Annotated in this window: 49 protein-coding genes and 1 pseudogene (2 of these 50 running past the window's edge); 20 read left to right on the top strand and 30 right to left on the bottom strand. The window is 70.9% G+C overall.

The window, feature by feature from the left end; genetic code table 11:
* The 16 genes from SVTN_RS34585 to SVTN_RS34510 form a co-directional block, all read right to left on the bottom strand.
* Positions 1-732: the 5' portion of an SOS response-associated peptidase gene (locus tag SVTN_RS34585; RefSeq protein WP_041132625.1), read on the bottom strand. 3 nt of this gene lie to the left of the window's left edge; the window shows 732 of its 735 coding nt (coding positions 1-732); the start codon lies at positions 730-732; its stop codon lies off the left edge, out of view.
* Between the two features lie 163 nt (positions 733-895).
* Complete coding sequence (locus SVTN_RS34580) at positions 896-1,522, bottom strand: hypothetical protein (protein ID WP_041132624.1); 627 nt, start codon at positions 1,520-1,522, stop codon at positions 896-898.
* Between the two features lie 117 nt (positions 1,523-1,639).
* Complete coding sequence (locus SVTN_RS34575; RefSeq protein ID WP_041132623.1) at positions 1,640-2,809, bottom strand: agmatine deiminase family protein; 1,170 nt, start codon at positions 2,807-2,809, stop codon at positions 1,640-1,642.
* 61 nt (positions 2,810-2,870) lie between these two features.
* Complete coding sequence (locus SVTN_RS34570) at positions 2,871-4,250, bottom strand: purine-cytosine permease family protein (RefSeq protein WP_245727751.1); 1,380 nt, start codon at positions 4,248-4,250, stop codon at positions 2,871-2,873.
* Between the two features lie 230 nt (positions 4,251-4,480).
* Positions 4,481-5,287, bottom strand: coding sequence for an ABC transporter ATP-binding protein (locus SVTN_RS34565; protein ID WP_041132621.1), 807 nt, complete (start codon positions 5,285-5,287; stop codon positions 4,481-4,483).
* Positions 5,280-6,266, bottom strand: a complete 987-nt coding sequence (locus SVTN_RS34560; protein ID WP_041132620.1) for an ABC transporter ATP-binding protein — start codon at positions 6,264-6,266, stop codon at positions 5,280-5,282. The genes SVTN_RS34565 and SVTN_RS34560 overlap by 8 nt, the downstream gene beginning before the upstream one ends.
* Positions 6,263-7,117 (bottom strand): ABC transporter permease, encoded by an 855-nt coding sequence (locus SVTN_RS34555; protein ID WP_041132619.1) that lies wholly within the window; start codon positions 7,115-7,117, stop codon positions 6,263-6,265. Before SVTN_RS34555 ends, SVTN_RS34560 begins: the two co-directional genes overlap by 4 nt.
* Positions 7,114-8,073, bottom strand: coding sequence for an ABC transporter permease (locus SVTN_RS34550; protein WP_078908619.1), 960 nt, complete (start codon positions 8,071-8,073; stop codon positions 7,114-7,116). Before SVTN_RS34550 ends, SVTN_RS34555 begins: the two co-directional genes overlap by 4 nt.
* Positions 8,070-9,776 (bottom strand): ABC transporter substrate-binding protein, encoded by a 1,707-nt coding sequence (locus tag SVTN_RS34545; RefSeq protein WP_041132618.1) that lies wholly within the window; start codon positions 9,774-9,776, stop codon positions 8,070-8,072. Before SVTN_RS34545 ends, SVTN_RS34550 begins: the two co-directional genes overlap by 4 nt.
* 95 nt (positions 9,777-9,871) lie before the next feature.
* Positions 9,872-10,885, bottom strand: a complete 1,014-nt coding sequence (locus tag SVTN_RS34540) for an agmatine deiminase family protein (protein ID WP_041132617.1) — start codon at positions 10,883-10,885, stop codon at positions 9,872-9,874.
* A gap of 175 nt (positions 10,886-11,060) precedes the next feature.
* Positions 11,061-12,797, bottom strand: a complete 1,737-nt coding sequence (locus SVTN_RS34535; protein WP_052499463.1) for an urease subunit alpha — start codon at positions 12,795-12,797, stop codon at positions 11,061-11,063.
* Positions 12,794-13,489: an urease subunit gamma gene (gene ureA, locus SVTN_RS34530; RefSeq protein ID WP_041132616.1), complete on the bottom strand. Its 696-nt coding sequence runs from the start codon at positions 13,487-13,489 to the stop codon at positions 12,794-12,796. The genes SVTN_RS34535 and ureA overlap by 4 nt, the downstream gene beginning before the upstream one ends.
* Before the next feature lie 210 nt (positions 13,490-13,699).
* Positions 13,700-14,470 (bottom strand): hypothetical protein, encoded by a 771-nt coding sequence (locus SVTN_RS34525; protein WP_041132615.1) that lies wholly within the window; start codon positions 14,468-14,470, stop codon positions 13,700-13,702.
* Positions 14,442-15,722, bottom strand: coding sequence for a hypothetical protein (locus SVTN_RS34520; protein WP_052499462.1), 1,281 nt, complete (start codon positions 15,720-15,722; stop codon positions 14,442-14,444). Before SVTN_RS34520 ends, SVTN_RS34525 begins: the two co-directional genes overlap by 29 nt.
* Complete coding sequence (locus SVTN_RS34515) at positions 15,719-16,300, bottom strand: TetR/AcrR family transcriptional regulator (RefSeq protein ID WP_041132614.1); 582 nt, start codon at positions 16,298-16,300, stop codon at positions 15,719-15,721. Before SVTN_RS34515 ends, SVTN_RS34520 begins: the two co-directional genes overlap by 4 nt.
* Positions 16,301-16,394: 94 nt before the next feature.
* A complete protein-coding gene (locus SVTN_RS34510; protein ID WP_041132613.1) occupies positions 16,395-17,561 on the bottom strand; it encodes an agmatine deiminase family protein in 1,167 nt (388 codons plus the stop codon).
* Between the two features lie 143 nt (positions 17,562-17,704).
* Here SVTN_RS34510 and SVTN_RS34505 point away from each other — a divergent pair, with 143 nt between their 5' ends.
* Positions 17,705-18,313: a TetR/AcrR family transcriptional regulator gene (locus SVTN_RS34505; protein ID WP_041132612.1), complete on the top strand. Its 609-nt coding sequence runs from the start codon at positions 17,705-17,707 to the stop codon at positions 18,311-18,313.
* On the opposite strand, the gene SVTN_RS34500 is transcribed toward SVTN_RS34505, so the two are convergent.
* On the bottom strand, positions 18,296-18,934 hold the full coding sequence (locus SVTN_RS34500; RefSeq protein ID WP_425429030.1) for a GntR family transcriptional regulator: 639 nt from the start codon (positions 18,932-18,934) through the stop codon (positions 18,296-18,298). The genes SVTN_RS34505 and SVTN_RS34500 overlap by 18 nt on opposite strands.
* A 218-nt stretch (positions 18,935-19,152) precedes the next feature.
* Positions 19,153-20,625: a chlorohydrolase family protein gene (locus SVTN_RS34495; RefSeq protein WP_041132610.1), complete on the bottom strand. Its 1,473-nt coding sequence runs from the start codon at positions 20,623-20,625 to the stop codon at positions 19,153-19,155.
* A 197-nt stretch (positions 20,626-20,822) separates the two neighbouring features.
* On the opposite strand from SVTN_RS34495, the gene SVTN_RS34490 reads away from it, so the two are divergent.
* From SVTN_RS34490 to SVTN_RS34460, 7 genes are all read left to right on the top strand, one after another.
* Complete coding sequence (locus SVTN_RS34490; protein WP_041134545.1) at positions 20,823-21,845, top strand: ABC transporter permease; 1,023 nt, start codon at positions 20,823-20,825, stop codon at positions 21,843-21,845.
* 55 nt (positions 21,846-21,900) lie between these two features.
* The gene (locus tag SVTN_RS34485) at positions 21,901-23,631 is read left to right on the top strand and encodes an ABC transporter substrate-binding protein (RefSeq protein ID WP_041132609.1); all 1,731 of its coding nucleotides are present in this window, start codon (positions 21,901-21,903) and stop codon (positions 23,629-23,631) included.
* Entirely contained in the window at positions 23,631-24,632 is a 1,002-nt protein-coding gene (locus SVTN_RS34480; RefSeq protein ID WP_041132608.1) for an ABC transporter permease, read from the top strand. The genes SVTN_RS34485 and SVTN_RS34480 overlap by 1 nt, the downstream gene beginning before the upstream one ends.
* Positions 24,632-25,645, top strand: a complete 1,014-nt coding sequence (locus SVTN_RS34475) for an ABC transporter ATP-binding protein (protein ID WP_041132607.1) — start codon at positions 24,632-24,634, stop codon at positions 25,643-25,645. The genes SVTN_RS34480 and SVTN_RS34475 overlap by 1 nt, the downstream gene beginning before the upstream one ends.
* The gene (locus tag SVTN_RS34470) at positions 25,642-26,658 is read left to right on the top strand and encodes an ABC transporter ATP-binding protein (protein WP_041132606.1); all 1,017 of its coding nucleotides are present in this window, start codon (positions 25,642-25,644) and stop codon (positions 26,656-26,658) included. The genes SVTN_RS34475 and SVTN_RS34470 overlap by 4 nt, the downstream gene beginning before the upstream one ends.
* A 30-nt stretch (positions 26,659-26,688) precedes the next feature.
* Positions 26,689-27,924 (top strand): amidohydrolase family protein, encoded by a 1,236-nt coding sequence (locus SVTN_RS34465; protein ID WP_041132605.1) that lies wholly within the window; start codon positions 26,689-26,691, stop codon positions 27,922-27,924.
* A 307-nt stretch (positions 27,925-28,231) separates the two neighbouring features.
* Positions 28,232-28,630, top strand: coding sequence for a TOBE domain-containing protein (locus SVTN_RS34460; protein ID WP_041132604.1), 399 nt, complete (start codon positions 28,232-28,234; stop codon positions 28,628-28,630).
* Between the two features lie 43 nt (positions 28,631-28,673).
* On the opposite strand, the gene SVTN_RS34455 is transcribed toward SVTN_RS34460, so the two are convergent.
* Positions 28,674-30,209, bottom strand: coding sequence for a PucR family transcriptional regulator (locus SVTN_RS34455; protein ID WP_041132603.1), 1,536 nt, complete (start codon positions 30,207-30,209; stop codon positions 28,674-28,676).
* Positions 30,210-30,449: 240 nt separating this feature from the next.
* Here SVTN_RS34455 and SVTN_RS34450 point away from each other — a divergent pair, with 240 nt between their 5' ends.
* The 4 genes from SVTN_RS34450 (at position 30,450) to modA (ending at position 35,340) form a co-directional block, all read left to right on the top strand.
* Positions 30,450-31,292: an FAD binding domain-containing protein gene (locus SVTN_RS34450; protein ID WP_041132602.1), complete on the top strand. Its 843-nt coding sequence runs from the start codon at positions 30,450-30,452 to the stop codon at positions 31,290-31,292.
* Positions 31,289-34,072, top strand: a complete 2,784-nt coding sequence (locus SVTN_RS34445) for a molybdopterin-dependent oxidoreductase (protein WP_041132601.1) — start codon at positions 31,289-31,291, stop codon at positions 34,070-34,072. The genes SVTN_RS34450 and SVTN_RS34445 overlap by 4 nt, the downstream gene beginning before the upstream one ends.
* Before the next feature lie 136 nt (positions 34,073-34,208).
* Positions 34,209-34,427: a TOBE domain-containing protein gene (locus tag SVTN_RS34440; protein ID WP_041132600.1), complete on the top strand. Its 219-nt coding sequence runs from the start codon at positions 34,209-34,211 to the stop codon at positions 34,425-34,427.
* Between the two features lie 94 nt (positions 34,428-34,521).
* A complete protein-coding gene (gene modA / locus SVTN_RS34435; RefSeq protein WP_041132599.1) occupies positions 34,522-35,340 on the top strand; it encodes a molybdate ABC transporter substrate-binding protein in 819 nt (272 codons plus the stop codon).
* Between the two features lie 196 nt (positions 35,341-35,536).
* Here modA and SVTN_RS34430 read toward each other — a convergent pair.
* The 10 genes and pseudogenes from SVTN_RS34430 to SVTN_RS34385 form a co-directional block, all read right to left on the bottom strand.
* Positions 35,537-35,734, bottom strand: a pseudogene (locus SVTN_RS34430) (TOBE domain-containing protein); the annotation flags it as partial.
* Between the two features lie 368 nt (positions 35,735-36,102).
* Positions 36,103-37,521 (bottom strand): Re/Si-specific NAD(P)(+) transhydrogenase subunit beta, encoded by a 1,419-nt coding sequence (gene pntB / locus SVTN_RS34425; RefSeq protein ID WP_041132598.1) that lies wholly within the window; start codon positions 37,519-37,521, stop codon positions 36,103-36,105.
* A 1-nt stretch (position 37,522) separates the two neighbouring features.
* Positions 37,523-39,046, bottom strand: coding sequence for a Re/Si-specific NAD(P)(+) transhydrogenase subunit alpha (locus SVTN_RS34420; RefSeq protein ID WP_041132597.1), 1,524 nt, complete (start codon positions 39,044-39,046; stop codon positions 37,523-37,525).
* A 337-nt stretch (positions 39,047-39,383) separates the two neighbouring features.
* Positions 39,384-40,643 carry an acyl-CoA dehydrogenase family protein gene (locus SVTN_RS34415; RefSeq protein WP_052499461.1) on the bottom strand — a complete coding sequence of 420 codons (1,260 nt, stop codon included), beginning with the start codon at positions 40,641-40,643 and terminating at the stop codon, positions 39,384-39,386.
* The gene (locus SVTN_RS34410) at positions 40,643-41,677 is read right to left on the bottom strand and encodes a phosphotransferase family protein (RefSeq protein WP_041132596.1); all 1,035 of its coding nucleotides are present in this window, start codon (positions 41,675-41,677) and stop codon (positions 40,643-40,645) included. Before SVTN_RS34410 ends, SVTN_RS34415 begins: the two co-directional genes overlap by 1 nt.
* Positions 41,678-41,765: 88 nt before the next feature.
* On the bottom strand, positions 41,766-42,455 hold the full coding sequence (locus tag SVTN_RS34405; RefSeq protein ID WP_052499460.1) for an HAD family hydrolase: 690 nt from the start codon (positions 42,453-42,455) through the stop codon (positions 41,766-41,768).
* Complete coding sequence (locus SVTN_RS34400; protein WP_041132595.1) at positions 42,452-43,207, bottom strand: SDR family oxidoreductase; 756 nt, start codon at positions 43,205-43,207, stop codon at positions 42,452-42,454. Before SVTN_RS34400 ends, SVTN_RS34405 begins: the two co-directional genes overlap by 4 nt.
* A 32-nt stretch (positions 43,208-43,239) precedes the next feature.
* A complete protein-coding gene (locus SVTN_RS34395; RefSeq protein ID WP_041132594.1) occupies positions 43,240-44,466 on the bottom strand; it encodes an acetyl-CoA C-acetyltransferase in 1,227 nt (408 codons plus the stop codon).
* A 149-nt stretch (positions 44,467-44,615) separates the two neighbouring features.
* Positions 44,616-45,167, bottom strand: coding sequence for a TetR/AcrR family transcriptional regulator (locus SVTN_RS34390; protein WP_041132593.1), 552 nt, complete (start codon positions 45,165-45,167; stop codon positions 44,616-44,618).
* A 286-nt stretch (positions 45,168-45,453) separates the two neighbouring features.
* Entirely contained in the window at positions 45,454-46,239 is a 786-nt protein-coding gene (locus SVTN_RS34385) for an ArsR/SmtB family transcription factor (RefSeq protein ID WP_041132592.1), read from the bottom strand.
* 60 nt (positions 46,240-46,299) lie between these two features.
* On the opposite strand from SVTN_RS34385, the gene SVTN_RS34380 reads away from it, so the two are divergent.
* From SVTN_RS34380 to SVTN_RS34345, 8 genes are all read left to right on the top strand, one after another.
* Positions 46,300-47,808, top strand: a complete 1,509-nt coding sequence (locus SVTN_RS34380; RefSeq protein ID WP_063782300.1) for an MFS transporter — start codon at positions 46,300-46,302, stop codon at positions 47,806-47,808.
* Between the two features lie 211 nt (positions 47,809-48,019).
* Complete coding sequence (locus SVTN_RS34375; protein WP_245727749.1) at positions 48,020-48,946, top strand: ABC transporter permease; 927 nt, start codon at positions 48,020-48,022, stop codon at positions 48,944-48,946.
* Between the two features lie 58 nt (positions 48,947-49,004).
* The gene (locus SVTN_RS34370; protein ID WP_052499458.1) at positions 49,005-50,795 is read left to right on the top strand and encodes an ABC transporter substrate-binding protein; all 1,791 of its coding nucleotides are present in this window, start codon (positions 49,005-49,007) and stop codon (positions 50,793-50,795) included.
* Positions 50,796-50,807: 12 nt separating this feature from the next.
* On the top strand, positions 50,808-51,800 hold the full coding sequence (locus SVTN_RS34365; RefSeq protein ID WP_041132591.1) for an ABC transporter permease: 993 nt from the start codon (positions 50,808-50,810) through the stop codon (positions 51,798-51,800).
* Complete coding sequence (locus SVTN_RS34360) at positions 51,797-53,488, top strand: dipeptide ABC transporter ATP-binding protein (protein WP_041132590.1); 1,692 nt, start codon at positions 51,797-51,799, stop codon at positions 53,486-53,488. Before SVTN_RS34365 ends, SVTN_RS34360 begins: the two co-directional genes overlap by 4 nt.
* Positions 53,489-53,623: 135 nt before the next feature.
* The gene (locus SVTN_RS34355) at positions 53,624-54,511 is read left to right on the top strand and encodes a MetQ/NlpA family ABC transporter substrate-binding protein (protein WP_218922695.1); all 888 of its coding nucleotides are present in this window, start codon (positions 53,624-53,626) and stop codon (positions 54,509-54,511) included.
* A 73-nt stretch (positions 54,512-54,584) separates the two neighbouring features.
* Positions 54,585-55,610 carry a methionine ABC transporter ATP-binding protein gene (locus tag SVTN_RS34350; protein WP_041132588.1) on the top strand — a complete coding sequence of 342 codons (1,026 nt, stop codon included), beginning with the start codon at positions 54,585-54,587 and terminating at the stop codon, positions 55,608-55,610.
* A complete protein-coding gene (locus tag SVTN_RS34345) occupies positions 55,607-56,269 on the top strand; it encodes a methionine ABC transporter permease (protein WP_041132587.1) in 663 nt (220 codons plus the stop codon). Before SVTN_RS34350 ends, SVTN_RS34345 begins: the two co-directional genes overlap by 4 nt.
* A 51-nt stretch (positions 56,270-56,320) precedes the next feature.
* Here SVTN_RS34345 and SVTN_RS34340 read toward each other — a convergent pair whose 3' ends face one another.
* On the bottom strand, positions 56,321-57,671 hold the 3' portion of the coding sequence (locus SVTN_RS34340; RefSeq protein ID WP_063782299.1) for an MFS transporter. The gene runs 128 nt beyond the window's last position; 1,351 of the gene's 1,479 nt are visible here — the last part of the coding sequence; its start codon lies off the right edge, out of view; it ends in the stop codon at positions 56,321-56,323.

The raw sequence follows: 57,671 nt of genomic DNA, 5'->3' as shown, positions 1-57,671 counted from the left end.
GGGGGCCGCTTCGATGAGGTGGGCTCCGTTGTTGCGGACGTTGTTGACGGCCGTGGAGACGGGGCGGGCGTCGAGTCGGCCGTCCGCGGGGCTGGTGAGCAGGGCGCGGAGGTCCTCGACGTCCTGGTGGTGGGGGTCGAGCCAGGCGTCGTAGTGGTCCGGGGCGAGGGCGAGCGGCATGCGGGGGTGGACGCGGCCGGCCGCGTCGGTGGCCTCGGTGGTGATGATCGTGCAGGTCGTCAGCCAGGCGTCGGGGTCGTCGTCGCTCGTGACGTCGGGGTTGCGCCAGTACTCGTACAGGCCCGCCATGGCCATCACCTGGCCGTCGGCGGGGTGGATGAAGTACGGCTGCTTGCGGGTCTTGCCCGTCGCCTCGTCCTTCACCGGGTCCCATTCGTAGAAGCCGTCGGCCGGCAGCAGGCAGCGGCGCTTGGCGAAGGCGCGTCGGTAGGCGGGCTTCTCGTGCACGGTCTCGACCCGGGCGTTGATCATCCGGGAGCCGATCGTCGGGTCCTTCGCCCAGGACGGCACCAGGCCCCACCGCAGGGTCCGCAGCTCACGGCGCACCTCGTCGCCGTCGTCCCGCCCGGCGCGTTCGAGGACCGCGTAGACCTCGTTGGTCGGCGCGACGTTCCAGCTGGGCGCCAGTGTCTCTTCGGGGCGCCAGTCGGTGACCTGGAAGAGCTGGGTGAGGTCCTCAGGACTGCGAGTCGAGGTGTAACGGCCGCACATGGCTCAACTCTGCCACGTCCGACGCCCTCTCGCCGGGGTGCGGGGCCGATCGACGGTCCTCGCGCCGCCGCCGGACGGAGCCCGTCCGGCGAACTGGGCCCGCCCGGCGAACGGGGCCCGCCCGGCGAACGGGGCCCGCCCGGCGGACGGGGCGGGCCGGTGGTCACGCGGGCGGCTGCCCTTCGGGCAGGGCGTGTGCGAGGAGGAATTCGGTGGCTCCTGCGATGGCCTCGGCGTAGGTGCCGTGGACGGGCTCGGACTCCATTTCCCGCCGGTCCGCGGCGGTGGCGGTGAACCACCAGGCGTCGGCGTCGGCATCGTGGTGCACGACGGCGGTACCACCCGCGTACTGGAGCGGGATGGACTCCCTGGCGGACTTCCGCACCACGGCGTGGGGCCACTTGAGGCGGGCGGACTGGCGCTTGATGCCGCCCCAGGCGGCACCGAGCTGGGCGTAGTTCGCCCCGCTGCGGCCGGCGACGGTGGCGGCGCTCTCCGCCAGCCGGTCGACGGAGAGTTTGGCCTCGTACAGGGCCCGCAGTAGTGCCAGCTGCACGTCGGGCGCCGCCATGAGGACGGGGTCGAAGGACTTGCCGGCGGCGCTGTAGGCCAGCGCGCGGGTCGAGATGCGTTCGGCCAGGGCGCGGACCGCGTCGAGGACCCGCTCGTCCATGGTGCCCGCGTCGTCCGGGGTGGGCTCGTTCCAGGGGGGCTCCACCAGGTTCGAGACGGCGTTCCAGAAGTCGTCGTCGCTCTTGTCGGGAGTCGGGATCCCAGTCACATCACTCATGCGACAAATATAGCTGTCGACCATAGGGAGCGACAGTTATATCTGTCGCACCTGGATTCGTCCGGTCTCCGTGCGCGCTCCGGCCCGGGTCCCGTGGGCGGGACCCGGGCCGGCGGCTCAGCGGTTGGGCTCCTGCATCGTGACGCAGTGGGCGCCACCGCCGCCGTTGCCGTAGAGGTTGTCGAGGTTCAGCTGGACGACGGGGCGGCCGTAGGCGGCGGCGATGGCCGACTTGGCCGCCGCGTCCTTGGCGGTGTCGCCGAACTGGGTGGTGATGATCGCCTGGTTGGTCACCGCCCAGTTCATGTAGGAGCTGAGGAACTCGGCCCGCTTGCCCGCCTGGATACGGGGCAGGGTGTCGGGTCCTTCGATGGTGAGGACCTGGAGCCGGCGGCCCCTGGCGTCGGTCGCGGCGGCCAGGGTGTCGCGGATGGCCTGGGCGTTGGCGGTCCAGACGTCGGGGCGTACGGCCCCGGCCAGCTGCACCATGACCACGCCGGGCCGGATGTAGCGGGCGGTTCCGTCGATGTGGCCGTCGGTGACGTCCTGCCCGGTGACGCCGGGCAGCCAGATCATCTTCGAGGCGCCGAAGCGGGACAGCAGCTCCGCCTCGACCTGACTGCGCGACTTGCCGGGGTTGCGGTTGCCGTTCAGCCAGCAGCTCTCGGTGGCCATCAGGGTGCCGTCGCCGTCGTACTCGATGCCGCCGCCCTCGCCGACCACGGACGCCTTCGCGAACGGGGCGCCGCCGTAGGCGGCGACCTTCGGCGCGACCGTGCGGTCCTTGTCGTAGGCGGAGGCGGGCAGACCGTAGAAGGTCGTGGCGTTCTCGCCCCAGGCGTTGAAGTTCAGGCCGAAGGCGTCGAGACCACCGGCGTCGTCGATGCGGAACAGCGGGCCGGTGTCCCGCATCCAGCAGTCCGAGACGGGGATGGAGCTGATGACCGTGACGGTGGATCCGCACGCGGTCCTGGCCTGCGAGGCGGCCGAGGAGCCGTCCGCGCACATGATGACCGGCTCGTACTTCGCGACCTCCTTGGCGAGCTTGGCGATGTCCGCCTGGATCTTGGACAGCAGGTTGCCCCAGATCGTGTAGCTGGACGGCCAGGCCATCCAGGTCCGCCTGTGCGACTCGTCCTCACCGGGGACGCGCCAGGACGCGGCCATGGCCGGCTGGACGCCGCCGAGGACGGGGCCCACCGCCAGGGCGGCCGCGGCCGCTCCGGTACGGGCGAGCAGGGTTCTGCGGCTGATGCCGGGGCGTTCGCCGTCGTGCTCTGTCTTCACGTGGTGCTCCTTCTCTCAAAGGTTCTGTACGTGCAGGCGCGGGTTGCTGGCGGGATGCCGCTCAGTGGAGTGGGTCCAGCAGCCCCTCCTCCCGGACCATCCGGCGTTCGGTGGCCAGGTCGAGGCTTCGGGCGAAGGCCCAGTAGAGGCCTCCGGACACCGGCAGGCCGACGAGGACGGAGCAGTCGACGCCGCCGAGGCGCTCCGCGACGGGCCCGACGAAGAGGCCGGTGATGACCATGAACGGGGCCATGCAGGCCAGTCCGATCAGGTAGGCGAGGTTTCCGCGCCAGCCCCATCGGCCGTAGATCCCGCGCGGGTTGAAGATCTCCTTGACGACGTACTGGCCGCGCCGGACGAAGAAGAAGTCGACGAGGTTGATGGCCGTCCACGGGATGAACAGGTACGTCAGGACCACCACCACGTTGGCGAAGAACCAGTTGAACTGGTCGATGCCGACGAGGGTGGAGACCGTCCCGACGGCGGCCAGCATGATCCCGATGGTGGCGATCCGGATGGTCCGGGTCGGCTTGACCGGCCGGAAGGAGTCGACGATGGAGATCATCGTGAGGCTGCCGCCGTACTGGTTGATCGCCATGATGGAGAGCAGCCCGACCAGCAGGACGACGACCGCGACCGTGCCGAACCCGCCGAACAGCCGGTCCGCCGACAGCTTCAGCGCCGTGACCGGGTCCGTGCCCTCGGGGGCCGCGGCCGAGACCACGGCACCGAGGACGAAGACCCAGATCCCGGAGACCGCGCTGGGCAGGTAGGTCCACCAGAAGGTGCTGCGCACGGGGACGTCGGGTCTGAGGTAGCGGGAGTAGTCCGAGACGTACGGTGCCCAGCCCAGCTGGAAGCCGGCGACGAAGACGAACACGAGCATGAACGGAGCGAGCTCGAACGGTCCCGCGTTCCAGGCGTCGTCCGGCAGTCCTCCGCCGAACAGGGCGGAGGCGGTGACGGCGGCGGTGATCACGACGAAGGGCCAGGTGAGCCACTTGTTGAGCTTGTGGATCCACTCGTACCCGAAGAGGGCGATCACGGTCGCCACCGCGGCGGCGAGGAGATAGCCGAGGGTGTTGGGCACTCCGGTGAGCAGGTTCATGGCCTGGCCGGACAGCAGGGCGTCGGACGTGTTGAAGGCCACGTAGTTGACCAGGGCGAACACCCACACGGTGAGCGCGGCCCCCAGATAGCCGAACTGCGGCCGGGACTGCACGAGTTGGGGCAGGCCCAGCTGGGGCCCCTGGGCCGAGTGGAACGCCATGAAGAACGTGCCGAAGAGCGAGCCCAGCACGGTGGCGACCACCGTCCACACGAGGGAGGCCCCCATGGACAGCGTCACGACGCCGGTCGCCAGGCCGGTGAGGTTGAGGCTGCCGACGAACCAGATGGCTCCGACGTTCGACGGTTTGCCGTGCCGTTCGGACAGGGGCACCCAGTCGATCGAGTGCTGTTCGATGCCCGCGTGCGCTGCGGAATCACGGCCCGTTTGCGCTGCGGAATCACGCGCGGGCGAGTCAACTGGCCCCATGTGGGCTCCTGTTCAGGGGGGCGTCCATGAATCCGTACGGCGCCACGCGACCCGCCGGCGCCGTACGGTGCGCTCACCCTAGGGACTGACTCAAATTTCAGTCAATGGCCGGGACGCGCTCTCTGACGAAAATTTCAGTCACGTGTTCCTGTGCGACGAGCTGCGGAGATCGCCTCCGGGTCCCAGCCGGGGCGGGGTACGGATTCCAACAGCAGCCGCGTGTAGGGGTGTTGAGGTGCGGCGAGCACCTCGGCCGTGGGTCCCGCCTCGACGACACGGCCCCGGCGCATGACGATGACGTCGTCGGTGACGCACCGGACCACGCCGAGGTCGTGGGTGATGAACAGGTAGCCGATCCGGGTCTCCTCGCGGATGTCGGCGAGCAGGTTGAGGATCTGCGCCTGGACGGAGACGTCGAGGGCGGCGACCGCCTCGTCCAGGACGAGGACCGCCGGTTCGACGGCGAGGGCGCGGGCGATGGCGACGCGCTGGCGCTGGCCGCCGGAGAGCTGCCGGGGCAGCGCGTCGGCGGCGCGGGTGCCCAGGCCGACCTGGTCGAGGAGCTCCCGGACGCGCCGGTCGTGGTCGGTGTCGGGGAAGTGCAGGCGTAGGGTCTCGCGCAGGACCTGGTCGACGCTGGTGCGCGGGTCGAGGGAGAGGTACGGGTCCTGGAAGACCATCTGGACCTCACGCGCGCGTGCCAGGCGCCGGGCCCGGCCGCGGTGTCGTGCGCCGCGGGCCTTCCCCCGTACGAGCACGTCCCCGGCGTCGGCCTGTTCCAGACCGACGACGATCCGGGCGGTGGTGGTCTTGCCGGAGCCGGATTCGCCGACGATGCCCAGGGACCCGCCCTCGGGGAGGGCGAAGGACACGTCGTCGACGGCGCGGACGCTCCCGAAGGTGCGGTGGAGGCCGACGGCCTCCAGGACGTTCTCAGGCATCGACGGGGCTCCCTTCGAGACGGTCGCTGTGGTGACAGGCGGCCCGGTGGTGCGGCCGGCCGGGTGCGGGCCGCGGCTCGGGGGCCTGCTGGTCGCAGACCTCGGTGGCCAGGTGGCAGCGGGCGGCGAACGGGCAGCCGACGAGTTCCTGCCGGAGGTCCGGGGGCTGGCCGTCGATCGCGGCGAGCCGCCCCTGCGGGGCTTCCAGGCGGGGCGTGGAGGCGAGCAGTGCCGAGGTGTACGGGTGCCGGGGCCGCGCGAAGAGGGCTTCGGCGGGGCCGCTCTCGGCGATCCGGCCGGCGTACATGACGTACACCCGGTCGCTGATGGCGGCGGCGAGGTCGAGGTCGTGGGTGACGAAGAGCAGCCCGGTGCCGAAGCGGGCGCGGAGCCGGGCCAGGAGGGCGATGACCTCGGCCTGGGTGGTGACGTCGAGTGCGGTGGTGGGTTCGTCGGCGAGCAGGAGGGCGGGGTCGCCCATCAGGGCGGCCGCGATCATGACGCGTTGCAGCATGCCGCCGGAGACCTGGCCGGGGTACTTGCGCAGGGCGGAGTCGTCGAGGCCGACCGCCCGGAGGAGTTCGCCGGCGCGGGCGGTGGCGTCCGCCCGGTTCATGCTCCCGGTCAGGGTCACGCTCTCGACGAGGAAGTCGCCGATGCGGCGCAGGGGGTTGAGGGCGGCGCGCGGGTCCTGGAAGATCATGGACACCGTGCCGCTGCGCAGGGCGCGCAGCCGGTCGGCGTCCATGGTGAGGACGTCCTCGCCGCGCACCCGGACGGCGCCTTCGACGACGGCGCCGGGCGGCAGCAGGTTCAGGGCGCTGCGCGAGGTGAGGGTCTTGCCGGAGCCGGACTCGCCGACGAGGGCGACGGTCTCGCCGGGGCCGACGTGGAGGTCGACGCCGTCGAGGACGGGGCGGGCCGTGCCGGGCAGGGTGATGCGCAGCCCTTGGACGTCGAGCGTGTACGTGGAAGTCATCGGTCTCTCCTGGCGACGCGGTCGGCCCAGCGCTCTCCGACCACGTTGAACGCGACGACGGTGAGCACGATGAAGGCGCAGGGCAGGATCGCGGACAGCGGGTAGCCGCGCTGGATGGCGGTCTGGCCGTCGAAGACCATGCGGCCCCAGTCGGGGGTGAGCGCGGGGACGCCGAGGCCGAGGAAGGACAGGCCGGCGAGGTCCATCAGTGCGTAGCCGAAGTTGATGGTGGACTGGGCGAGGACGACGGGGGCGATGTTGGGCAGGACGTGGCGCAGGCAGATCTGGAGGGCCGCGTGCCCCTGGACCTGGTAGGCGCTGACGTAGGGGCGTCTGCGTTCGGCCAGGACGAGGGAGCGGGTGAGCCTGCTGACGTACGGCAGGTAGGCGACGGAGAGGGCGATGACGGGGGCGAGCAGTCCTTCGCCGTAGATCGAGACGATCAGGATGGCGAGGAGCATGCCGGGGAACGCGAAGACCAGTTCGGTGCTGCGGGACAGGACGGAGTCGAGCCAGCCGCCCCGCCAGCCCGCGGCCATGCCGACCGCGATTCCGGCGAGGGTGGAGAAGACCACGACGCCGAGGGGGCCGAGGAGCGAGGTGCGGGCGCCGAGGAGCAGCCGGGAGAAGGTGTCGCGTCCGGCGGCGTCGACGCCGAGCAGGTGCTCGGGGGACGGTCCGGCCAGTGCGTTGCCGAGGTCGACGGCGTTGGGGTCGTACGGCACGAGCCACGGCGCGAGGAGCGCGGCGGCGGTGACGAGGGCGACGAGGGCGAGGCAGACCAGGTGGAGCGGGGACCGGGCGGTGCGGATCTTCGCGAGGCCGGGCCGGCGGGTCAGGACGGCGGTCATACGGAGGAGCTCCTCGATCCGAGGGTGATCCGCGGGTCGACCAGCGGCAGCAGCAGGTCGACGATCAGGTTCACGGTCATGAAGAGGGCGACGATGATCAAGGAGATGGCCTGGACGGTCGGGAAGTCCTTGGTCGAGGTGGACAGTTCCAGGAGCTGGCCGATCCCGCCGATGCTGAAGGCGGTCTCCACGAGGATCGTGCAGACCAGGAGGGTGGAGACGATCAGTCCGCCGGTGGTGAGGACGGTGCCGAGCGAGTTGCGGAACACATGGCGGCGGATGACCTGGCCCTCGGGGACGCCGCGGCTGCGGGCGACCGTGACGTGCTCGCTGTCGAGGGCCTCGACCATGGCGGAGCGGGTGACCCGGGCGAGCATGCCGATCAGGTACAGGGCGAGGGCGATCGCCGGCAGGGTGAGGTGCCAGACCTGGTCGAGGAGGCCGTCGCCGGACCCGCTGCTGGGGAACCATCCCAGGTTCACGGCGAACAGGCCCTGGAGCAGGACGGCCGCGACGAAGGAGGGGGTGCCGACGGCGAGCGTGGTCCCGACGAGGACGGCCGAGTCGGTGCCGCCGCCGCGTACGGCGGCGACCCATCCCAGTACCAGACCGATCACGACGACCACGGCCAGTGCCATCACGACGAGCAGCAGCGTGGTGGGGAGGCGGTCGGCCAGGAGCCGGGAGACCTCGGTGCGGTAGGTGATGGACCGGCCGAAGTCCCCTTGGACGATGTCGCCGAGCCAGTGGAGGTAGCGGACGAAGAAGGGGTCGTCCAGGTGGTACTGGGCGTTGATCGCGGCGAGGGCCTCCGGCGAGGCCGAGCGTCCGGAGAGCAGGAAGCCGGCCGGGTTGCCCGGCGCCAGGTACAGGGCACCGAAGACCACGAACGACGCACCGAGCAGGGTGGCGGCCATCTCCGCGAGGCGCCGTACGGCGAATCTCACGAAGTTCACGGCGTGGCCCCCGCGTTCGCCGTCTTCGCCGCGCCGGCGTCGGCGTCGGCGGCACCGACGTCCGCGGCCCACGGGTAGTACATGTACGCGATGGTGGTGGGGGCGCCGGTGATCCTCTTGTTGAGGAAGACCGCGGTGGGCCACTCGGCGACCGGGATCCACGGCAGCTGCTCGGCGGCCCGCTGCTGCAGCTCGGCCTCCATCTTCGACCGCTGGTCCGGCTCGTAGACGGCGGTGGCCTGGTCGACGAGGGCGTCGTAGCCCTTGTCGCTGTAGTCGGCGAAGTTCATGTAGGCGCCGGTCTTGAAGTTCTGCAGCAGGTCCAGCGGGTCGGTGATCGACTGGTAGTAGGTGAGCGGGAACATGTCGATGCCCTCGCGTGCCTTCGGGTCGGTGAACAGCGCCGTGAAGGCGTTGGGGGCGATCGTCCTGAGGTTGATCTTCAGCCCGATCCGGGTGCCGGCGGCCTGGATCGCGGTGGCGAGGAGGGAGACGTCCTGGCCGATGGAGCTGGTGGCGACGGTCAGGGACTTGCCCGTGGCGCCGGCCTCCTTGATCAGCGCCTTCGCCTTCTCGATGTCCTGGGCGGCGGGCGGCAGCGCGCCGAAGGCGGCCTTCCGGGTCCGCTCCGAGGCTCCGGCCCAGGCGGCACGGGTGGTGAGCGAGGTGGTGACGGTGCCGGAGCCGCCGAGTCCGGCCCGGACGAATCCGGAGCGGTCGAGGGCCAGGGAGAGCGCCTTGCGTACCCGGAGGTCGCCGAGCGGGCCGTGCATGTTGGTGATGTCGATGTTGACCGTGCTGAGGCCCTCGCCGAAGTAGAGCGTGCCGACGCCGCTGTTCTTGAGGCGGTCGTAACTCTCGGTGGGAATCAGATAGCCGCCGTCGATCTCTCCGCTGAGCATGGCGTTGGTGCGGGCCGAGGGGTCGGTCAGGATCCGGAAGACGGCCTTCTTCGCCTTGGCCTTCGTCCCCCAGTAGCCGTCGAAGCGTTCGAGCTCGATCGACTGGCCCTTGCTCCACTTCCCCAGCTTGAACGGGCCGGTGCAGGCGAGGTCGCCGGTGGTGCCGTAGTCCTTGCCCGCCGCCTTGACACCTGCCCGGGAGGCGACGACGCCCGCGGCGGTCGCCATGTACTGGGGGAACTGGGAGTCCGACTTCTTGAGCTTGACGGTGACCTGGAGCGGGCCGGTCTTCCGTATGGAGGCGACGTTCTGGAAGGTCTGCGCCCAGGCGGCGGCGTTGTTCGGGTCCCGCTGCCGGCCGAGGCTGTAGACCACGTCGTCGGCGGTCATCACCTTGCCGTCGTGGAAGCGCACGCCGGCGCGCAGGTCGTAGACCCAGGTGGCGGGGTCCGGGTTCGAGGCCTTCCGCGCGAGGCCCGGCTGGAGGGTGAGCCCCGGCGTCCAGCGCATCAGGCTCTCGCACACGTTGGACAGGATCGTGTTCTGCGGATAGTCGAACGCGACCGTGTAGTCGAGGGTGGGCGGCTCGGCGTAGACGGCCCAGGTGAAGGAGTCGATCTCGCCGCGGGCCGGAGGGGTGGAGGCGGAGAGCTTGACCGCGGAGCCGCCGACGCCGCCGTCCTTCGGCGGACCGGAGCAGGCCGCGAGGACCGCGAGGGAGGTCAGGGCGGCCGTGGTCACGGCGATCCGTCCGCGCCTGCCGCGGGGGCGTCTGCTGCCGGGAGGCAGGGGTGTGGTCATCGTCGCGCTCGCTTTCCGTGATGTCCGTGGTTTCGGGTGGGGGCGGGGGCCGGAGGGCCGCTGGGGCGGCCCTCCGGGAGGGGTCCGTTCCCGGTTCAGGCGCCGGCGGTCACGGCGGGGATCTGCTGCGTGATGCAGTGGACCCCGCCGCCTCCGTACGCGATCGCGGGCGCCCGCACCCCGACGACCTCGCGGCCCGGGTACGCGGCGGCGATGACCGCGAGCGCCTCGTCGTCCTGGGGCACGCCGGCCACCGGGACGACTACGCCGCCGTTGGCCACGTAGTAGTTCAGGTAGGAGACCTCGACCTCGCCGCCGGCGATGTCGGCGAACGCGGTCTGCGGGACCTCGACGATCTCGAACGGCCGGCCCTGGGCGTCGGTCGTGGCCTCCAGCACCGCGCGGTTGGCCCGCATCCGGGCGTAGTCGGGGTGTCCGGGGTCGTCGGGCAGGGAGACGACGACCTTGCCGGGAGCGGCGAAGGCGCAGACGCCGTCGACGTGCCCGTCGGTCTCCGTGTCCAGTAGACCGCCGTACGGAAGCCAGACAACCTTGTCGACGCCGAGCTGGGATTTCAGTTCCGTCTCGATCTCGTCGCGGTTCATCCCGGGGTTCCGGTTGGGGTGGAGCAGACACTGCTCGGTCGTGATCAGGGTGCCTTCGCCGTCGACGGTGATCGCCCCGCCCTCCAGGATCATGTCGGAGGCGATGCGCTCGACGCCGAGGTGCTTCAGCAGGAGGGCGCTGATCCGGTCGTCGGAGTCGTACGGGCTGTGCTTGCGGCCCCAGGCGTTGAAGCGGAAGTCCACTCCTGCGCGGTTGCCGGCGCCGTCGAGCACGAAGAGCGGGGCGGAGTCCCGGAACCAGGAGTCGTCCTGCGCCAGCTCCACCACGGTGATCCCGTCACCGCACCTCGTCCGGGCCTCCTCGCCGTGGCCGGGCGGCGCGACCATGGTCACGGGCTCGAAGGCGGCGATGGCGCGGGCGACGTTCGCGTACTCCTCCTTGACGTCGTCGAGGACGCTGCCCCACAGGTCCTGCCGGACGGGCCAGGCCATCAGGCACCCCTCGTGCGCGGACCACTCGGCAGGCATACGGAATGCAGTCATCACGGGTCTCTCTTCGTTTCGCCAGAAGTACCCGTCGGCGGTGGCCGGCTCAGCCTGGCGGAGGCGCGGGACGGGTACGCGGTGTGAACAGCATCCTCCACTCGACTGAAAATTCAGTCAAGAGAAGGGGCATGGTTTTGGAGGTTCAGTCGGTCGATCGAGGTCGGAGGAAGTGTCAGAGGAAGTACAGCCGGCTCAACGAGACCTGCTGCGCCGGCTCGGAGCGCATCGGATCGCCGTCGAGGGTCACGAGCCCGCTGCGCGGGTCGACGTCCACCTGTCCGAGGCGGGCGTTGCGCAGCAGGTCGGCGGGACCGATGCCGCGGGTGTTCCGTACGGCCACCCTGCGGCGGCGGGTCGGCATCGCGTCCGAGCCGAGCTCGACGGCGGCCTGGGCGACGAAGGCGACGGAGAGCTCGGCCGGAGCGGCGCCGTGGGCGCCGAACAGCGGCCCTAGGACGAGCGGTTCGCAGGTGTCGGTGGCGGCATTGGGATCGCCCGTGACGCCGTAGGCCGGGAAGCCGGATTTCAGGACCATCTGCGGTTTGGCACCGAAGAACGGCGGACGCCACAGCACGATGTCGGCCATCTTCCCGACCTCGATCGAGCCGATCTCGTGGGCGAGGCCGTGGGCGATCGCCGGGTTGATGGTGAGCTTCGCGATGTAGCGCAGCACGCGCGCGTTGTCGTCGTGCGCGCCGTCGCCCTCCAGGGGGCCCAGCTCGGCCTTCATCTTCCCGGCCATGGCGAAGGTCCGGCGTACGGTCTCCCCCGCGCGGCCCATCCCCTGCGCGTCGGAGGAGGTGATCCCGATCGCGCCGAGGTCGTGCAGGACGTCCTCCGCACCCATCGTCCCGGCCCGGATCCGGTCGCGCGCCATGGCGGCGTCGCCCGGGAGGTCGGTCTTCAGGTCGTGGACGGAGACGATCATCCCGTAGTGCTCGGCGATGGCGTCCCGCCCGAAGGGCAGGGTGGGGTTGGTGGAGGAGCCGATGACGTTCGGCACGCCCGCCATCTTCAGGACGTTGGGGACGTGTCCGCCGCCGCAGCCCTCGATGTGGAAGGCGTGGATCGTCCGGCCCTCCAGGACGCGGAGGGTGTCCTCGACCGACAGGCACTCGTTCAGGCCGTCCGAGTGGAGGGCGACCTGGACGTCGTGCTCCTCGGCGACCCGCAGGGCGGTGTCGAGGGCGCGGGTGTGGGCGCCCATGTCCTCGTGGACCTTGAAGCCCGAGGCACCGCCCTCGGCGAGCGCCTCGACCAGGGGCGCTTCGTCCGAGGCCGAACCCCGGGCCAGGAAGCCGATGTTGACCGGCCAGGCGTCGAAGGCGTCGAACCCGAGCTTCAGCGCCCAGGGCGAGTTGACGCCGACGCCCCAACTCGGCCCGATCTCCTGCCCGATGATCGTGGTGACGCCGCTCGCGAGCGAGGCCTCCATGATCCGGGGCGACAGCAGGTGGACGTGGGTGTCGACGGCGCCGGCGGTGGCGATGAGCCCCTCACCCGGAATCATGGTGGTGCCGGTGCCGACGACGACGTCGACGCCGTCGAGGGTGTCGGGGTTGCCGGCCCGCCCCATCGCGTGGATCCGGCCCTCGCGGATGCCGATGGACACCTTGCGGATGCCCTGCACGGCGTCGATCACCAGGACGTTGGTGATCACGACGTCACAGGTGTCCCGGACCGCCGCGGCCTTGAGGTGCATCCCGTCGCGCGCGGTCTTGCCGAACCCGGCGAGGAACTCGTCGCCGTACGCCTGCGAGTCCGACTCCACCCGTACGACGAGCCCGGAGTCGCCCAGCCGGACCCGGTCACCGGCGCGGGGGCCGTGCACGGTGGCGTACTCGTACGGGTCGATGTGCCGGCTGCTGCCGGGCGAACAGTGATCGCTGTGTCTGGTGGGCCTGCTCATCGCTCCGCCCCTTCCGTTCCGAGGTAGCCGCAGGCTGCGGCGCGCTTCAGGGCCTCGGCCTTCGCGCCGGGCGCGTCGAGCGGCCCGTCGACCAGGCCCGCGAAACCGATCGCGATCCGGTCTCCGCCCATGGGGACGAGTCCGACCTCGACGACGGCGCCGGGGTCGAAGCGGGTGGACGATCCGGCCGGGGCGGCGAGCCGCATGCCGTAGGCGGCGGCCCGGTCGAAGTCGAGGCGCGGGTTGGCCTCGAAGAAGTGGAAGTGCGAGGTCACGCTGACCGGGACCGCGGCCGTGTTGCGGACCGACAGGGTGATCGGCGGTTCCGGTTCCGGCAGGGTCTCCGTGTGGGGCAGGACCGCCCCGGGGGCGCCGTCGTCGTGCTCCACCTCGCCGAAGGGGGCGCTGATGACGGCCAGCCGGGTGCCGTCGTCGAACACCGCCTCGACCTGGATCTCCGTCACGACGTCGGTGACGCCGGGGAGCACGTCGTCCGGGCCGAGGACGGCGCGGCCGCGGTCGAGTGCCTCGGCCAGGTGGAGGCCGTCGCGTGCGGCCTCGCACACCGTGTCGGCGATCAGCGCGGTCGCCTCCGGTACGTTGAGCCGCAGTCCGCGCTCCAGGCGCGTCCGCGCGAGCTGGGCGGCGGTGAAGAGCAGCAGCCGGTCCCGTTCGGTGGGGGTCAGGGGCATGTCGCCCCCTGACTGTAGGGCTTGGTCGGACGCAAGGTGTCCCGGTCCTTTCCACGAAGTGTCAGAGGGGTGCAGGGCGTTCACTGTGACACTGACTGAAATGTCAGTCAAGGTTGCGGTCGGCATCGAACCAGGACGGAACCGTGGACGGCAAGGGTTCCTCGGCCAGAGGTTCCTCGGTCAGAGGTTCCTCGGTCAGAGGTTCCTCGGTCAGACGGGCGGCATCAGATCGCTCTCGCTGACGGTGTACGTCAGCGAGGGGTAGACGAAGTCCGTTTCGTTGTTCTCACGTCGTCGCAACTGGTAGAACTCGCGCCTCTGCTCCTCGTCGGCCGGCATGAGCCGCGCACCCTGCGGGAGGTACGCATGCCCGTCGCGGAACCGGACGAAGGTCTTCGACGTCCGGAAGGTGACGCCCAGCCATGGGTTGTCCGCCGCCTGCGCGGGTGCGTCCAGCACGATTTTGTGCCTGAGTCGCCGATTCGCATCGACGGAGAACGTGACGATGCCGTTGTGGGCGAGGGGGATCTCGAACTCCTCGCCACCGGGCTCCTTGGACGCGAAGACGAGCTTCCTCTGCGGACTCGCTTCGGGATGCCGGTAGCAGGAGAAGACGGCGATGAACGAATCGTCGGCCAGATCGAGGGCTTGGTCGGAATGTCCGCCCATGGTCCTGTAGGCGTTCGTGTAGCACTCGACGAGCGCGTTGTTGAAGCCGACCGGAAGCGCCGCACGTTCCTGGACCTGTTGCGCCAGCCGTTCGTGCACCGCCCGGAAACGCTGCGCCGGGCTGCCGTACCGGGTGGTGGTGCGTACGAGAGGCGCATCGCCCGCCTCGTCGACCTTGGCGAGGACGGCGCCCCTCCGGCCTTTTCCTACGTCTTCCAGGCGCACCGACGCGGACAGCTCGGCGAAGAGGTCCTCCCCGGTCGGAAGGGCGAACGAGAGGACCTCATCCGAGATCCTGGACTCGGGGGGCAAGGTAGTCTCCCGTGTTCATGCTGAAGAGGAATCCTTCGCCGTAATCGATGAAGGACGAGGTCCTGTTCTCCTCGGCGTACAGCCTGCGCAACTCGTCGATGCCGGCTTGTGTGGGCGGCTCCAGCTTCACCAGGCCTCCGGCCGCTTTGAGGAACGTGTGGCCGTTCTTGTGGACGGCTTCGGCGCTCGAACACCGCACCACGTATCCCAGGCGGGTCGGGAGCGACTCGGCGTCCAGCGCCGAGGGCCGGATCTCGTGCGTGTACAGACGGTTGGTGGACAGCGGCATGAAGAACACGGAGCCGGGATGGAGCGTCACGGTGAACTGCGCGGGGAGCGCGCCCCCGTCGTGTTCCGCGTGTTCCGCCATCGGCTCCTTGAGGCGGAAGTGGAGCCTGGTCAGCCCGCTGACACCCCTCACCCCGTAGTCGAAGGCGTCGTCGGCCAGGGGCTGCAGCTTGTCGAGCCCGTCGTAGAAGGTGCAGAAGGCCATGATGCCGTTGACGGGCATGTCCTTCGTCTTGTCGGCATGGGACGAGATCTTGGCCTTGGACTGCTTCCGCCCGGTCGTGGCACGGGTGTTGTGGTAGATCTGCGCGAGGACGTGATTGAGCGGTGCCGGGTTCCGGAAGACGGCGGAGGCCTCGCGGTTCAGCGCCTCGACGATGTGCGTGTCGGTCGGGCGGAAGCCCTCGGTCGGCCCCGAGAGGTTCGTGGAGCACCGGAGCAGGCGGAAATGCAGTTCGTCACCGTCTCGCACGACGGGCGTCAGATAGATTCCGCTGCGATGGGCCGTTCCGGGCTTGGTGGACTCCGTCAGGGACTGGAACGCGTGCTCCGTGCTGATCCGCCCGAAGTGATCGGTGTCGAGTGCGAAGAAGCGGCGGTAGTACACGCCGACGTCGTGCACGCGGAGGGGAACTCGCCCGAGGCCGACGGGGGTCCAGGGTTCGTCGACGCCCTCGCGGTAGCCGTGCGACAGCTCCCGGACTACGAACACCCGGGCGGCCGCGTGCAGTCGGCTGCTGTCGATCCCGGATGTGTCGCCGCACAGGTAGACGGTCTTCCGCGCGAGGTCGGGCGCACCGGAAGCAAGGTCCTCCGGCCCGATCACCGACCCGAAGAAGTCCTTGATCACGTCGTCGTCCTGCAACACCGGAGGCGCGACCAGGATGTTGCCCGCATCCTCGATGCGGGCTTCCGTCGCGGGCCGGTCGTGCCGCCCGGGCTCACCGCTCGGGTACCGCGTCACGGGCGGCCCAGCCGTTCCACCTCGGCGTCGATGGCGTCGCTCATCAGGGTCCGGGCGTGGGCGATCTGGAGCGTGCCGCTGAGCCAGCGCATGCTCAGGCCCTCCATGAGGGCGGTGAGCCGCTCGGCGGACGCCGCGAGGGCGACGGCCGGGGCCGTCGGACGGACCTGTCCGAGCAGGCCCGCGACCTCATGGATCCAGACCTGGGTGGCGCGCGCCAGGTCCTCGCGCAGGAGGTCGTCGAAGACGGCGCTCGCCCTCAACTCGCCCCAGGCGCTGCTGTTCTCCCTGACCTCGGTCGAGTCCTGGAGTTCGAGGAGGAGCGTCTGCTCCAGTTCCTCGCGCGGGCCGAGCGGTTCGGCGTCCGGATCGCGGTGGGTCGTGTAGCGATCGGCGCGGTCGCTGATGAACTCCAGCGTCTTGCTCAGGATCCCGGCACGGTCCTTGAAGTGGTAGTAGATCAGCGCGGTGGACACGCCGGCCTCGGCCGCGAGCTCCTCCACGCGCAGGCCGCGGACCCCGCGCCGGGCGATCACCCGGGCGGCGGCTTCCAGGATCTGAGTACTGCGAGACGCCATGGCCCGAACCTTACCGGGCGCTTCCCGTCGCCTCCCAGGTGACCGGTCGCCGCCGGGGCGGGCGGCGACCGGTGTGTCGTCCGGTGTCGTCCGGTCAGACGGCCGGAGGAACGACCGGCTGGGACTGGGTGGCGCAGTGGATGCCGCCGCCGCCGGTCGCGATGTTGTCGATGTCGAGCTGGACGATGTTCCGGCCGGGGTAGGCGGCCGCGAGGATGTCGTACGCCACGCCGTCGGCGTAGCCGTCGCCGAACTGCGGTACGAGGACGGCGCCGTTGGCGGTGTAGTAGTTGGTGTAGCTGGACAGGAAGGCGCTGCCCCTGTCCTTGCCGCGGATGCGGCTGCGGTCCGGGCCGGGGAGCTCGGTGACGGTCAGGCGGCGGCCCTGGGCGTCGGTCGCGCCGAGCAGGATCTGCTTGGTCTCGTTGTAGACGGCGACCCACTTGGGGTCGGTGCCGGGCCCCGGCTGGTCGAGGATGACCTGTCCGGGTGCGACGAAGCGGGCCAGGCAGTCGATGTGGCAGTCGGTGATGTCCTGGCCGGCGAGTCCCGGTACCCAGATCACCTTGTCGATGCCGAGCGCCGACTTCATCGCCTGCTCGACCTGGTCCTGGGTCATGCCCGGGTTGCGGTTGGCGTTGACGAGCGAGCTGACCGTGGCGAGCAGGGTGCCCTGGCCGTCGGTCTCCAGCGAGCCGCCCTCCCCGACGAACCCGGCCTGCACGCGCGGGACGCCGTACTGGCCGAGCAGGGTCGCGGCCGCGGCGGCGTCATTGGCGTAGGGCTGGTAGTAGCTGGTGCCGGTCTTGCCCCAGCCGTTGAAGTTGGTGTCCACGCCCGCGACGGCGCCGGGGGCGACCACGAAGGTGGGTCCGAAGTCCCGGATCCACAGGTCGTCGTTGGCTGTCTCGACGACCTCGATGCCGTAGTAGGCCCCGGCTCCGCACTGGTACCGGGCGTCGGCCGCCTGCCCGGGACGGGCGAGCACCGCGACGGGCTCGTAGCGGGAGATCGCGTCGGCCACGCGCGCGATGTCACGGCGGACGCCGGCGAGATACGGGCCCCAGACCGAGGACAGGGCGGGCCAGGCCATGAAGGTCCGTACGTGGCGGTCGTGCTCCGCGGGCATCCGCAGCGTGGCGCCGGAAGGGCCGGTGGCGGCGCGGGCGACGGTGGGCAGTGCCGACCCGAGGGCCGCGAGCGGCAGAGCTGCCGCTCCGATCTGGAGCAGCCGGCGTCGGGACGTCGTGGGCGTGTCCATGGGACTCCTGCCTGGGAGGAAGGGGCGGGTGTTGCACGCAGGATGTCGCAGACTGAAAATTCAGTCAATGATCGTGAGATGATGACTGAAGATTCAGTCACTGTGTGACACTGGTGGTTCAGACCACTCACGAGGGGGATCACGTGGCGACGGACCGCCGAAGGGCCATCCTGGAAGCCGCCGCGCGCGTCATCGCGCGGCGAGGGGTCCGCGGGCTGCGCATGGAGGAGCTCGCGACCGAGGCCGAGGTGTCGACCGCGCTCATCTACTACCACTTCAAGGACCGTGCCGGCGTCCTGCGCCACACCCTGGAGTTCATCAGCGAGCAGGCCGACCGGTACACGTCGGGGGGAGACGGCGCCGCCGGACCGTGCGACGCCAGGGAGGAGCTGGAGCGGTCCCTCCTCCTGGAGTTCCAGGACGTTCCCGAAGTCCGCGAGAACAGCACGGCGTGGGGCGAACTGCGCGCCAGCGCGATCTTCGAGCCCGAGCTGCGCGGAGATCTGGCCAGGGCCACGCTGGCCTGGATCCACGATGTCGCGGACCTCCTGAGCTGCGTCCGGCCCACGGCTCCCGCGCCGGTCCTCACGGCGTCCGCGGAGCGGCTCACCGGCCTCCTGGAGGGACTCAGCACGCGCTGGCTCAGCGGCGCGCTGCCGCTGGCCCATGCCCGCGAACTGGTGCGGGAGGCGGTCTCCGTCGAGATCGAGCGGCTGGGTACCGCCCCGCCCGCGTCACTCCGCGGGCAGTAAGCCGCTGAGGCTCCGCAGGGTGGGTTCGCGGCGGATGTCGATGTGGGCGTAGGCCAGGGCCTCGGCGAGCTGCGGTCGGCCGGAGTAGACGGCGTGGCAGAGCTGTTTGTGCTCCTCGCAGTAAACGCGGGGTCCTGCGTCGGCGGAGGTGATCCGGAAGAGCCAGTGCATCAGGCCGAGGGAGGGCTGGAGCGAGGCCTGCAGCAGCCGGTTGCCGGTCATGGTGACGATCTCGGCGTGGAAGGCGGTGTTCGCGGCGGCGATGTCGTCGGCGGAGTCGCGCCGGGTGGCTTCTTCCGCCTGGTCCATGATCCGTTGCAGGGCGGGGTGTTCGCCCCCGCGTGCGGCGATCTCGGCGGCACGGCGGGCGGCGAACACCTCCAGGCTGAGGCGCAGGTCGAAGAGCTCGTCGACGTCTCTGAGGGTGAGGCGGCGCACGCTGGCTCCGCGCCGGGGCGAGAGGACGACGAGGCCTTCGGCGGCGAGTCGTACGAGGGCCTCGCGGACGGGGATGCGGGAGACGCCGAGGGTCTCCGACAGCTCGCGCTCGCGCAGCCGGGCGCCCTGGGCGTAGGCGCCGGAGTGGATGCGCGCACGCAGGAGCGCTTCGGCACGGTCCACGTGCAGGACGGCGGCGGGCTCGGGCGGCACAGAGGTGGCAGCGGGCTCGGGCGGCACAGAGATGGCAGCGGGCTCGGGCGGCACAGAGATGGCAGCGGGCTCGGGCGACGCAGAGGTGGCGGCGAGCCCGGGCGGTGAGGGGGTGGCGCCAGGCCCGGGCGATGCAGAGGTGACAGCAGGCTCGGACCGTGAGGGGGTGCCGTCGTCGCGCTGAGCGGTCACGCTCCCGCCCGGAAGGGCGGGAAGGTCGGCGGGAACAGCGTGTCGGCGTCCCGGCGCAGGACGTCGCGTTCGCCGTACGCCGCCCGCATCTTCTCGAACAGGCCCTGCGCCCGCTCCTGCAGGGCGGGCAGGTCGACTCCGGGGATGCCGCGGTCGACGAGGACGGGACGGCCGGCGACGACGGAGTTCGTGGCCTGCCGTGCGGTGCCGCTGAGCAGGAACGTGCGGACGGGGTCGTCCTGCACGCCGTCGCGGATGTCGCCGAGCTCGAAGGCGACGAGATCCGCCTGGGCGCCGGCCCGGAGCCGGCCCAGGTCGGCGCGGCCCAGGGCGCGGGCCCCGCCGAGCGTGGCGGCCTCGACGTACTGCTCGACGGGTGCCGCGTCCAGCCGGCCGTCGACGACCTTGGCGAGGTGGACGCCGACGTCCATGCCGCGGATCAGATCGGGCGGGAAGGAGTCGGTGCCGAGGCAGAGGTTGATGCCGGCCCTCCGGTACGTGCCGAAGGAGTGCAGCACGTCCCCGTACCGCAGGGAGGTCTGCGGGCAGTGCACGACGGACACCCCGGCGCGGGCAAGGGCAGCCAGATCGCCGCGGTCCTCGCCGTGCACGTCGGGGTGCCGGTCCACGAGCACGGTGTGCGGCACGAGCAGCCGCGTGCCGAACAGGCCGGTGCTGCCGATCAGTTCCAGGGGCGTCATGCCGTGCCGGTCCATGACCAGGTCCCGTTCGACCGTGCCCTGCAGGGCGTGCAGCCGGACGAGGACGTCGCGACGGCGGGCCGTGGCCGCGGTCTCGCGCAGCAGCTCCTCGGTGAGGGTCTCGATGCGGCAGGGCAGCAGCACACCGGTCAGCAGCGGATCGGAGAGCTTGTCGAGGTGGTCGAGGAACCGGACGGCGTCCCGCAGTCCGGCGCGGCCCCGCTCCTCGTCGAAGGCCACGTCCCGACTGCCGTCGGGCAGTGCCACGTTGACGCCGGAGCGGTAGGCCGGGCCGAGGTAGCCGCGCAGCCCGAGGCGGCGCGAGGTCTCGGCCATCGCGACGAGTTCGTCGTAGGGCTCGGCCCAGGCGCTGTGCACCTCGGAGGCGATCGGCATGTACGTGGTGATGCCGTGCAGCGCGAGCTGCACCAGCGCGTACTCGCGGATCGTGTTCCGTTCCTCGGGGGTGAACACGTCGCGGCGACGGTGGGTGAAGTAGTCCTGCGACCACTGGAGCCCGCCGCCGTGCTCGGGACCGTGCCACGAGTCGAGCACGAGGTGGTCGACGTCGGTGAGCGCGTCGAGGTCGATCAGGCCCGGCATGACGAGGGAGTGGCCGAGGTCGCGGTCCTCGTCGACCGGGCCGTCGTAGCGCGGGCCGACGTACACGATGACGTCGTCCTCCCACACCACCTCGCCGTCCCGCAGCAGTGCATGACCGCCGTCCTGGTGGGCGAGTACGTGGCGGGCACGCCAGCGGGTGCGCATACGACCTCCTGAGGACCGTCGACGGGGCCGCCATCGTAGGCATTGGTATACAGAACTGGAAGTCACAACTTGCGAACAGAGCGCCTACAACTGGCCAATAGCCCTGGATGGCGCCGGACCCTGTTGACAACCCCTCCTTCTGGTATACCGTCCCGGCCATCCCCTCCCCCGAACGCCGAAGGACCGACGTGACGGATCTGCATGAGTCGCCGAGCCGTACGGAACACCCCGCGGCCCCGAAGGCCGGCCCCCCGCCCGCTCCCGAGGCCGCCGCCGCCCGCTCGCTGCTCGGCACGGCGTGGCTGCGGATCCGGCGCAGTCGGATCGCCGTCACCGCCCTGATCGTGGTGGCCCTGATCGTGCTGTTCGCGGTCCTGGCCCCCGTACTGGTGGCCGTCGAGGGACAGGATCCGTTCACATCCCGGACCGGACCCGACTACCTCGACGAGTTCTACACACCGGGCCTTCCGCTGGAGTACTACCGCTTCCCGTCCGGTGAGCACTGGCTGGGCCTCGAACCCGGGCTCGGCCGCGACATCTTCGCCCGCATGGCCTACGGCGCGAGGATCTCCCTGACCATCGCGCTGCTGTCCACGGTGGTGTCGGTGGTCCTGGGCACCGTGATCGGCGCCGCCGCCGGATACTTCGGCGGCAAGGTCGACATGGTGATCAGCCGGGTGATGGACCTGTTCCTGGCCTTCCCGCACCTGCTCCTGGTCCTGTCGCTGACCCCGATCATGCAGTCCCGGCTCGGCGGCACCGCCCTCGACTCGGGCAGTCTGCTGCCGATCGCCTCGCTGGTGATCATCCTCGGCTTCTTCGGCTGGGCGTACCTGGCCCGGGTCGTACGGGGCCAGGTGCTCTCCCTCAGGGAGCAGGAGTTCGTCGAGGCCGCCCGGGCGTACGGGGCGTCCCGGCGGAGCATCATCCTCCGGCAGATCATCCCGAACGTGATGGGCGTGGTGCTGGTCTACGCGACCATGATGATCCCCACCAACATCACCGCGGAGGCGGCCCTCTCGTTCCTCGGTGTCGGGGTCAAGGACCCGACGCCGTCCTGGGGCCAGATGCTCAACGCGGCCCAGGCCGGCAACTGGTACCTGTCCGACCCGTGGTTCCTCGCCGTCCCGGCCGGCGCGCTGGTGATCACCGTGCTCGCCTTCAACCTCCTCGGCGACGCGATCCGCGATGCCCTGGACCCCAGGTCCTCCCGCGGCTGAACCCCCGCTCATCCCCACGCGCCCTCCCTCCCCCCTCCGTCCACAAGGAGACGCAGTGAATCGACGCACCACGATCGCGCTCGCCCTGACCATGAGCGCCGGACTCGCCCTGAGCGCCTGCAGCGGCGCCAAGCCCGCCCCCGGCTCCGGCTCGGGGCCCGGTTCCGGCAAGGGGGCCGACACCTTCGAGCCGGTCCACGTCGGGAAGGGCTTCACCGGCAAGGGCGGCAACATCGACGTCCTGATGTCCTCGGACTTCCAGACCCTCGACCCCGGCAACAGCAACTACGTGCAGACCGCCAACGTGGGCCAGCTGTACTACCGCACCCTGACGATGGCCAAGGAGACCGCCGGCAAGCCCCCGACGATCGTGCCGGACCTGGCCACCGACCTGGGCAAGGCCTCGGCCGACGGCCTGACCTGGACGTACACCCTGAAGCCGGGGCTGAAGTTCGAGGACGGCACGCCGATCACCAGCAAGGAGATCAAGTACGGCGTCGAGCGCACCTACGCCCGCGACGTCTACACCCAGGCGCCGCAGGAGCTGAACTCCGCCCTGGCCGACGACGGTTACAAGGGCCCGTACAGCGACGGCGACTTCGAGGGGATCGACACCCCGGACGACCGCACCGTCGTCTTCCACCTCAAGCAGCCCTTCGCCGAGTTCCCCGCCCTGGTCTCGCGGTCGAACACGGCGCCGGTGCCGCGCGCCGGGGACACCAAGCTCGACTACACCAACCACCCGGTGTCGTCCGGCCCGTACAAGATCAAGTCGTACGACCGCGGCCGCTCGATGAAGCTCGTCCGCAACGACCAGTGGGACCCGGCGACCGACCCGAACCGGCCGGCCCTGCCGGACACGTTCACCTTCAGCCTCTCCACCGCCCAGGCCACCATCAGCCGGCAGCTGCTCGCCGACTCGGACCCGACGGCGATCACCCTGGACAGCGCCGGCGGCCTCCAGGCCTCCGACGCGGCCGAGCTCGACGCCCCCGAGGTCGCGAAGCGCACCGCGTCCGGCCTGCTCGGCTGCACGGACGTGCTGAACTTCAACACCGAGACCATCAAGGACCCGCAGGTGCGCAAGGCGATCGCGCTCGCCATCGACCGCCAGGCCGTCCAACTGCAGTACGGCGGCAACCGGTTCGGCCAGCTCGCCCAGTCGTACATCAACCCGTCCCAGCGCGGGTACGTCGAGCAGCACACCGACCTCGACCCGACGGGCCGCCCGAAGCTCGCCGAGGCCAGGAAGCTCCTCGCGGGCAAGCAGGTCCCCAAGACGCTGGTGTACGGGTACGCCGACGCCACCCCCAAGTACAAGAACGTCGGCACCACGCTGCAGCAGAACCTCAAGCAGCTCGGCATCGACCTGCAGCTGCGCCCGATCCCGTCCGCCAACTACTACACCGTCCTCGCCGGCGAGAACATGCCCGACATCGCCCGCAGCGGCTGGTGCGGCGGCGCGGACAGCGGCTCGGTCCGCACCACCGTCGACCCGAACATCGGGCCGAGCCTGGACGGCAGGACGTACGGCTTCTCCAACATCCCGCGCTACTTCGACCCGGAGATCTCCCGCGAGATGTACGAACTGCGCGGCGCCAACGGGTCCAGCGAGGAGCTGGGCAAGAAGTGGGCCACCCTGTTCGACAGGACCATGCAGGACTACCCGCTGGTCCCGCTGGTGCGCAGCTTCACCAACAGCGTGGTCGGCTCCAAGGTCCGCGGCGCGCAGGTGGGTTACTTCTTCGGCTCGATCGACCTGTCGACCGTCGGCGTCGCACGCTGATGACCGGTTTCCTCCTGCGGCGGTTCGCCGCGATGATCGCCCTGCTGGTCGTCATCAGTTTCGTGACGTTCAGCCTGTTCCAGCTCGGACCGGCGGACCCGGCCGCGGCGGCCTGCGGTCAGGAGTGCACCCCTGACCGCATCGCCGAGGCCCGGGTCGCCCTCGGGATGGACGAGCCCTTCCTCACCCAGTACGTCACCTACATGTCGGGGCTGCTCGACAGCCGCGCGGTCGGGGCGCCGGGCGCCGAGACCCTGTGCGACTGGCCGTGTCTCGGCAAGTCGTTCCAGACCAACGAGGACGTCACCGCCATCATCGCGCGGGCCCTGCCGTACACGCTGTCGGTGGCCGTCGGTGCGATCCTGCTGTGGACCGTCGCCGGCGTCGGCCTGGGTCTGCTCGCCGCGCTGCGCAAGGACCGCTTCACGGACAAGCTGATCGTCGGGGCCGCCTCGGTCGGCGTGTCCCTGCCGATCCCGGTGACCGGCCTGTTGCTGCTGCTGTGCTTCGTCAGCACCCTGGGCGTGCTGCCGTTCACCACGAACGAGATCGCCTCGCCGTTCGGCGGGGCGGGCCCCGGCGGCTGGATCCTGAACTACCTGCTGCCCTGGGTGGCCTTGGCGGTGCTGTTCAGCGCGCAGTACATCCGGGTCACCCGTGGCAACATGCTGGAGACCTTCGGCGAGGACTTCATGCGCACCGCCCGCGCCAAGGGCCTGTCCCGGCGGAACATCGTGCTCCGGCACGGGGCGCGGGCCGGCATCACCCCCGTGGTCACCATGCTCGGCCTGGACATCGGCCTCCTCCTCGGCGGGGCCGTGCTCACCGAGCAGATCTTCTCGGTGCCGGGCGTCGGCTTCACCGCGGTGCACGCCGCACAGGCCGGCGACCTGCCGGTCACCATGGCCATCACCATGATGGCCGCGTTCTTCATCATCGTCGCCAACGTGGTGGTCGACGCCGCGTACGCGGTGATCGACCCGCGAGTGAGGGTTGCCTGATGGCCGTGAACGAAGGCGCGCCCCTGCTGGACATCCGGGATCTGCGGGTGAGCTTCCCCACCGACGACGGCGTGGTGCACGCGGTCAACGGCATGGACCTCACCCTGCGCCGGGGCGAGACCGTCGGCATCGTCGGCGAGTCCGGCTCCGGGAAGACCGTCACGAGCCAGGCCCTGATGGGACTGCTCAAGGACACCTCGGCCACCGTCACCGGGCGGATCCTCCTGGACGGGCAGGACCTCGTTCCGCTGACGGAGGCGCAGATGCGTCCCTACCGCGGCAAGAGGATCGCCATGATCTTCCAGGATCCGCTGTCGGCGATGCATCCGTTCTACCCGGTCGGCGTGCAGATCGCCGAGGCGTACCGGGTGCACCACGACGTGTCGAAGAAGGCCGCGGCGGCGGTCGCCGTCGACATGCTCGGCCGGGTCGGGATCCCCGACCCCAAGCGGCGCTACGCGGCGTATCCGCACGAGTTCTCCGGCGGCATGCGGCAGCGCGCGATGATCGCCATGGCGCTGGTCTGCGAACCCGAGCTGCTGATCGCCGACGAGCCGACCACCGCGCTCGACGTCACCGTGCAGGCCCAGATCCTGGACCTCCTGAACGAGCTGCAGGCCGAGACCGGGACCTCGGTGATCCTGGTGACCCACGACCTCGGCGTGGTCGCCGAGGTGTGCCACCGGGTCGTGGTGATGTACGGCGGGGAGTGCGTGGAACAGGCGACGGTGGCCGACCTGTTCGGCGATCCCCGGCACCCGTACACCCAGGGTCTCCTTGCCTCGATGCCGTCGCTGGCGGGCACGTCCGGGCGGCTCACGCCGATCCCGGGCTTCCCGCCGTCGCTGCTCGCGCTGCCCGAGGGCTGTCTGTTCGCCGACCGCTGCCCGAAGGCGCACCTGGTGCCCGACGGGGCCTGTGCCGACCGGCGGCCCGTGCCGGCCGGCCCCGAGGGGCACCCGTCGCGGTGCCACCTGAACGCTCAGGAACCGGCCCAGGAGGTGGCCCGATGACACCGCTGCTGCAGGTCACCGACCTGACCAAGCACTTCCCGATCCGCTCCGGCGCCTTCCGGTCCGGCGGCTTCAGGTCCGGCGGCGGCGTGATCAAGGCCGTCGACGGCGTCGGCTTCTCGGTCGACGCGGGACAGACCCTCGGGCTCGTCGGGGAGTCCGGCTGCGGCAAGTCGACCACCGGCCGGCTGCTCATGCGGCTCCTGGAGCCCACGTCCGGGAGCATCCGGCTCGACGGCCGGGAGATCTCCGAACTCCGCGGGTCGGACCTCCAGGAGTACCGGCGCCGGGTGCAGATGGTCTTCCAGAACCCGTCGTCCTCGCTCAACCCCCGCCAGTCCGTCGGCAGTGCGATCGCCGCGCCCCTGTTGGCGCAGAAGATCACCCCGCCCGGCGGCGTCAAGGCCAGGGTGCGGGACCTGATGGACCGGGTCGGGCTGCGTCCCGATCACTACAACCGCTTCCCGCACGAGTTCTCCGGCGGCCAGAAGCAGCGCGTGGGCATCGCCCGGGCGCTCGCCCTGGACCCGCAGCTGATCATCTGCGACGAACCGGTGTCCGCGCTCGACGTCTCCGTGCAGGCGCAGGTGATCAACCTCCTGGAGGACATCCAGCGGGACACCGGGGTGGCGTACGTCTTCATCGCCCACGACCTGTCCGTGGTCAAGCACTTCGCCGACCGGGTCGCGGTGATGTACCTGGGCAGGATCATGGAGCACGGTGACACCGAGGAGGTCTTCCGCTCCCCGCGGCACCCCTACACCCGGGCGCTGCTGTCCGCCGTCCCGCAGGCGGACCCGGCGGCGGACCGCGGCGGGCGGATCCGGCTGGTCGGCGATCTGCCCAGCCCCGCCGACCCTCCGCGCGGCTGCGTCTTCCGGTCCCGGTGCCCGGTGCATCCGCGCCTCGACGCGGAGCAGCGGGAGCTGTGCTCCGGCGAGGTGCCGCGCCGTGACATCGCCTGCCACCACACCGAGGCCGTCGCCGCGGCGCTGACCGCGGCGACCCGTTGAGCCTCCTCGCGCTACCGAAAGGTGATTTCCTTGTTGATCCGTGACGTACGCCCCTGGGGCGGAGAGCGCAGCGACGTCGAGCTGTCCGGCGCCCGCATCGCCGCGATCCGCCCGCACGCCCCGGCGGCACAGTCGGCCGCGCAGTCGGCCGCGCAGCGGGCCGGCCAGGTGGTGGAGGGCCGGGGCCGGCTGCTGCTGCCGTCGTTCAGCGACGTGCACGTGCACCTGGACTCGACCAGGATCGGCCTGCCGTTCCGGCCGCACACCGGCGGCCCGGGGGTGTGGACGATGATGCTCAACGACCGGGAGAACTGGCGCTCCGCCGAGGTGCCGCTCCAGGAGCGGGTGGCCGGGACGCTCGAGCGGATGATCGCCCGCGGCACCACGCGCGTGCGCTCGTACGCCCAGGTGGACGTGGACTGCAAGCTCGAGAAGTTCGACGCCGTGATGGCCGCGAAGGAGAAGTTCGCCGGGCAGGCCGAGGTCCAGGTCATGGCGTTCCCGCAGGCCGGCATCCTCCGCGAGAAGGGCACCGCCGACCATCTGGAGGCCTCGTTGAAGGCGGGGGCCGAGGTGATCGGCGGGATCGACCCGTGCACGCTCGACCGGGACCCCAAGGGGCACCTGGACGTCGTGTTCGGGCTTGCCGAGAAGTACCAGGTCGAGGTGGACATCCATCTGCACGAGCCCGGGCACCTGGGCGTGTTCTCCACCGACCTGGTCCTGGAGCGCACCCGGGCCCTGGGCATGCAGGGCAAGGTCACGATGTCCCACGCGTACGAACTCGGCTCGATCTCCGAGTCCGTGAGCCGCCGCATCATCGACGACTTCGCCGAACTCGACATCGCGATGGCCACGGTGGCACCGCCGGACCGCGGCCGGCTGTCCCTCGTGGCACTGACGGAGGCGGGCGTACGGGTCGGCCTCGGCGAGGACGGCCAGCGCGACTACTGGAGCCCGTACGGCAACTGCGACATGCTCGACCGCACCTGGCAGCTGGCCTTCACCAACAACTTCCGCCGTGACGAACTGATCGAGATGTCGCTGGCCGTCGCGACCATGGGCGGCGCCTCGATCATGAGCCACGACGTCCCCGGTCTCACCGGCCTCGCCGACCGGCCCGGCCTGGCCGTCGGCGACCGGGCCGACCTGCTGCTCGTCGACGGCGAGACCCCGACCAGTGCCGTGATGGACCGTGGCACCGACCGCACGGTCCTGCACGACGGAGTCGTCGTCGCCGACGGAATGGAGCTGGTGCGACGCTGACCCCGAGCCGGGCGGGTGGTCAGGCCTTGAGGACGGCGCCGCGCGCATGGTGACCGCCGAGGAATTGGCCGAGTATTTCGGCGACCCCTCTCCCACGCGCGCGAGAATCGAGGAGGTCCACCGGACGTCCGCCTCCGGCCTTCCCCCCCATGTTCCGGGGTTCGGGATGCTGTGCCCCCGTTTTCGACGACCACAAGGAAGTCTCCGGCCTGGTCTTCTGGGGAATGTCGGGCGACTGATCCGCTTCCGTCCCGGGGCCCGGGGATGAAACTCGTCGCCGCCCTGATGCGTGACCTAGAGTGCGGCTGTGCCGTCATACAGCATTGGGCAGGCAGCGCGGCTGCTCGGAGTGAGTTCGGAGACCGTCCGCCGGTGGGCGGACGGCGGCAAGCTCGCCATGGAGCGGGACGGGGCCGGCAAGCGGGTGATCGAGGGGACGGCCCTGGCCCGTTTCGCGCGGGAGCGGGGCGCCGGGCTCCACGCGGTTCCGGAGGACGACGTGTCGACCTCCGTCCGGAACTCCTTCGTGGGGATCGTCACGGGGGTGAAGGTCGACGACGTGGCCGCGCAGGTGGAGGTCCAGTCCGGCCCGCACCGGCTGGTCTCGCTGGTGACGCGGGAGGCCGTGGAGGAGCTGGGGCTCGACGTCGGGGTCACGGTCACCGCCCGGGTGAAGTCGACGAGCGTGCACATCGACCTGCCCTGACCGTTTCCGGCGCGCGGACCGCCAAAGGACCGTCACAGGCCCGTCAGAGGCAGAGCAGTGCCGCGCGCATGTCCACCTTGTGTTCGAGCCGTGACAGGTCCCGGCCGGTGAGGGCCTCGATGCGTTCGACGCGGTAGTGGACCGTGTTGACGTGCACGTGGAGGGCCTCGGCGGTCCTCGCCCACGAGCAGTCGTGCGCCAGGAAGACCTCCAGGGTCTCCAGGAGCATCGTGCTCGACCCCCGGCCGGCGCCGAGGAGCGGTCCCAGGACGGTCTCGCGGTACACGTTCCGTACGTCGACGGGGATGCCGGCCATCAGCCTGCCGAGACCGTCGAGGTCACCGAGCCCGGCGACGCGCGGCGCCGACGGCGCCGCGGTGCGGGCCGCGGCCAGGGCGTAACGGGCCTGCGTCAGCGCGGTGTTCAACCCCTCGGGTGCTGCGGCGGGCTCACTCACACCGGCGTGCAGGGTGGTGTCGGGGCCGCAGGCGTGGATCAACGGCCATACGTCGCCCAGCCGTTCCCGTACGCCCGGCGCCGTCTCCCTGCCGTGCGCGACGACCGCGACGGTCTCACCGCCGGGGCCGTCGGCGACCGCGAAGGCGACGGACGGCAGGTGACGCAGTGCCTCCGTGAGCGCGGCGACGCCGGCGGCACCGCCTTCCCCGTGCGGCTCCGCCGCCGTGACGACCACGGTGTACGCGTCTCCGTCGGCAAGGCCGCACGAGGCCAACGCGCCCCGCACGCGGTGGGCGTCGAAGCGCGGGGCACCCACCGCGTCCACGAGCTCCGTGAACGCCGCACCGCTCGCCGCCCGGTTCCGGTCCTGCCGGCGCCGGTGACGGCCGAGGAGTTCAGCTATCTCCTGGAGGACCCGCGGGGGCACCTGGCCCGCCTCGGGCAGGTGGAGGTGCCAGGTGTCGTAGACCGTGCCGTCGGTCTCGACGCGTACCGTCGTGCCGTGGTCGCCGCGCACGATTTCCGCGGCCCGCCGCGCCGGCAGCTCCGTCCGGGCGGCACCGGTCCGGGCGACCGTGCGGCCGCTGCCGGTCAGCAAGTGGCAGGCGGGCGCGCCGAGATGGGCGAACGCCCGGCCGAGCAGCTCACCCGTCGTCGCGCCGTTCTCCAGCGCGCGGTCGAGGTCGAGGCGGACGTTCTCCGGCAACGCGAAGTGGTCCGTGGGCCGTCGGCTGAGCTCGCTCCACTGCCGGAGGTAGACCGCTTCGGTGATCGTGCGGAAGGTCGTGTGCGCCGGCACGGCGATCAGGGGGACGCGGTGCGCGCGGCACGCCTCGGCCAGCTCCCGCGGCACCTCCCCGTGGGTCTCCTCCCCCGCGAGCAACGCCACCGCGCCCGCCTCGCGCAGAGCGGAGACGAAGCGCTCGGTCTTGTCCGGATCGCCGTCCCGGCTCCACCACACGAGTCCGCTGAGGACGATCTCCCCCGGCTGCAGGAACCGTGCCGGATCCTCCAGATCGGTCGCCGTCACGCCGCCGATCTCCTGGCCGAGCAAGGCCTCGTCGCCCCAGACGAGGGAGAGGTCCAGACGGTCGAGACGGAGGAGATGGTCGACGTGCATCAGAGGCTCCCAGTGAGGTCGCGGGACAGGCCCGCACTCACATTCACGAGGCGAATACGAGATGAGACATCGTAGATGCCAGATTCTGGACGCAAAACAGCTCTTGGTTGATTCTCCAGGGCACGGCTCTGCGAGGTGGACGTTTTCCGGCTTCCCGTCCAGTCGTGCCGCCGCTCTCCCCCGGCTTCACTGGCCTGAAGGCACCGGTCGGAGTGCACCGGTCGGAAGGCATGGGGAGAGATGGACCTGAACACGATCGCGGACGTGAGGGACGCGCGCCGGCACGAACCGTGGCGGCCGGGCGATGCCTGGCTCGGCGGCGGCACGTACCTCTTCTCCGAACCGCAGCCGCATCTGCGCCGGCTGGTCGACCTGAGCCGGATGGGCTGGGAACCGCTCACCCGGCACGAGGACGGCTCGCTGGAGATCGCGGCGACGTGCACCGTCGCCCAACTGTCCCGCTTCGGGCGGCGGTTCCTGGACGCTCCCGCGGCACCGCTGTTCGAGCAGTGCTGCCGGGCCTTCCTCGCCTCGTTCAAGATCTGGAACATGGCGACGGTCGGCGGGAACCTGTGCAACGGCCTGCCCGCCGGGCCGTTGATCTCGCTCGCCGCCGCGCTCGACGGCACGTGTCTGCTCCGGGCGCAGGACGGCTCGCTGCGCGAGGTGAAGGTCGTCGACTTCATCACCGGCGCGGGCGTCAAGGACCTCGCGGAAGGCGAGCTGCTGCGCTCGGTGACCCTGCCGGGCCGGGCGTTGGAGTGCCGTACGGCGTTCCGGCAGGCCTCGTTGTACGGCCTCGGCCGTTCCGGCGCGCTGGTCGTCGGGACGCTCGACCCGGTGGACGGCTCGCTGGCGGTGACGGTCAGCGCCGCGACCGTACGGCCGTTCCGGTTCTGGTTCCCGCTGCCGCCGGACGCGGACCGGTTGCGTACCGCGATCGACACCGCGGTCGCGCCCGCCGAGTGGTTCGACGACATCCACGGACTGCCCGAATGGCGACGACACATGGGGCTGCGTCTCGCCGAAGAGGTCCGCCGCGAACTCGCCACGTCCCACGGCCCCGAGGAAGGTTCCCGATGAGCTTCGAACTCCACGTCAACGGCCTTCCGTTCGACACCGAGCCGCGCGGCGGCCAGTGCCTGCGCACCTATCTCCGCGAGCGCGGCTGGTTCGGAGTGAAGAAGGGCTGCGACGCCGGGGACTGCGGCGCCTGCACCGTCCACGTCGACGGCGAGCCCGTGCACAGCTGCCTGTATCCGGCCGTACGGGCGGAGGGCCGCTCCGTCACCACCGTGGAGGGACTGGCCTCCCGGGACGGCGAACTCCACCCCGTACAACAGAGGTTCCTCGACGCACAGGGGTACCAGTGCGGTTTCTGCACCGCCGGATTCCTGATGACGACGGCGGCGCTGGAGGCGGAGCGGGGCTCCGCGCACGACGACGGCAAGCTCGACGACCTGCCCCGCGCCTTCAAGGGCAACATCTGCCGGTGCACGGGCTACCGGGCGATCGAGGACGCGGTGCGGGGCGTGCGGCACACCGAACGGCCCTGCGCGGGACAGGCCGTGGGGCGGAACGTCGGCGCGCCGGCCGGTCCGCAGGTCGTCACCGGCACCGCCCGCTACACCTTCGACGTCGAGGTCCCCGGCCTGCTCCACATGAAGCTGCTGCGCTCCCCCCACCCGCACGCCCGGATCGCCGCGATCGACACCGCGGCCGCCCTGCGCGTCCCCGGAGTGGTCGCCGTCCTCACGCACGAGGACGCACCGGCGACGCTGTACTCCTCCGCCCGCCACGAGCACCCCACCGAGGACCCCGACGACACCCGGGTCCTGGACGACGTCGTCCGGTACGTCGGCCAGCGGGTCGCGGCGGTCGTCGCCGACAGCGAGCGGGCCGCCGAGGAGGGCTGCCGCCGCATCGAGGTGACGTACGAGGAACTCCCGTACGTCACCGACCCGGAGGAGGCGATGCGTCCCGGCGCCCCCGTCGTCCACGCCGGCAAGGGACCGGAGGTGCGCATCGCCCGGGTCGAGAACAACGTCGCGGGCGAGGTCCACGGAGAGATCGGCTCGGTCGAGGCCGGCTTCGCCGAGGCGGACGTCGTGTACGAGGAGACCTTCCGCACGCAGCGCGTCCAGCACGCCAGTCTGGAGACCCACGGCTGCGTCGCGTACTTCGAGCCGAAGGAGGACGGCGGCGGGGAGCGGCTCACCGTCCGCTCCTCCACGCAGACCCCGTTCCTCACGCGGCGGGCGCTCTGCGCCCTCTACGGTCTGCCGGAGGACGAGGTGCGGGTGGTCGCGGGCCGGGTCGGCGGTGGTTTCGGCGGCAAGCAGGAGATGCTCACCGAGGACGTCGTCACCCTGGCCGCCCTCAGGCTGCGCCGGCCGGTGAAGCTGGAGTACACCCGGGCCGAGCAGTTCTACGGGGCGACCACCCGTCACCCGTTCACCATCGGCATCAAGGTCGGGGCGCGCGAGGACGGAACGTTGACGGCCGTCCAGATGCGGGTCGTGTCCAACACGGGCGCGTACGGCAATCACGGTCCTGCGGTGATGTTCCACAGCGTCGGCGAGTCCTTCGCCGTCTACCGCGCCCCGCACAAGAAGGTCGACGCCTACTCCGTCTACACCAACGTCGTTCCGGCGGGCGCCTTCCGGGGCTACGGCCTCGGCCAGGTCACCTTCGCCGTCGAGTCCGTGATGGACGAACTGGCCCGGCGCCTCGGCATGGACCCCCTCGTCTTCCGCGAGAAGAACGTCATCGGGCCGGGTGAAGCGATGCACAGTCCGATCGGCGAGGAGGAGGACCTGCACATCGCCTCCTACGGACTCGACCAGTGCCTCTCCGTCGTGCGGAAGGCCATCGCCGAGGACCGCAGTACGGAGGAGGCTCCCGAGGGCTGGCTGGTCGGGCAGGGCACCGGCATGGCGATGATCGCCACGGGCCCGCCCGGCGGCCACTACGCCGACGCCCGCGTCTCGCTCCTGGAGGACGGCACGTACGACATCGCCGTCGGCACCGCCGAGTTCGGCAACGGCACCACCACCGTCCACCAGCAGATCACCGCCGGCGCCCTCCACACCACCGAGGACCGCCTCACCGTCCGCCAGTCCGACACCGACGTCGTGCGGCACGACACCGGGGCCTTCGGCTCCGCCGGCACCGTCGTCGCCGGCAAGGCCGTCCTGCTCGCCGCGACCTCCCTGGCGGAACGGCTGCGCACCCTGGCCGCCCGGCACACAGGGGTGGCCCGGCACCTGTGCGTACTCGGCGCCGAGTCCGTGGACTGCGCCGGACGGACGGTCACCCTCAAGGAGCTGTACGAGGCGGGGCACGCCCTCGGCGCCACGGACGAACTCGCGGCCGACGGCCACTGGGGCGGCTCACCGCGCTCGGTCGCCTTCAACGCCCAGTGGTTCCGCCTCGCCGTCGACCCCGCGACCGGGGAGATCCGCATCCTCCGCAGCGTCCACGCCGCCGACGCCGGCAAGGTCATGAACCCCATGCAGTGCCGCGGCCAGGTCGAGGGCGGCGTCGCCCAGGCCCTCGGTGCCACGCTCTTCGAGACCGTACGGGTCGACGACCGCGGCGAGGTCACCACCGCCGCCTTCCGCCGCTACCGGCTCCCCCAGTACGCGGACGTCCCGCGCACCGAGGTCCACTTCACGGAGACGTCCGACGCGATCGGCCCGCTCGGCGCCAAGTCGATGAGCGAGAGCCCCTTCAACCCCGTCGCCCCCGCGTTCGCCAACGCCCTGCGCGACGCCACGGGCATCCGCTTCACCGAGCTGCCGGTGACCCGCGACCGCGTCTGGCTCGCCCTCGACCGGAAGGCACGGAGCGCGGACCGGTAGACCGGGAGGACGACGAGGACCTCGACACCGCCGGCACCCAGCCCGTCGTCCCTTCCTCCAAGCCACCTCGCATTCGCCATGGAGACTCGAACGACTTTGTTGCAGATGAGCGAGATTACGCCCTACGGTGTCGCATATGCAGTCCTACACCACCGGGCAGGCCGCACATCTGCCGGGCGCGAGCCCCGACACCGCGCGGCGCCGGGCCGAAGCGGGCCGGGTCGCCCTCCGGGCCGGAGCGCACCGCCCGGCCTCCCGCCTCACCCGTGAGGCCGCGGAGGAACGGGGACTGGAAGTCGGCATGCAGGCCACCGCCCGCGTGAAGTCGACCAGCGTGCACATCGACCGCACCTGATTCCCCTCACGCAGTACCGCAGGACCCTCGGCCGTCGGCGCGGCCGGCCTCCCACCGCACTTTCCGTTCGTCCCCCCAAGGAGTTCAGACCCCCATGTCCCTCACCCGCACGCCCACCAGACGCCGTACGGCCGCCGCCGTCCTCACCGCCGCCCTGCTCGTCCCGCTCGCGGCCTGCTCGTCGAACGACGACACCAAGAAGGACACCGCCGGCTCCACCGCCTCCGGCTCGGCGGGCGCCGCGCCGAAGGCGGACCTCACCGTCCTCGCCGCGGCCTCCCTCACCGACGTGTTCAAGACGGCCGGCGCCGCCTACGAGAAGTCCCACCCGGGCACGAAGCTCACCTTCTCCTTCGCCGGCTCGCAGGAGCTCGTCGCCCAGGTCTCGCAGGGCTCGCCCGCCGACGTCCTGGTCACCGCCGACACCAAGAGCATGGACAAGGTGAAGGCCGACACCGGCACCCCGACGGTCATCGCGAAGAACCGGCTCGTCATCGCCACCGGCAAGGGCAACCCCTTCAAGGTCGACGAGCTCAAGGACCTCGCGGACACCAAGCTCAAGGTCGTCCTCGCCGCGCCCGAGGTGCCGGCCGGCAAGTACAGCAAGAAGATCCTCGACGCCCAGAAGATCACCGTGAAGCCGGTCTCCCAGGAGCCCAACGTCCGCGCGGTGCTCAGCAAGGTCGAGCTGGGCGAGGCCGACGCCGGACTCGTCTACAAGACCGACGCCGAGAGCGCCGGGGACAAGGTCGACGCCGTCGAGATCCCCGACGCGCAGAACGCCGTCGCCCAGTACCCGGCGGCCCCCCTGAAGGACTCGAAGAACGCCGAGGCCGCCGCCGCGTTCGTCACCTGGCTGTCCTCGCCGGAGGGCCAGAAGATCCTCCGGGACGCCGGCTTCCAGAAGCCGTAACGGATCCGGGGTCGCACGGAGCGCGAGGGACTGCCCGTATCGGGGGAACGGGCAGCCCCTCCGCCCCCTGATCACCGTGGGCGGCCCGGATGCCCGGCCGCGACGCCCGGCGACACCGTCCGTCCGTGGGCCCGTGAGCCCTCGAGGGCCGCGCTCCGTACGGAGCGCGGCCCTCGCGCACCACAGGGGCTCCCGGTCAGGCGGCGGAGAGGGAGATCTCGGTCGACTTGATCAGGGCGACGGCAGAGGTCCCGGCAGCCAGGCCGAGGTCCTCGACGGCGTCCTTGGTGATCGCGGCGGTCAGTTCCCCGCCCGCGACGGAGACCTTCACCGAACCCATGGCGCCACCGGTCGAGACCTCGGTGACGGAGCCGGCCAGCTGGTTGCGGATGGACCGGCACTCCGTCACCACGAACCGCACCAGCCAGACAAAAGTCGACTACTACCTCGCAGATGTGGACCACGAGGGCTTGTTCTCCTCTTGGATGATCCACTGCACCGAAGCCGCTCCCGACCGGTTTTTTCTGTGCCCCGATCCAATCGCCCCGGTGGTTCGTCCACTGCTTGACTGACTCCCACCGGCCCCGTGACGGAGAAGTGGCTCTCGCCGCCACGGAGTTGCCGGCCAGGAGGGGCCCTGCGTGCCGTGCGCGGTGTTCGGCGCGCAGGGGCCCTTCCGTGAAGGGCCCCTCCTGCTTCAGGAGGGGCCGCTCGTCCGTCGCGCGGGGACGATCCGATGATCCGGCAGAAGGAAACTCCCGGTCAGAGCGCGCCGACGATGTCCTCCACCCGGGCCTTCGCGTCGCCGAAGAGCATCGCGGTGTTCTCGCGGAAGAACAGCGGGTTCTGTACGCCCGCGTAGCCGGAGGCCATCGAGCGCTTGAAGACGATGACCTTGTTGGCCTCCCAGACCGTGAGGACGGGCATGCCGGCGATCGGGCTGCTGGGGTCCTCCGCGCCGGCCGGGTTGACCGTGTCGTTGGCGCCGATGACGAGGACGACGTCGGTGTCGGCGAAGTCCTCGTTGATCTCGTCCATCTCGAGGACGATGTCGTACGGCACCTTCGCCTCGGCGAGGAGGACGTTCATGTGGCCGGGCAGGCGGCCCGCGACCGGGTGGATGCCGAAGCGTACGTCGACGCCCTTCGCCCGCAGCTTCGAGGTGAGCTCGGCGACCGGGTACTGCGCCTGGGCCACGGCCATGCCGTAGCCGGGCGTGATGACCACCGACCGGGCCGCGCCGAGGAGTTCGGCGGCCGCCTGGGCGGTGATCTCCTGGTGCTCGCCGTAGTCGACGTCCGAGCCGGAGGGCGCCTCGATGCCGAAGCCGCCGGCGATCACGGAGAGGAACGAGCGGTTCATCGCCTTGCACATGATGTACGACAGGTAGGCACCGGAGGAGCCGACCAGCGCGCCGGTGACGATCAGCAGGTCGTTGCCCAGCAGGAAGCCGGAGGCCGCGGCGGCCCAGCCGGAGTAGCTGTTGAGCATCGAGACGACGACCGGCATGTCACCGCCGCCGATCGAGGCCACCAGGTGCCAGCCGAGGGCGAGCGCCAGGGCCGTCACGACGATCAGGAGCCACAGCTCCGGAGTGATCACGAACCACACGGTGAGGGCGACGAACAGGGCCAGCGAGCCCAGGTTCAGCGCGTTCTTGCCCGGCAGCACGAGCGGCTTGGAGCTGATCTTCGCCGAGAGCTTCAGGTAGGCGACGACGGAGCCGGTGAAGGTCACCGCGCCGATGAACAGGCCGATGAACACCTCGGCGTGGTGGATGCCGAGGGTGCCGAGCGCTTCCAGGGCCTTGGCCTCGTGGCCCTCGGGTTCGTGCTCGACGTTCAGGAAGCCGTTCCAGCTGACCAGCACGGCCGCCAGACCGACGAAGGAGTGCAGCAGCGCGATCAGCTCGGGCATGCCGGTCATCTCGACGCCCCGGGCCCGCTGCAGACCGATCAGTGCGCCGATCAGCATGGCGACGGCCATCAGGCCGAGGCCCGCGGTGCTGATGTCGCCGTCGATCGCGAGCACGATCGTCGCGACGAGGGCGACGCCCATGCCGAGCATGCCGAAGGCGTTGCCGAGCCGTGCGGACTCGTGCTTGGAGAGTCCTGCCAGCGCGAGGATGAACAGCAGCGCGGCAACGAGGTAGGCCGCCTGAGCGGCGATGGTGGCAGACATGTCAGCTCCGGTTGAACATGGCGAGCATGCGACGCGTCACCGCGAAGCCGCCGAAGACGTTGATACTGGCCAGAAGGATCGCCACGGACGACAGCACCGTGACCGCCGTGCTCGAATGCCCGATCTGCAGGAGGGCACCGACGACGATGATCCCGGAGATGGCGTTCGTCACCGACATGAGCGGCGTGTGCAGTGCGTGGTGCACATGGCCGATCACGTAGTACCCGATCACGATCGCGAGGACGAAGACCGTCACATGGGGCAGCAGCGCCGCCGGCGCGAACCCGGCGGCGAGGAACAGCGCCAGCGCGGCGACGGCCACACCGCCGAACCTCTGCTTCGCCGTCATCGGCACCTTCACCGGCGAGGGCTTCGCCTCGGCCGCCGCCGCGGGGGCCGGGGCCGCCGAGACCTGCACCGGCGGGGGCGGCCACGCCGACTCGCCCTCGCGTACGACGGTGATCGAGCGCTGCACCGGGTCGTCCCAGTCGAGGACCAGGCAGCCGTCCTTGTCCGGCGTCATCAGCTTCAGCAGGTTCACGAGGTTCGTGCCGTACAGCTGCGAGGCCTGCGCCGGCAGCCGGCCGGCCAGATCGGTGTAGCCGATGATCGTCACGCCGTTCTCGGTGACGATCTTCTCGCCCTTCACGGTGCCGACGACGTTGCCGCCGTTGGCGGCGGCCATGTCGACGATCACCGAGCCCGGCTTCATGCTCGCGACCATCTCCGCGGTGATCAGCGTCGGCGCGGGGCGCCCGGGGATCAGCGCGGTGGTGATGACGATGTCGACCTCACGGCACTGCGCGGCGTAGAGCTCGACCTCGCGGGCCTTGTAGTCGTCGCCCATCTCCTTGGCGTAGCCCGTCTTCGAGACCTCGACCTCGGGGGACTCGATCGACAGGTAGTCGCCGCCCAGCGACCGGACCTGGTCGGCCACCTCGGGCCGCGGGTCGGTCGCCCGTACGATCGCGCCGAGCGAGCCCGCCGCACCGATCGCGGCCAGACCCGCGACACCGGCGCCCGCGACCAGCACCTTCGCCGGCGGCACCTTGCCCGCCGCGGTCACCTGGCCGGTGAAGAACCGCCCGAACTCGTGCGCGGCCTCGATGACGGCCCGGTAGCCGGCGATGTTCGCCATCGACGACAGCACGTCCATTGACTGTGCCCGGCTGATGCGCGGCACGGCGTCCATCGACAGCGCCGTGAACGGCCGGCGGCCCAGCTCCTCGACCATCGCGGGGTCGAACGCCGGGGCGAACAGCGCGATCACCGTCGCCTCCGGCCGTACCGCGTCCAGCTGAGCGGGACTCGGGGCGTTGACCCCGAGGACCACGTCCGCGGCCGCCGCGTCTCCGACGGTCGCACCGGCGGCCTCATAGGCGCTGTCGGTGAAGCCCGCCGCGACACCCGCGCCGGAGTCGACGACCACCTCGTACCCCAGCTTGCGGATCGGTTCGATCGTGGCCGGTGTGGCCGAGACGCGGTTCTCACCTGCCCGCGCTTCCTTGAGGACTCCGACAATCACGAGTGTTCTCCGTTCGCTGCAGTTGCCGTCGACGACTGTTCTCTACTTCGACTCTGATTCGAGTCTCGACCTGATCAGAAGCGGTCCGCTCCCACGTCGACCGGAAGCGTGCCGGCGGTGTCATGCCACACCACTGCACCTACCCATCGCGAGTGACCGCTCCGCGGCACGGCGAACTCACCGGGGCCCCTGGTCGAGGATGGGCTCACGTTAGGGGTCCCCGGTCTCCTCACGACACCGGCGGTCCAAAGGGGATAGCTCATATTGACGAGCGACTCGTCGCGCTCCTACGCTCTCCGCCCCGTCGGACATCAGGAACGGGGCACGGGTCCTCGTCCTACGCGTGGCCGTCGGGCGCCATCGACGCCCGCGCCGCGCGCGCCTTCGCCTGCTGCCGCAGCTCGCTCTTCGCCAGGGCGTTCCTGTGGACCTCGTCCGGGCCGTCGGCGAACCGCAGGGTGCGGATGTGGGCGTACATGTTGGCCAGCACGAAGTCCTGGGAAAGACCGCCGGCCCCGTGGACCTGGATCGCCTTGTCGAGGATCCACTGCACCGTCGACGGGGTCGCGATCTTGATGGCCTGGATCTCGGCGTGCGCGCCCTTGTTGCCGACGGTGTCCATCAGCCACGCGGTCTTGAGCACGAGCAGCCTCAACTGCTCGATGCGGATGCGCGATTCGGCGATCCAGTCGCGGATGACGCCCTGATCGGCGATCGGCCTGCCGAAGGCGACGCGTTCCTCGGCGCGGGCGCACATCAGCTCGACGGCCCGCTCGGCGATGCCGATCGAGCGCATGCAGTGGTGGATCCGGCCCGGGCCGAGGCGCGCCTGGGCGATGGCGAAGCCGTCGCCCTCGCCGCCGATCAGGTTCGCCGCAGGCACCCGTACGTCGGTGAAGGTCAGCTCGGCGTGACCGCCGTGCTCGCGGTCGTCGTAACCGAAGACCTCCATGCCCCGGTGGATCTCGAAGCCGGGGGTGTCCCGCTCGACGAGGATCATCGACTGCCGGCGGTGCCGCTCGGCGCCCGGGTCGGTCTTGCCCATCACGATGAAGATCTTCGCGTTGGGGTTCATCGCCCCCGTGATCCACCACTTGCTGCCGTTGATCACGTACTCGTCGCCGTCACGGACGATCGACGTGCCGATGTTGGTGGCGTCGGAGGAGGCGACGTTCGGCTCGGTCATCGCGAACGCCGAGCGGATCTCACCGGCGAGCAGCGGTTCCAGCAGGCGCTTCTTCTGCTCCGGGGTGCCGAACATGTGCAGCACCTCCATGTTGCCGGTGTCCGGCGCCGCGCAGTTCATCGCCGGGGGCGCGAGGTGCAGGCTGCGCCCGCTGATCTCCGCCAGCGGGGCGTACTGGAGGTTCGTCAGGCCCCCGCCCTCCTCCCCCGGCAGGAAGAGGTTCCACAGGCCCCGCTTGCGGGCCTCGGTCCGCAGCTCCTGGAGGACCGGGACCGAGTCCCAGGCCCAGGGGTCCTCGAGCTCCGCCTGCTGCTCGTGGAAGACCGCCTCGGCCGGGTACACGTGCCGGTCCATGAACTCGAGCAGGGACGCGCGCAGCTCCTCGGTCCTGGTGTCGAACCGGAATTCCATCAGTACGTCTCCTTCAGTGCGGAAAGGCCGGCGTCGAGCAGTGGATCGACGGCCTCGCCGAGGGTCTCGAAGCCGTCCCCGACCGTGTGGCCGCTGCGGTGGCGGTAGTGGATGCCCTCGATGATCACGGCGAGCTTGAACGCGGCCAGGCCGAGGTGGAAGCCGAACCGGGACAGGTCACGGCCGCTGCCCGCGGCGTACCGCTCGATCGTCTCGGCCTCGGTGAGGCAGCCGGGCGCGCCCGCGACGGTGCTGACGCCTGCGTCGCCGACGACCTCGCCGAGCCGGTTGTAGACGGCCATCAGCGCGAGGTCGGACAGGGGGTCGCCGAGCGTGGCCATCTCCCAGTCGAGCACGGCCGTCACCCGGTCGTCCTCGTCGACCAGCAGGTTGTCGAGCCGGTAGTCGCCGTGGACGATGCCGCTGCCCGACTCCGTGGGGACGTCGGCGGCGAGCCGGCGGTAGAGCTCGTCGGCTGCCGGGAGGTCCCTGCTGTACGAGGCGTCGAGCTGTTTCCTCCAGCGGCGGACCTGGCGCTCCAGATAGCCCTCGGGGCGCCCGAAGTCGGCGAGACCGACGGCCGCCGGGTCCACCTGGTGCAGCGTGACGAGGGTGTCGACGAGCCGCTCCGAGATCAGCCGGGTGCGCTGCTCGCCGAGGGGGACGAGCTCGGAGGCGAGCCGGTACGGGGTCCCCGCGCAGCACGCCATCACGTAGAACGGCGCTCCCAGGACCTCGGGGTCGTCGCAGAAGCCGTACGTGCGCGGCACCGGGACCGCGGTGTCGCGCAGGGCGCTCATCACGCGGTACTCGCGGCCCATGTCGTGGGCGGTGGCGAGGACGTGGCCGAGGGGCGGTCGGCGGACGATCCAGGTGGTGGTGCCGTCGGTGACCCGGTAGGTCAGGTTGGACTTGCCCCCGGCGACCAGCGTCGCCGACAGGTCGGAGCCGGCACCGGGGACGTGGGCGCCGAGCCAGCCGCCGAGCCCGTCCAGGTCGAGGCCCGGCGTGGACGAAGAGCGGCCGGTCGTCACGGCACCACCACGGTGACGGTGTCGGCCACGCACACCGGCTTGTCGCCGCCCTCGAGCTCGACGATGCCGTCGAACGTCCGTGGGGTGGTCATACGGGGGCTCCGTTCGGCGTGGGGCGCAGCCCCGGGACGAGCGCGGCGAGCGCCGCGCGGGTGGACGGGGCGTCGACGTGCAGGTGGGCCCGCATCCCGACGGCTCGCGCGCCGAGGACGTTGGGCTCGGCGTCGTCGAGGAAGAGGGCGCTCCCGGCGGGGACGCCGAGGCGCGTCAGGGTCAGCTCGTAGATCGGGGCCTGCGGCTTGCGCAGGCCGACCTCGCCGGAGATGACGACGGGGTCGAACAGTCCGTCGATCCGCTCGCGCGGGTAGGTGTTGCCCCAGCTGTTGGAGAGCAGCGCGACCCGGACGCCGAGCTCGCGCAGCTCCTCGACGAGCTCGAACATCTCCGGGTCGGGGCGCATCCCGGCGAAGAGCCGGGACAGCACGCCGACCGGGTCGACCGGCCGGCCGTCGGTCGTCGTGAGCTCCGCGGCGAGCAGGGCGTCGAACTCCGCGACGGTCAGCTCGCCGGTCTCCAGACGGTGGACCGGAGTGCCGGCGGGCGCGCCGCGGGACATCCAGGCCTTGAGGGTCCGGGAGAAGGACTGCGGGTCGATGCCGTCGGCCTCGATCCAGGCCGCGATCGACTCCTTGACGGGCCGGGTGAGCACGCCGCCGTAGTCGAGGACGACGGCCTCGACCGCTGCGGCCGGTGCCCGTCCCTGCCCGGAGGCGGTCACGAGGCCGCTGCCACGAGCGTGACGCCTCCGTCGATGACGACGTTCTGGCCGGTGAGCCAGGCGGCGTCCGCGGAGAGCAGGAAGGCGACGACGCTGCCGATGTCCTCGGGCTCGCCGAGCCGCTTGAGCGGGTAGGCGTTCGCGAGCTCCTGCTCACGTCCCTCGTACAGGGCGGTGGCGAACTTCGTCTTGACGACGGCCGGCGCGATCGCGTTGACCCGGATGTCCGGTCCCAGCTCGACGGCCAGGAGCTCGGTCATCGAGAGCAGCATCGCCTTGCTCGCGCCGTACATGCCGATCATGGGCGCCGGCTTGACGCCGGAGACCGAGGCGACGTTGACGATCGAGCCGCCGTGCTCCTTCATCCACGCCCCGTGGACGTGCTGGATCCAGGAGAGCGCGGCCAGGCAGTTGGTCTCGACGATCTTGCGGGCGGCCTCCAGGTCGAGCTCGACCATCGGGCCGTACACCGGGTTGACGCCGGTGTTGTTCACCAGCAGGTCGACGCTGCCGAACGTCTCGATCGCCCGGCGGACGGTGTCGGCCTGGTGGGCGGGGTCGGCGGCCTTGCCGGTGACGCCGAGCGCGTGGGCGGGGCCGCCGAGGTCGGCGACCGCCTGGTCGAGCGTCTCCTTGGTGCGGCCGGTGATGACGACCCTGGCTCCCTCGGAGACGAGCCGTTCGGCGATGGCCAGGCCGATGCCGCGGCTGGCTCCGGTGACGATCGCGGTCTTTCCTTCGAAACGCTTCATGTCTTCGTACTCCCTGTCTCAGCTGAGGCGTCTCAGCTGAGGCGCTCGATGACCATGGCCATGCCCATGCCGCCGCCGACGCACATGGACTCGACGCCGAACTGCTTGTCGTGCCACTGGAGCGAGTTGACGAGCGTGGCGGTGATGCGGGCGCCGGTCATGCCGAACGGGTGGCCGACGGCGATGGCGCCGCCGTTGACGTTGAGCTTCTCCAGCGGGATGCCGAGCTGCTGCGCGGAGCCGAGCGACTGCACGGCGAACGCCTCGTTGATCTCGAAGAGGTCGATGTCGTCGAGGCCGAGGCCGGCGCTCTTCAGGGCGGCCGGGATCGCCTCGACCGGGCCGAGGCCCATGATCTCCGGGGAGAGCCCGGTGACGGCCGTCGAGACGATCCGGGCGAGCGGGGTGAGGCCGAGCTCCCTGGCCCGGACGTCGCTCATGATCACCAGGGCGGCGGCGCCGTCGTTGAGCGGGCAGGCGTTGCCGGCGGTCACGGTGCCGTCGGGGCGGAAGACCGGCTTGAGGCCGCTGACGCCCTCCAGGGTGGTGCCGGGGCGCGGGCCGTCGTCGGCGGTGACGACGGTGCCGTCGTGGAGCGTGACCGGGGTGATCTCGCGGGCCCAGAAGCCCTCCTCGATGCGCTGGACGGCGAGGTTCTGGCTGCGGACGGCGAACGCGTCCTGCTCCTCGCGCGACATGCCGAGGACCTGCTGCACGTTCTCGGCGGTCTGGCCCATGGTGATGTAGACGTCGGGCAGGGCGCCGGTCTCGCGGGGGTCGGTCCAGTCGGACGCGCCGCCCTGCTCGCGCTCGTGGGTGCGCTTGCCGGCGTCGCCGAAGGCCGGGTTGAGGATGTCGTGGCCCGGGATGTGGTCGCTGGTGCCGTTGGGGAAGTGGCTGACCGACTCGACACCGGCGGAGATGTACGCGTTGCCCTCTCCGGCCTTGATCGCGTGGAACGCCATCCGGGTGGTCTGCAGGGAGGACGAGCAGTACCGGGTGATCGTCGTTCCGGGGAGGTGGTCGTATCCCGAGAGCACGGCGACGTTGCGCCCCATGTTCCAGCCCTGCTCTCCGCCGGGCAGGCCGCAGCCGAGCATCAGGTCGGTGATCTCGCGGGGGTCGAGCTCGGGCACCTTCGCGAGCGCGGCCCGGACCATCTGGACGGTCAGCTCGTCGGCGCGCATGTCCTTCAGGGAACCCTTGCCGGCTCGGCCGATCGGGGACCGGGCCGTCGAGACGATCACTGCTTCGGGCATCTGGGCCTCCATTTACATGCTAAGCGGTTGCTTACTCAAGGTGGGGTCACTGTGCACCGGGCGGAGGAGAGCCGTCAACAGGCAAGGGGGGTGGGAGCGGGATGACTTACGTCATGTCGACAGCGGGGCGCGGGACGCCCCGGTCGTGGTCAGCGGGCCGCGATGCCCGCGATGAACAGGTCGGCGAAGGTACGGGCGACCTCGTCGGCCGAGGCCTCGCCCCCTTCACGCCACCACATCGGGAGGTGGTGGACCGAGCCGAAGCAGTAGTCGACGGCCAGTTCGGCGCTGACGTCGTCGCGGAACACGCCCTCGCGCTGCCCCTCGACGACGAGCGCGCGGAAGGTCTCGTGGTAGCGGCGGCGCTCGCGGCGCACCTGCCGCTGGTTCTCCTCGGCGAGCTGGTGCAGCGACCGGAAGAAGATCGTGGCGCTCTGGATGTTCTCGATCGTCGTCACCACGACGTCCACCACCGCCGCGTGGACGCGCTCCGCCACCGGCAGGTCCATCGCCACCACGGCGTCCAGGTGCTCGGTCTGCATCCGCAGCACCCGCAGGTAGATCTCGTGGAGCAGGTCGTCCTTGGAGGGGAAGTAGTGGTACATGGCGCCCTTGGTGACCCCCGCGGCGCGCACGACGTCCTGCACCGACGTCCCGTCGAAGCCCTTCTCCGCGAAGAGCTCCAGGGCCGCGTCCAGCAACCGCTCAGGGGCCGTACGGCCGTTGACGGTCGCCGGCCCCTGCGACGCCCCTGTTCCGTGGACAAGCCCGATCCCCTAGCGGCGTCGCTTCGGGGCGTACGTCTCCAGGTACGCGGTCGTGCCGCGGCGCCGCACGGGCGCCGGACGGGAAGCCGCCTGCGATGTCACCGGATTCCCGACCATGAACCGAGAATATCAGCCGGACCGTACAAGATCATCGGATGAACAGCCGAGTGCGGCGACGGGCAGCGGTCCGAGGTGCCGGCCCGTACGGCCCGCGGCGGGTTCAGTCGGCGATGTCGATCGCGAAGGCCTCCCGTACCCCGGTCCTGCCCGTCTCGGTCAGGTGCACGACGCGCGGCGACACTCCGTACCGCAGCCAGTCCAGGGCGAAGAACCGGTCGACCAGCGCGGCGCCCAGGGCGCCGGCGAGGTGGTGGCGCCGCTCGCTCCAGTCGACGCAGTAGCGCACCACCGGGCGCCGTCCCCGCATCAGGGCGTCGACGTCGATGCCGAACCCGGTGAAACGCCCGGTGCCCGCGGGAGTGAGGCCGTACACCGCCTCCCTGCCGTAGGAGGCGGGCCGATCGGGGCGACAGCCGGACGCGGGGTGGTCCTTCTCCCGCCGGAGCAGCCCCTGGTCGACGAAGCCCTCCATGAGGGCCACGCCGAGGGATCCCGCGAGGTGGTCGTAACAGGTGCGCGACCGCCGCAGCGCGTTGTTCCGGCTGTGGGCGCGCAGGGTGGTCATCGGGGCGGGATCGGGCGGCGCGATCAGCGCCAGCGCCTCCAGGGCGGCGACGACGTCGGGGCCGGCCAGCCGGAAGTACCGGTGCCGTCCCGCGTGTTCGTCCCGCACGAGCCCCGCCTCGGCCAGCTGCGTCAGGTGCACGCTCGCCGTCGGCACGCTCACCCCGGCCTCGGCCGCCAGGACCGTGACGGTCAACGGCCTGCCGTCGCACAGCGCCTTGAGCATCCGGGCCCTCGACGCGCCGGCCAGCAGGCGTGCGGTGCGCGCGAGTTCGGGCTCGGCCCTGTCCGCCGCCTCGGCCTCGTCCGCGACTTCGTCCATGGGCGCCATACAAGCACAGTTTGACGAATGCCTAAGTGTCGGGAGCCGAGGATCGTCGGCATGAGTACGACGACCGCAAGAAGCGCGGCCCACGAGGCGCCGCCCGCCACGACCGGGCGACTGGCCCTGCGCCCGCTCATCGCCCTCAGCCTGGGCCATTTCCTGGTGATGCTGGACGTCACCGTCGTCACGGTCGCGGTTCCCGCCATCCGTGACTCGGTCGGTGCCGGGGCCTCGGCGACGGCCTGGGTCGTCTCCGGCTACAGCGCCGTCTTCGGCGGCCTGCTGCTCATGGGCGGCGGCTTCGGCGACCGGCTCGGGCACCGGAAGGTGTTCCTCACCGGCCTCGGCGTCTTCGCCCTCGCCTCGGCCGGGTGCGCCCTGGCCACCACTCCGGCGGTACTCGTGGCGGGGCGCCTGGTGCAGGGTGCCGGCGGCGCCCTCCTGGTACCCACCTCCCTGGCCCTCCTGACCGCCGCCCACCCGGCAGCGGCGGCGCGGGCCAGGGCCTTGGGCGTCTGGGCCGGGACGTCCGCCGTCGCGTTCGCCGCCGGCCCTCTCGTGGGCGGTCTGCTGGTGGCGGGCCTGAGCTGGCGCGCCGCCTTCTGGATCAACGTCCCGATCGTGCTGCTCGCCGTCCGTCTGACCCGCAAGCACGTTCCGTCCCCCGTCGCCCGGGCGGGGGCACGCGGCCTGGATCCGCTCGGCCAGGTCCTGGGCATCGTGGGCGTGCTGGCGTTGGCGGGCATGTTCAACGAGGCCGGTACGCGGGGCTGGACCTCGCCGGTGGTGCTGGGCGCCGGCGCCCTCGCCGCGGTCGCCGGCGTCCTGTTCGTCCTGGCCGAGCGGTGGAGGGAGGCGCACGGTCCCGCCGGGAAGCCGCCGCTGCTGCCCCCGTCGCTCTTCCGTACACCCGGTTTCTCCGCCACCGCCGCGGTGGGCGTCCTGCTCAACCTCGGCTACTACGGCATGCTCTACCTGGCCACGCTCTACCTGCAGAACGAGCGCGGTTACGACGCGCTGGGCACCGGCCTCGCCCTGCTGCCCACGGTGTGCATGGCGATGGTCGCGGCCCCGCTCTCGGGGCGCCTGACGGCCCGCCACGGCCCGTACGCGCCGATGACGGGGGCGCTGCTGCTCGGCGCGGCCGGGTTCACCGGCTGGCTGCTCGCCGGCCCCGACACGCCCTACTGGGTGCTGCTGCCGGCCCTCGTCGCGACCGGACTGGCCACCCCCGGCACCGTCCTCGCGGCCACGGCCGCCGTCGTGCAGGCCGCGCCCGCCGAGAACACCGGTGTGGCCTCGGCGGTGTTCAACGTCGCCCGCCAGATCGGCAACTCGCTCGGCGTCGCCCTCTTCGCCTCCCTCGTCGCGGGCCGGGACCCGGTCCCGGGCCTGCACCTCTCGGCTCTCGTCGCCGCGGCGGCCTTCCTCGCCGCCGCGCTGCTCGCCCTGTCCTCCTGGCGCACCGCCAAGGCCCGTGCAGCGGCTGCCCGACCCTCGCCGCCGGCTTCGCCAAGGGATGCGGACTGTGATGCCCGTCTCTCGCGATCGGGCGATTCGCGGTGATTGGCGAGCATTTCCATTGCGGCAGCATGAACAGGGAAACACTCCAGACATCCAAGGCAATATCCCTAATCAACCTTCGAATCTGATGCGTTGCGGCGGTGTCGATCTTTCGATCTAATGCTCGATGTCTGGAGCGGTGACCCCGTCTCCGACGTGATCCAGGGCGTTCCTCCACAGTCGGCGCGCCCCGAACGAGCGGGAGTGCGGCAGCGTGGCAGCGGTATCGATGGTGGACGCGTTCCGGCGTGATCGGGTCGGGATCGTCTCGTTCTGCGTCGTCGGGTTCTTCGTGCTCCTCGCCCTCGCGGCACCCCTGATCACCGCCCTCTACGGCAAGGACCCGACCGAGCACTACGGCCAGAACGGAATCGGCCTGCTGAGTCCGGAGGGCCTGCCCCTGCTGCCCAACGGCGGCATCTCGGCCGAGCACTGGTTCGGCATCGAGCCCGGCCTCGGCCGTGACGTCCTCGCCCAACTCCTGTACGGCATCCGCACCTCGCTGCTGATCGCCGTCGTCTCGGCCGCCGTCGTCGCCGTCATCGGCGTGGTCGTCGGAGTGGCCGTGGGTTATCTCAGCGGACTCGCCGACCGGGCGTTCACCTTCGTCTGCAACGTCCTGCTCGCCTTCCCGAGCCTGCTGTTCCTGCTCACGCTGGGCCCGGTCGTCCAGACCCGCTTCGTCGCACCCGACGAGAACGAGCCCGCCTGGATGCAGTTCACCGTTCTCATCCTGGTCTTCTCCGCCTTCGGCTGGGTGCCGCTCGCGATGGTGCTGCGCACCGTCGTACGGTCCCTGCGCGAGCGGGAGTTCGTCGAGGCGGCCCGGGCCCTCGGTGCGAGCCGGCGGCACATCGTCTTCCGCGAACTGCTGCCGAACGTCTGGGCGCCGGTCCTGGTGCACATCACCCTCACCGTGCCCGCGATGGTCACCACCGAGGCCGCGCTGTCCTTCCTGGGGGTCGGCGTCAACGAGCCCATCCCCGACTGGGGCCGCATGATCTCCCGGGGTGCCGAGGTCTTCTACGACGACCCCACCTACATGGTCTTCCCCGGCGCCTCGCTCCTCGTCTTCGTCCTCGCCTTCAACCTCCTCGGCGACGCCGTGCGGGACGCACTCGATCCGCACACCGTCCGCTGACCCCCGCGCCTTCCCTCACCCTCATCCGCAACACCCGCACGACACAACGGAGTTCGTCATGCCCGCAATCACCCTGCGCGCCGCAGCCGTCCCGGCTCTCGCCACCACCGCCGCCCTGCTGCTGTGCTCCTGCTCCGCGGGGGCGGGCGCGGGCACAGGCGCCGGGCAGGGCAGGAACAGCACCGCCGCCAAGAGCGGCCAGCGGCTGACCACCACCCTCGGCACCGCGAAGGACAGCCAGGGTCCCGCCCCCGAGATCCCCGGCGCCCGCAAGGGCGGCACCGTCACCGTCGCCAACCAGGCGGACTTCCCGCACCTCGACCCGCAGAAGATCTACGCCGGCGAGCGGTACAGCACCTCCCTGCTGTGGGGCCGACAGCTGACGCAGTATCAGATCGTCGACGGCAGGCCCCGGTTGGTCGGCGACCTCGCGACCGACACCGGCACCTCCTCCGACGGCGGCCGCACCTGGACGTACCACCTGAAGGACGGCATCGCCTGGGAGGACGGCAAGCCCGTCACCGCGCAGCAGGTCAAGTACGGCATCGAGCGCACCTTCGCGCCCGGCTTCGAGGTCGGCCCCACCTACTGGCAGCCCTGGCTCACCGGCACCAAGGACCTCTCCGAGGCGGTGAAGAAGTACGGCGGCCCCAAGAAGGACGGCGACCTCAAGGCCATCGAGACGCCCGACGACAAGACCATCGTCTTCCACTTCCCCCAGCCGCAGTCCGACGTGCCGTACATGGCCGCCCAGTCCTCCTCCTCACCGGTCCGCGAGGACAAGGACACGGGCACCGGCTACGACGTGAAGCCCTTCGCCACCGGGCCGTACAAGATCGTCGAGCACAAGCAGAACCAGAGCCTCACCCTGGAGCGCAACCCGTACTGGAAGCCGGAGACGGACTCGATCCGGCACGCCTACCCGGACCGCTTCGAGTTCACCTTCGGCAAGGAGGCCCTCAACACCGCGCAGGAGGTGTTCACCGGCCAGGGCACCGGCGCGACCACGCTCACCACCAAGGACCAGCTGCCGCCGGAGCTGATCTCGACGGTCGAACGCGACCCCGCCAAGCGGAAGCTGGTCGTCTCCGGCAGCAAGGGCGCCTACACCCAGGACCTGTACATCAGGAACGACCGGGTCACCGATCCCGAGGTCCGCAAGGCCATCCACTACCTCTTCCCGCGCGAGCAGGCCCGCCAGGTCCTCGGCGGCCGCTACGCCGGCGACTTCGCGACCACCCTCTCCTCGCCGGCCGTCGTCGGCTGGAAGAAGTACGACCTCTACCCCGTCGCCCCCGTCGGCGACATCGCCAAGGCCAAGGAACACCTGGCCAGGGCGAAGACGAAGGTCACCAAGCTGACGTACGCGTACCCCACCGACAGCCCGGCGGACGACCAGGTCGCCCAGGTCCTCGCCGACGCCTTCGCCAAGGCCGGGATCAAGCTCGTCCTGAAGGGCCTTCAGACCGGCGCGTTCAACGACCAGGTCTTCGGCGGCGAGGACAGCCCGTACGACCTGTTCCTGTCCACCAACTCCGTGGACTGGCCCACCCCGTCGACCCTGCTCCCCCTCGGCTACGAGAGCCACCTGGACGCGGTGTCCAACACCATCCGCTACGGCAACCCGCAGGTGGACGAGGAGCTGGCCCGCATCGCGAAGATCGGTGACGCCCAGAAGAAGGCCGAGGAGCTGATCGGCCTGGAGGAGACGGTCATGAAGGACGTCCCCGTGGTGCCCTTCCTCTACAAGAGCGTCTCCCAGTTCCGCGGCGAGAAGATCGGCGGCGCCGCCATCCACCCGATCTACGGCGTCACGGCCCTGGCCGACGTGTACGTCAAGAACTCCTGACCTCCTGCGACCATGACCCGATACCTCCTCAAGAGGGTCGCGCAGGCCGTGGCGGTGCTCTTCGCGATCACCGCCACGGCCTTCGGGCTCTTCTACGCCGCCCCCTCCGACCCGGCTCTGATCGCCTGCGGCCCCAAGTGCACCTCCGCCCAGCTCGCGGCCGTCCGCACCAGCATGGGGCTCGACCAGCCGATCGTCTCCCAGTTCACCGACTACGTCGGCGGCATCGTCACCGGCCGCACCGTCGCGGACGTCGACGGCACCCCGATCCCCTGCCCCGCCCCCTGCCTCGGCTACTCCTACACCCTCCACCAGCCCGTCCTCACCGCCATCGAGGACCGCCTCCCGGTGACCGTCTCGATCGCGGTCGGCGCCCTCGCGGTGATCCTCGTCCTCGGCGTCGGCTCGGGCCTGGCGGCGGCGCTGCGCCGGGGCAGACCGACCGACCGTCTGCTGTCCGGCTTCAACCTGCTGGGCGCCAGCGTGCAGATCTACTTCCTCGGTTACGTGCTCCAGTTCCTGCTCGTCTACTCCACGGGCCTGTTCGCGCCCCCGCGTTACGTCCCGTTCGCCGACCGGCCCGGGCAGTGGGCCCTGGGCCTGGTCCTGCCGTGGCTGGTGCTCGGCTTCGTCAACGCCGCCGTCTACGCCCGTCTCACCCGCTCGCAGATGCTGGAGACCATGCACCACGGGTACGTCCGCACGGCTCGCGCCAAGGGCCTGGGCACCCTGCGCACCCATCTGAAGTACACCGCGCGCGGCGCGGCCGGGCCGCTGGTGCAGCTGCTCGGCCTGGAGGTCGGAGCGCTGCTCGGGGGCGCGTTCATCACGGAGACCGTGTTCGGGCTCGGCGGGGTCGGCAAGCTCGCCGTCGACGCGGTGACCGGCAACGACCTGCCCACGGTCGTCGGCACCGTCCTCGTCGCCGCCTTCTTCGTCGTCGTGTTCGTGGCCGTGGCCGACCTGGTGGTGGCCTGGCTGGATCCCCGAGTGAGGCTCGCATGAGCGATCGACCCGCACTGAGCGTCCGCGACCTGACGGTCACCTTCCGGACGCCGCACGGCCCGGTCCCGGCCGTCCGGGACGTCTCCTTCGACGTGGCCCCGGGTGAAGTCCTGGGCCTCGTCGGGGAGTCGGGCTCGGGCAAGTCGACGATCGGCCTGGCCGCCCTGGCCCTCCACGACCCGGCGCGCACCCTCGTCCGGGGCAGCGTCCGGCTCGGCGGCGACGGCCTCGATCTGGTGGGCGCGCCCGAAGCGGCCCTGAAGAAGGTCAGGGGCGCCCGGGTCGCGATGGTCTTCCAGGACGCCCTGGACGCGCTGTCGCCGTACCACACGATCGGCGCACAGGTGGCGGAGGCGTACCGCGTCCACCACCCACGGGCCGGCCGCAAGGAGGCGCTGGAACGGGCGGCGGCGATGCTGGAACGGGTGGGCATCCCGGCCGCCCGCGCCTCGGACCACCCCCACCACCTCTCGGGCGGCATGCGCCAGCGCGTCGTCATCGCCATGGCGCTGATCAACGGCCCGGGCGTCCTGATCGCCGACGAGCCGACCACGGCACTGGACGCCCGGGTCCAGCACCAGGTGCTCGACCTGATCCGCGAACTCCAGTCGGAGGCCGGGACGGCCATGCTCCTCATCACGCACGACGTGGGCGTGGTGGCGAGGACGTGCGACCGCATGCTGGTGATGCGCGACGGCGAGGCGCTCGAAGAAGGCCCCACCGAGCGGCTCCTGGCCTCCCCCGCCCACCCCTACACCAAGGCCCTCATCGGAGCGGCACCCACCCTGGACACCGTCCCCGGCACCCGTCTTCCCACGGTCGACGACCCGGAGCCGAAGCCGCGCACCAAGGCCCGCCTCCGCGCCGCTCCCGACCCCGGAGTCCTGGCCGAGGTGCGCGAGCTGCGCGTGGACTACCCGGGCCGCCGCCGCGCCCGCCCCCACACCGCGGTGAAGGGCGTGAGCCTTCACGTGGCACGCGGGGAGACCCTGGGCCTGGTGGGCGAGTCCGGCTCGGGCAAGTCCACCATCGCGCGGGTCCTGACCGGCCTGCGCCGCCCCACGAGCGGGGAGGTCCTCTTCGACGGCCGGGACGTCTCCGGGGCGGCGACGGACACGCGCCTGCGCCGCGAGCTGAGCCGGGACGTCCAACTGGTCTTCCAGGACCCGTACGCGTCGCTCAACCCGCGCCACACGGTGGAGCAGATCGTCACCACGCCCCTGCGCCTCCACACGGACCTGGACCGGGCGGAACGCGGGAAGCGGGCGGCGGAACTCCTGGAACAGGTGGGCCTGTCCCCGTCGCACCTCTCCCGTCACCCGCACGAGTTCTCCGGCGGTCAGCGTCAACGCATCGGCATTGCCCGGGCGTTGGCCGTCCGGCCCCGCCTGGTCATCGCCGACGAGCCGGTGTCCGCACTGGACGTGTCGGTCCAGGCACAGGTCCTGAACCTCCTGATGGACCTGCGTGAGGAGCTCGGCCTGTCGCTGCTCTTCATCTCCCACGACCTGGCGGTGGTGCGGCACTTCTGCGACCGGATCGCGGTCCTGAAGCAGGGCGAACTGGTGGAGGCGGGCCCGAGGGACACCGTCTTCGACTCACCGGCCGCCCCCTACACGAGGGAACTGCTCGCCGCGTTCCCGCACCACCTCCTGCCCGCTGCCGGCCGGCCCGCACAGCACGCCTGATCCCACCGCGGCCCCGTCACGGACGGGACGAACGCCTCTCCCCCATCAGAAGGACCCCTCATGACGAACACCCCGACCGATCCCGACTCCGTCCCTGACCTTCCCGACAACCCGGCGGAGAGAAGGAACGGGTTGATGACCGGGCTCTCCATCGCCGCCGTGGCCGTGATCGCGGCGGTGGCCGTACTGATCTCCCACTTCACGGGCGGCACCTCGCGGGCCGACGCCTCCGGGCGCGTCACCGTGAAGATCGGTACGACCGACCAGAGTTCGGACTTCTGGCCCGTCCTGACCCGGCGCGCCGCCGAGGAGGGCATCGACATCGAGCTGGTCAACTTCACCGACTACACGCAGGCCAACCCGGCGCTGTCGCAGAAGCAGATCGACCTGAACCTCTTCCAGCACCTGCTGTTCCTCGCGAACCACAACGTCGCCGACAAGGACACCCTGACGCCCATCGGGTCGACCGTCGTCGTACCCCTGAGCCTCTACTCGAAGAAGCACACGGCGCTCCAGGACATCCCGGTGCACGGCCGGGTGGCGATCCCCAACGACCCGACCAACCAGGCCCGGGCGCTGCTCGTCCTGCAGCAGGCCGGTCTGCTGAAGCTGAAGGGCGGCGGGTCGGTGCTCGCGACGCCCGCGGACGTGGACACCGCGGCGTCGAAGGTCGCGGTCACGCCCGTGGACGCCTCCCAGACCGTCGCCTCGCTGCCGTCCGTCGACGCGGCCGTGATCAACAACAACTTCGCCCTGGACGCCGAGCTGGATCCGTCGAAGGCCCTGTACGGCGACGACCCGTCGAAGCCCGAGGCCGAGCCGTACATCAACGTCTTCGTCGCCCGCGCGGCCGACAAGAACAACCCCACCTACCTGAAGATCGCCAAGCTCTACCACGAAGCGGCGGTGAAGAAGGCGGCGATCGACGCCTCCAAGGGAACGGCGGTGGCCGTGGACCATCCGCAGGCCGACCTCGAACGCATCCTCGCCTCCCTGGAGAAGACGGTGCGCGCGGCGCACTGACGGCAGCACGAAAGAGGGGGCGTTCCACGCGGACGCCCCCGTCGCACCCAGGTCCGACTCGAAACAGGGACTCATGGCACCACCACTCATAGAACTTCGCGGCGTCGGCAAGACCTTCACCTCACGGTCGACGACCGTCTCCGCGCTCGACTCGATCGACCTGGAGATCGAAGCGGGGGAGATCTTCGCGATCATCGGACACTCCGGCGCGGGGAAGAGCACGCTGGTGCGGCTGATCAACGCGCTCGAACACCCCACCTCCGGCACGGTGACCGTCGACGGCGTGGTGATCACCGAGCAGAGCGAGAAGGACCTCCGGCGCGTCCGCTCGCGGATCGGCATGATCTTCCAGCAGTTCCACCTGTTCCGCTCCCGGACGGTGTTCGGCAACGTGGCCTACCCGCTGAAGCTCGCGGGCCGGCCCAAGGAGAGGCAGCGGGCCCGGGTCGCCGAACTCCTCTCCTTCGTCGGCCTGACCGACAAGGCATGGGCCTATCCCGACCAGCTCAGCGGTGGACAGAAACAACGGGTCGGCATCGCCCGGGCCCTGGCCAACGACCCCGCGATCCTGCTGGCCGACGAGTCGACCAGCGCGCTGGATCCCGAGACCACCCAGGACGTTCTGCGACTGCTCCGGCGCGTCAACTCCGAACTGGGAGTGACCGTCGTGGTCGTCACCCACGAGATGGACGTGGTGCGGAGCATCGCCGACCGGGTCGCCGTACTGGACTCGGGTCGGCTCGTCGAGGTCGGCACGGTCTACGACGTCTTCTCCGCACCCCGGACCGACACCGGCCGCCGTCTCGTGGAGACGGTGCTGAGGAACCGCCCCGACGCGGACGAGGTGGCACGGCTCCGGAAGCAGCACGAAGGCTCCCTCGTCTCCGTCACGGTCGACGGCGACGCCGTGATGGGCCAGGTCCTGACCGACGCCGTACGGCGGCACGACCTCCGTTTCGAGATCGTGCACGGCGGGATCGACACCCTCCAGGGGCGCTCGTACGGCAGCGTCACGCTCGCGCTGTCCGGAGCGGAGCGGGACGTCGAGACGGCAGTGGCGAGTCTCCGCGCGGTGGCCACGGTGGAGGTGCTCGCATGAACACGGACTGGAACACGCTCTGGCCGGTCTTCACGGCCTCCATCGGCCAGACCCTGTGGATGGTCGCCGTGACGATGGTCGCGGGCGGCTTCCTCGGTCTGCTCCTCGGCATCCTGCTGTACACGACGCGCCGCGGAGGACTCCTGGAGAACACCCCGCTCCACGCGGCCCTGAACGTCCTCGTCAACTTCGTCAGACCCATCCCCTTCATCATCTTCATCACCGCCGTGGGCCCGCTGACCCTGAGGGTGGTGGGCACCACCATCGGCACCGCCGCCGCGACGTTCCCCCTGATCGTCGCCACCACCTTCGGCATCTCCCGCGTCGTCGAACAGAACCTGGTCACCATCGACGCCGGAGTGATCGAGGCGGCCCGGTCCATGGGAGCCGGCCCGGCACGCATCATCACCACCCTCCTCGTCCCCGAGGCGCTGGGCCCCCTGATCCTCGGCTACACCTTCGTCTTCGTCTCCGTGGTCGACGCGACCGCGATCGCCGGCGCGGTCGGCGGAGGGGGACTCGGGAACTTCGCCATCGCCTACGGCTACCAGCGCTTCAACTGGACGGTGACCTGGATCGCCGTACTCACCATCGTGCTCCTCGTACAACTGGCGCAGTTCCTGGGCAACTGGCTGGCAGGGAGGACACTGCGCCGGTGACGGGCCGGCGACGACGGCACCAGGGCACGGGTCGCCGTCGCCCATCGCCCGCTACGCTCCGGCTGATGTGCCCGCGTCGCTGTGCGGACGAGTATCCGAGCGGCGGTTCCTTGCCGCACCCGGGGCGTCCGTCGCACGGTCGGTCAGGACTTGGAGTGTGAGCGCGCCCACGGACAGCAGCGCGCTCAGTCCCCAGATGGTCAGATAGGCGGAGAGCGCCGGGACGTCCGTGTCCCTGACGACCAGGGAGCCGAGGACGACGGCCGAGCCCGCGCCCGCGAGGCTGCCGCCCAGGGTCTTGAGGTTGTTGTAGACGGCGGTCGCACTCGCCGTGCGGTCCGGGGTGCTGCGCTCCGCGATCAGTGTGGGCAGGCCGCCCAGGGCCAGGCCCATGCCGAAGCCGGAAACGGCGGAAGCCAGGGCGAACAGCGGCAGCGTGGCGTGGCCGGCGATCAGCCCCACGTTGCCGGCGGCCATCAGCGTGAAGGCGAGCAGCAGGACGCGTCGGTATCCGGTGCGGGCCGCCACTCGGGCCACGAGGCTCGCCCCGGCGAAGGCCAGGACGTGGGGCACCGCGCCCCACGCGCTGATCTCCCAGGCCGTGAGCCCGAAGCCGTACCCCTCGTCGGCCGTCGACGCGGCCAAGTAGGAGATGCCGACTGCCTGCCCGCCCAGCATCACGGCGCCGAAGAGGAAACCCGAGACGTAATACGGCGCGGACCGGGGGTGGGCCACTGCCCGGACGTCGACCAGGGCGTGCGGCCGGTCCCGTTCGAGCCGGACCCACCAGGCGAGCAGCGACAGGGAGAGGACGAGGCCGCCCAGGGTGAGCGGCGAGGTCCAGCCCCACGCCTGGCCGCGCGCCGTCGTGCCGAGGAACAGCAGCAGCGCCAGGCCGAGCAGAAGTGCTCCTGCCCAGTCCATCCGGCCGGGTGCGCGCGTTCGGGACTCGGGGATCGCGCAGTACGAGAGGGTCACACAGGCGCAGGCGATCGCGGCGAGGACGCAGAGCGTCGCCTGGACGCCACCGGTGAGTTCGAGCAGGGGGCCGGCCAGGCCGTGGCCGAGGACCGAGCCGAAGGTGAGCGCGCCGACGAGAAGCGCTACCGCCCGCCGCGCGCCCTCGAGGTCGAGCCGGTCCCGTACGAGACCGATCTCCAACGGCAGCAGCGCCGCCAGGGGGCCCATGAGAGCACGGCCCACCAGCAGTACCGTCAGATTCGGTGCGAGGGCCACCAGAACGGTGCCCGCCGCGATACAGACCAGCGCGGTCCGGACCAGTCGACGGTGCCCGTACAGATCGCCGAGGCGCCCGAACACCGGCACCCCCACCGCGGCGGCCAGGAACTGGACCGCCATGTACCACTGCGCCTGCGACGCGCTGATGGACTGCCAGTCCTGC

It is taken from the genome of Streptomyces vietnamensis, from assembly GCF_000830005.1.
GTDB classification, from domain to species: domain Bacteria; phylum Actinomycetota; class Actinomycetes; order Streptomycetales; family Streptomycetaceae; genus Streptomyces; species Streptomyces vietnamensis.
The sequence above is the reverse complement of the archived record's forward strand: the minus strand, read 5'-3'. Positions and strand labels throughout refer to the sequence as shown.

Bases quoted from the DNA above. Each gene is read 5' to 3' on its own strand.
- SVTN_RS34355 (WP_218922695.1), top strand. From the start codon at position 53,624: ATGACCGGGCTCTCCATCGCCGCCGTGGCCGTGATCGCGGCGGTGGCC.
- SVTN_RS34510 (WP_041132613.1), bottom strand. From the start codon at position 17,561: ATGGACACGCCCACGACGTCCCGACGCCGGCTGCTCCAGATCGGAGCG.
- SVTN_RS34470 (WP_041132606.1), top strand. From the start codon at position 25,642: ATGACACCGCTGCTGCAGGTCACCGACCTGACCAAGCACTTCCCGATC.
- SVTN_RS34515 (WP_041132614.1), bottom strand. From the start codon at position 16,300: ATGGCGTCTCGCAGTACTCAGATCCTGGAAGCCGCCGCCCGGGTGATC.
- SVTN_RS34365 (WP_041132591.1), top strand. From the start codon at position 50,808: ATGACCCGATACCTCCTCAAGAGGGTCGCGCAGGCCGTGGCGGTGCTC.
- pntB (WP_041132598.1), bottom strand. From the start codon at position 37,521: ATGTCTGCCACCATCGCCGCTCAGGCGGCCTACCTCGTTGCCGCGCTG.
- SVTN_RS34540 (WP_041132617.1), bottom strand. From the start codon at position 10,885: ATGACTGCATTCCGTATGCCTGCCGAGTGGTCCGCGCACGAGGGGTGC.
- SVTN_RS34440 (WP_041132600.1), top strand. From the start codon at position 34,209: ATGCAGTCCTACACCACCGGGCAGGCCGCACATCTGCCGGGCGCGAGC.
- SVTN_RS34370 (WP_052499458.1), top strand. From the start codon at position 49,005: ATGCCCGCAATCACCCTGCGCGCCGCAGCCGTCCCGGCTCTCGCCACC.
- SVTN_RS34345 (WP_041132587.1), top strand. From the start codon at position 55,607: ATGAACACGGACTGGAACACGCTCTGGCCGGTCTTCACGGCCTCCATC.
- ureA (WP_041132616.1), bottom strand. From the start codon at position 13,489: ATGCCCCTGACCCCCACCGAACGGGACCGGCTGCTGCTCTTCACCGCC.
- SVTN_RS34455 (WP_041132603.1), bottom strand. From the start codon at position 30,209: ATGCACGTCGACCATCTCCTCCGTCTCGACCGTCTGGACCTCTCCCTC.
- SVTN_RS34395 (WP_041132594.1), bottom strand. From the start codon at position 44,466: ATGCCCGAAGCAGTGATCGTCTCGACGGCCCGGTCCCCGATCGGCCGA.
- SVTN_RS34560 (WP_041132620.1), bottom strand. From the start codon at position 6,266: ATGACTTCCACGTACACGCTCGACGTCCAAGGGCTGCGCATCACCCTG.
- SVTN_RS34445 (WP_041132601.1), top strand. From the start codon at position 31,289: ATGAGCTTCGAACTCCACGTCAACGGCCTTCCGTTCGACACCGAGCCG.
- SVTN_RS34480 (WP_041132608.1), top strand. From the start codon at position 23,631: ATGACCGGTTTCCTCCTGCGGCGGTTCGCCGCGATGATCGCCCTGCTG.
- SVTN_RS34415 (WP_052499461.1), bottom strand. From the start codon at position 40,643: ATGGAATTCCGGTTCGACACCAGGACCGAGGAGCTGCGCGCGTCCCTG.
- SVTN_RS34555 (WP_041132619.1), bottom strand. From the start codon at position 7,117: ATGACCGCCGTCCTGACCCGCCGGCCCGGCCTCGCGAAGATCCGCACC.
- SVTN_RS34385 (WP_041132592.1), bottom strand. From the start codon at position 46,239: ATGGACGAAGTCGCGGACGAGGCCGAGGCGGCGGACAGGGCCGAGCCC.
- SVTN_RS34545 (WP_041132618.1), bottom strand. From the start codon at position 9,776: ATGACCACACCCCTGCCTCCCGGCAGCAGACGCCCCCGCGGCAGGCGC.
- modA (WP_041132599.1), top strand. From the start codon at position 34,522: ATGTCCCTCACCCGCACGCCCACCAGACGCCGTACGGCCGCCGCCGTC.
- SVTN_RS34565 (WP_041132621.1), bottom strand. From the start codon at position 5,287: ATGCCTGAGAACGTCCTGGAGGCCGTCGGCCTCCACCGCACCTTCGGG.
- SVTN_RS34495 (WP_041132610.1), bottom strand. From the start codon at position 20,625: ATGCGCACCCGCTGGCGTGCCCGCCACGTACTCGCCCACCAGGACGGC.
- SVTN_RS34580 (WP_041132624.1), bottom strand. From the start codon at position 1,522: ATGAGTGATGTGACTGGGATCCCGACTCCCGACAAGAGCGACGACGAC.
- SVTN_RS34535 (WP_052499463.1), bottom strand. From the start codon at position 12,797: ATGAGCAGGCCCACCAGACACAGCGATCACTGTTCGCCCGGCAGCAGC.
- SVTN_RS34360 (WP_041132590.1), top strand. From the start codon at position 51,797: ATGAGCGATCGACCCGCACTGAGCGTCCGCGACCTGACGGTCACCTTC.
- SVTN_RS34475 (WP_041132607.1), top strand. From the start codon at position 24,632: ATGGCCGTGAACGAAGGCGCGCCCCTGCTGGACATCCGGGATCTGCGG.
- SVTN_RS34380 (WP_063782300.1), top strand. From the start codon at position 46,300: ATGAGTACGACGACCGCAAGAAGCGCGGCCCACGAGGCGCCGCCCGCC.
- SVTN_RS34400 (WP_041132595.1), bottom strand. From the start codon at position 43,207: ATGAAGCGTTTCGAAGGAAAGACCGCGATCGTCACCGGAGCCAGCCGC.
- SVTN_RS34350 (WP_041132588.1), top strand. From the start codon at position 54,585: ATGGCACCACCACTCATAGAACTTCGCGGCGTCGGCAAGACCTTCACC.
- SVTN_RS34450 (WP_041132602.1), top strand. From the start codon at position 30,450: ATGGACCTGAACACGATCGCGGACGTGAGGGACGCGCGCCGGCACGAA.